Source organism: Variovorax sp. RTB1, from assembly GCF_035018765.1.
Taxonomy (GTDB): domain Bacteria; phylum Pseudomonadota; class Gammaproteobacteria; order Burkholderiales; family Burkholderiaceae_C; genus Variovorax.
Map to the genome: position 1 here is coordinate 57077 of NZ_JASJXG010000008.1, position 57070 is coordinate 114146.

The 57070-nt window shown below is 62.9% G+C and carries 51 protein-coding genes and 1 other RNA gene (2 of these 52 cut by a window edge); 26 read left to right on the forward strand and 26 right to left on the reverse strand.

All coding sequences use genetic code 11. From position 1 onward, the window contains the following. Both QN397_RS07945 and QN397_RS07950 read right to left on the reverse strand, forming a co-directional pair. Positions 1-632 carry the 5' portion of a response regulator gene (locus QN397_RS07945; protein WP_323497745.1) on the reverse strand. The gene continues 28 nt to the left of window position 1, outside the view, so 632 of the gene's 660 nt are visible here — the first part of the coding sequence; its start codon is at positions 630-632; its stop codon lies beyond the left edge, outside the window. Positions 633-679: 47 nt separating this feature from the next. After that, a complete protein-coding gene (locus tag QN397_RS07950; RefSeq protein WP_323500595.1) occupies positions 680-1450 on the reverse strand; it encodes an IclR family transcriptional regulator domain-containing protein in 771 nt (256 codons plus the stop codon). Positions 1451-1591: 141 nt separating this feature from the next. Between QN397_RS07950 and pobA the strand changes: the two genes are divergently transcribed. Next, a complete protein-coding gene (pobA, locus tag QN397_RS07955) occupies positions 1592-2773 on the forward strand; it encodes a 4-hydroxybenzoate 3-monooxygenase (protein ID WP_323500596.1) in 1182 nt (393 codons plus the stop codon). A 58-nt stretch (positions 2774-2831) separates the two neighbouring features. Here pobA and QN397_RS07960 read toward each other — a convergent pair whose 3' ends face one another. After that, positions 2832-5201, reverse strand: coding sequence for a xanthine dehydrogenase family protein molybdopterin-binding subunit (locus tag QN397_RS07960; RefSeq protein WP_323500597.1), 2370 nt, complete (start codon positions 5199-5201; stop codon positions 2832-2834). 155 nt (positions 5202-5356) lie between these two features. On the opposite strand from QN397_RS07960, the gene aat reads away from it, so the two are divergent. From aat to QN397_RS07975, 3 genes are read left to right on the forward strand one after another with little or no spacing between them, the layout of a single operon-like run. Continuing rightward, positions 5357-6118: a leucyl/phenylalanyl-tRNA--protein transferase gene (aat, locus tag QN397_RS07965; RefSeq protein WP_323500598.1), complete on the forward strand. Its 762-nt coding sequence runs from the start codon at positions 5357-5359 to the stop codon at positions 6116-6118. Then, the gene (locus tag QN397_RS07970) at positions 6115-6864 is read left to right on the forward strand and encodes an arginyltransferase (protein ID WP_323497750.1); all 750 of its coding nucleotides are present in this window, start codon (positions 6115-6117) and stop codon (positions 6862-6864) included. The genes aat and QN397_RS07970 overlap by 4 nt, the downstream gene beginning before the upstream one ends. 30 nt (positions 6865-6894) lie before the next feature. Beyond that, positions 6895-7692 (forward strand): IclR family transcriptional regulator, encoded by a 798-nt coding sequence (locus tag QN397_RS07975; RefSeq protein ID WP_187051721.1) that lies wholly within the window; start codon positions 6895-6897, stop codon positions 7690-7692. A 76-nt stretch (positions 7693-7768) separates the two neighbouring features. Here the strand turns inward: QN397_RS07975 and QN397_RS07980 are convergent, their stop codons facing one another. The 7 genes from QN397_RS07980 to QN397_RS08010 form a co-directional block, all read right to left on the reverse strand. Then, a complete protein-coding gene (locus tag QN397_RS07980; protein WP_323500599.1) occupies positions 7769-8986 on the reverse strand; it encodes a serine hydrolase in 1218 nt (405 codons plus the stop codon). A 116-nt stretch (positions 8987-9102) separates the two neighbouring features. After that, entirely contained in the window at positions 9103-10641 is a 1539-nt protein-coding gene (locus QN397_RS07985) for a 2-isopropylmalate synthase (protein WP_323497752.1), read from the reverse strand. A gap of 11 nt (positions 10642-10652) precedes the next feature. Continuing rightward, complete coding sequence (gene leuA / locus QN397_RS07990) at positions 10653-12356, reverse strand: 2-isopropylmalate synthase (RefSeq protein WP_323500600.1); 1704 nt, start codon at positions 12354-12356, stop codon at positions 10653-10655. 182 nt (positions 12357-12538) lie between these two features. Beyond that, on the reverse strand, positions 12539-13363 hold the full coding sequence (gene pssA, locus QN397_RS07995; RefSeq protein ID WP_323500601.1) for a CDP-diacylglycerol--serine O-phosphatidyltransferase: 825 nt from the start codon (positions 13361-13363) through the stop codon (positions 12539-12541). An 84-nt stretch (positions 13364-13447) separates the two neighbouring features. Continuing rightward, on the reverse strand, positions 13448-14464 hold the full coding sequence (ilvC, locus tag QN397_RS08000) for a ketol-acid reductoisomerase (RefSeq protein ID WP_187051716.1): 1017 nt from the start codon (positions 14462-14464) through the stop codon (positions 13448-13450). A 57-nt stretch (positions 14465-14521) separates the two neighbouring features. Then, a complete protein-coding gene (gene ilvN, locus QN397_RS08005) occupies positions 14522-15013 on the reverse strand; it encodes an acetolactate synthase small subunit (protein WP_187051715.1) in 492 nt (163 codons plus the stop codon). Positions 15014-15118: 105 nt separating this feature from the next. Beyond that, entirely contained in the window at positions 15119-16903 is a 1785-nt protein-coding gene (locus QN397_RS08010) for an acetolactate synthase 3 catalytic subunit (RefSeq protein WP_323500602.1), read from the reverse strand. A gap of 250 nt (positions 16904-17153) precedes the next feature. Here QN397_RS08010 and QN397_RS08015 point away from each other — a divergent pair, with 250 nt between their 5' ends. The 6 genes from QN397_RS08015 (at position 17154) to QN397_RS08040 (ending at position 20682) form a co-directional block, all read left to right on the forward strand. Then, the gene (locus QN397_RS08015; RefSeq protein ID WP_323497755.1) at positions 17154-17720 is read left to right on the forward strand and encodes an RNA polymerase sigma factor; all 567 of its coding nucleotides are present in this window, start codon (positions 17154-17156) and stop codon (positions 17718-17720) included. Beyond that, the gene (locus tag QN397_RS08020; RefSeq protein ID WP_323500603.1) at positions 17717-18157 is read left to right on the forward strand and encodes a DUF3619 family protein; all 441 of its coding nucleotides are present in this window, start codon (positions 17717-17719) and stop codon (positions 18155-18157) included. Before QN397_RS08015 ends, QN397_RS08020 begins: the two co-directional genes overlap by 4 nt. Positions 18158-18166: 9 nt before the next feature. Continuing rightward, on the forward strand, positions 18167-18997 hold the full coding sequence (locus QN397_RS08025; protein ID WP_323500604.1) for a DUF3106 domain-containing protein: 831 nt from the start codon (positions 18167-18169) through the stop codon (positions 18995-18997). Further along, a complete protein-coding gene (locus QN397_RS08030; protein ID WP_323500605.1) occupies positions 18997-19575 on the forward strand; it encodes an RDD family protein in 579 nt (192 codons plus the stop codon). The genes QN397_RS08025 and QN397_RS08030 overlap by 1 nt, the downstream gene beginning before the upstream one ends. Positions 19576-19648: 73 nt before the next feature. After that, positions 19649-20047, forward strand: a complete 399-nt coding sequence (locus tag QN397_RS08035) for a diacylglycerol kinase (protein WP_323500606.1) — start codon at positions 19649-19651, stop codon at positions 20045-20047. Between the two features lie 44 nt (positions 20048-20091). Then, complete coding sequence (locus tag QN397_RS08040; protein ID WP_323497760.1) at positions 20092-20682, forward strand: TIGR00730 family Rossman fold protein; 591 nt, start codon at positions 20092-20094, stop codon at positions 20680-20682. 25 nt (positions 20683-20707) lie between these two features. Here the strand turns inward: QN397_RS08040 and QN397_RS08045 are convergent, their stop codons facing one another. Further along, on the reverse strand, positions 20708-21046 hold the full coding sequence (locus tag QN397_RS08045) for a P-II family nitrogen regulator (protein ID WP_187051708.1): 339 nt from the start codon (positions 21044-21046) through the stop codon (positions 20708-20710). A 92-nt stretch (positions 21047-21138) separates the two neighbouring features. Between QN397_RS08045 and QN397_RS08050 the strand changes: the two genes are divergently transcribed. The 3 genes from QN397_RS08050 (at position 21139) to QN397_RS08060 (ending at position 23996) form a co-directional block, all read left to right on the forward strand. Then, complete coding sequence (locus QN397_RS08050; protein ID WP_323500608.1) at positions 21139-22140, forward strand: DMT family transporter; 1002 nt, start codon at positions 21139-21141, stop codon at positions 22138-22140. A 136-nt stretch (positions 22141-22276) separates the two neighbouring features. Next, positions 22277-23458 (forward strand): GNAT family N-acetyltransferase, encoded by a 1182-nt coding sequence (locus tag QN397_RS08055; RefSeq protein WP_323500609.1) that lies wholly within the window; start codon positions 22277-22279, stop codon positions 23456-23458. A 154-nt stretch (positions 23459-23612) separates the two neighbouring features. Further along, positions 23613-23996 (forward strand): FHA domain-containing protein, encoded by a 384-nt coding sequence (locus QN397_RS08060; protein WP_323500610.1) that lies wholly within the window; start codon positions 23613-23615, stop codon positions 23994-23996. 28 nt (positions 23997-24024) lie between these two features. Here QN397_RS08060 and ppa read toward each other — a convergent pair whose 3' ends face one another. After that, positions 24025-24552, reverse strand: a complete 528-nt coding sequence (gene ppa, locus QN397_RS08065) for an inorganic diphosphatase (protein WP_187051704.1) — start codon at positions 24550-24552, stop codon at positions 24025-24027. A 257-nt stretch (positions 24553-24809) separates the two neighbouring features. On the opposite strand from ppa, the gene QN397_RS08070 reads away from it, so the two are divergent. Next, complete coding sequence (locus tag QN397_RS08070; protein ID WP_323500611.1) at positions 24810-27314, forward strand: sodium-translocating pyrophosphatase; 2505 nt, start codon at positions 24810-24812, stop codon at positions 27312-27314. 63 nt (positions 27315-27377) lie between these two features. Here the strand turns inward: QN397_RS08070 and QN397_RS08075 are convergent, their stop codons facing one another. Together QN397_RS08075 and QN397_RS08080 are read right to left on the reverse strand one after the other, a co-directional pair. Beyond that, complete coding sequence (locus QN397_RS08075) at positions 27378-27935, reverse strand: hypothetical protein (RefSeq protein WP_187051702.1); 558 nt, start codon at positions 27933-27935, stop codon at positions 27378-27380. Between the two features lie 102 nt (positions 27936-28037). After that, on the reverse strand, positions 28038-29636 hold the full coding sequence (locus QN397_RS08080; RefSeq protein WP_323497764.1) for a phospholipase D family protein: 1599 nt from the start codon (positions 29634-29636) through the stop codon (positions 28038-28040). A 115-nt stretch (positions 29637-29751) separates the two neighbouring features. Between QN397_RS08080 and QN397_RS08085 the strand changes: the two genes are divergently transcribed. The 5 genes from QN397_RS08085 (at position 29752) to glp (ending at position 35129) form a co-directional block, all read left to right on the forward strand. Continuing rightward, positions 29752-30312, forward strand: a complete 561-nt coding sequence (locus QN397_RS08085; RefSeq protein ID WP_323497765.1) for a peroxiredoxin — start codon at positions 29752-29754, stop codon at positions 30310-30312. Positions 30313-30455: 143 nt separating this feature from the next. Next, on the forward strand, positions 30456-31889 hold the full coding sequence (locus QN397_RS08090; protein ID WP_323500612.1) for an aldehyde dehydrogenase family protein: 1434 nt from the start codon (positions 30456-30458) through the stop codon (positions 31887-31889). Between the two features lie 26 nt (positions 31890-31915). Continuing rightward, a complete protein-coding gene (gene moaA / locus QN397_RS08095; RefSeq protein ID WP_323500613.1) occupies positions 31916-33091 on the forward strand; it encodes a GTP 3',8-cyclase MoaA in 1176 nt (391 codons plus the stop codon). After that, positions 33088-33771, forward strand: coding sequence for a molybdenum cofactor guanylyltransferase (gene mobA / locus QN397_RS08100; protein ID WP_323500614.1), 684 nt, complete (start codon positions 33088-33090; stop codon positions 33769-33771). The genes moaA and mobA overlap by 4 nt, the downstream gene beginning before the upstream one ends. Then, positions 33768-35129, forward strand: a complete 1362-nt coding sequence (gene glp / locus QN397_RS08105; protein ID WP_323500615.1) for a gephyrin-like molybdotransferase Glp — start codon at positions 33768-33770, stop codon at positions 35127-35129. The genes mobA and glp overlap by 4 nt, the downstream gene beginning before the upstream one ends. A gap of 186 nt (positions 35130-35315) precedes the next feature. On the opposite strand, the gene rnhA is transcribed toward glp, so the two are convergent. Both rnhA and QN397_RS08115 read right to left on the reverse strand, forming a co-directional pair. Then, complete coding sequence (rnhA, locus tag QN397_RS08110) at positions 35316-35765, reverse strand: ribonuclease HI (RefSeq protein WP_323497791.1); 450 nt, start codon at positions 35763-35765, stop codon at positions 35316-35318. A 2-nt stretch (positions 35766-35767) separates the two neighbouring features. Beyond that, a complete protein-coding gene (locus tag QN397_RS08115) occupies positions 35768-36565 on the reverse strand; it encodes a class I SAM-dependent methyltransferase (RefSeq protein WP_323500616.1) in 798 nt (265 codons plus the stop codon). Here QN397_RS08115 and gloB point away from each other — a divergent pair. Together gloB and QN397_RS08125 are read left to right on the forward strand one after the other, a co-directional pair. Further along, on the forward strand, positions 36564-37355 hold the full coding sequence (gene gloB, locus QN397_RS08120) for a hydroxyacylglutathione hydrolase (protein ID WP_323500617.1): 792 nt from the start codon (positions 36564-36566) through the stop codon (positions 37353-37355). The two genes, QN397_RS08115 and gloB, sit on opposite strands and share 2 nt — an antisense overlap. Next, positions 37352-39013 (forward strand): transglycosylase SLT domain-containing protein, encoded by a 1662-nt coding sequence (locus QN397_RS08125; protein WP_323500618.1) that lies wholly within the window; start codon positions 37352-37354, stop codon positions 39011-39013. The genes gloB and QN397_RS08125 overlap by 4 nt, the downstream gene beginning before the upstream one ends. A 3-nt stretch (positions 39014-39016) precedes the next feature. Here QN397_RS08125 and QN397_RS08130 read toward each other — a convergent pair whose 3' ends face one another. The 6 genes from QN397_RS08130 to dnaX all read right to left on the reverse strand — a co-directional run bounded on the left by QN397_RS08130 (position 39017) and on the right by dnaX (position 44812). Next, the gene (locus QN397_RS08130) at positions 39017-39850 is read right to left on the reverse strand and encodes an ABC transporter permease (protein WP_323497772.1); all 834 of its coding nucleotides are present in this window, start codon (positions 39848-39850) and stop codon (positions 39017-39019) included. Then, positions 39850-40665 (reverse strand): ABC transporter ATP-binding protein, encoded by an 816-nt coding sequence (locus QN397_RS08135; RefSeq protein ID WP_323500619.1) that lies wholly within the window; start codon positions 40663-40665, stop codon positions 39850-39852. Before QN397_RS08135 ends, QN397_RS08130 begins: the two co-directional genes overlap by 1 nt. Positions 40666-40745: 80 nt before the next feature. Then, on the reverse strand, positions 40746-41780 hold the full coding sequence (locus QN397_RS08140; protein ID WP_323500620.1) for an ABC transporter substrate-binding protein: 1035 nt from the start codon (positions 41778-41780) through the stop codon (positions 40746-40748). A gap of 134 nt (positions 41781-41914) precedes the next feature. Then, positions 41915-42505, reverse strand: coding sequence for a recombination mediator RecR (gene recR, locus QN397_RS08145; RefSeq protein WP_323500621.1), 591 nt, complete (start codon positions 42503-42505; stop codon positions 41915-41917). A 12-nt stretch (positions 42506-42517) separates the two neighbouring features. Continuing rightward, a complete protein-coding gene (locus QN397_RS08150) occupies positions 42518-42850 on the reverse strand; it encodes a YbaB/EbfC family nucleoid-associated protein (RefSeq protein WP_323500622.1) in 333 nt (110 codons plus the stop codon). 45 nt (positions 42851-42895) lie between these two features. Next, a complete protein-coding gene (gene dnaX / locus QN397_RS08155) occupies positions 42896-44812 on the reverse strand; it encodes a DNA polymerase III subunit gamma/tau (RefSeq protein WP_323500623.1) in 1917 nt (638 codons plus the stop codon). A 108-nt stretch (positions 44813-44920) separates the two neighbouring features. On the opposite strand from dnaX, the gene ffs reads away from it, so the two are divergent. Beyond that, positions 44921-45017: signal recognition particle sRNA small type (gene ffs, locus QN397_RS08160), an RNA gene on the forward strand. A 41-nt stretch (positions 45018-45058) separates the two neighbouring features. Here the strand turns inward: ffs and QN397_RS08165 are convergent. Genes QN397_RS08165 through QN397_RS08175 form a run of 3 tightly spaced genes read right to left on the reverse strand, consistent with a single transcriptional unit; the run spans position 45059 to position 52133 of the window. Further along, entirely contained in the window at positions 45059-46291 is a 1233-nt protein-coding gene (locus tag QN397_RS08165) for a TIGR03862 family flavoprotein (RefSeq protein WP_323500624.1), read from the reverse strand. Further along, on the reverse strand, positions 46288-49551 hold the full coding sequence (locus tag QN397_RS08170; protein WP_323500625.1) for a UvrD-helicase domain-containing protein: 3264 nt from the start codon (positions 49549-49551) through the stop codon (positions 46288-46290). Before QN397_RS08170 ends, QN397_RS08165 begins: the two co-directional genes overlap by 4 nt. After that, entirely contained in the window at positions 49548-52133 is a 2586-nt protein-coding gene (locus tag QN397_RS08175) for a PD-(D/E)XK nuclease family protein (RefSeq protein ID WP_323500626.1), read from the reverse strand. Before QN397_RS08175 ends, QN397_RS08170 begins: the two co-directional genes overlap by 4 nt. 169 nt (positions 52134-52302) lie before the next feature. Here QN397_RS08175 and trxA point away from each other — a divergent pair, with 169 nt between their 5' ends. Both trxA and rho read left to right on the forward strand, forming a co-directional pair. Further along, positions 52303-52635, forward strand: coding sequence for a thioredoxin TrxA (gene trxA, locus QN397_RS08180; protein ID WP_187051686.1), 333 nt, complete (start codon positions 52303-52305; stop codon positions 52633-52635). 188 nt (positions 52636-52823) lie between these two features. After that, complete coding sequence (gene rho / locus QN397_RS08185) at positions 52824-54089, forward strand: transcription termination factor Rho (protein WP_187051685.1); 1266 nt, start codon at positions 52824-52826, stop codon at positions 54087-54089. 49 nt (positions 54090-54138) lie between these two features. On the opposite strand, the gene QN397_RS08190 is transcribed toward rho, so the two are convergent. Beyond that, on the reverse strand, positions 54139-55197 hold the full coding sequence (locus QN397_RS08190) for an oxidoreductase (protein WP_323500627.1): 1059 nt from the start codon (positions 55195-55197) through the stop codon (positions 54139-54141). A gap of 121 nt (positions 55198-55318) precedes the next feature. Here QN397_RS08190 and QN397_RS08195 point away from each other — a divergent pair, with 121 nt between their 5' ends. Together QN397_RS08195 and QN397_RS08200 are read left to right on the forward strand one after the other, a co-directional pair. Next, positions 55319-55585 carry a type B 50S ribosomal protein L31 gene (locus QN397_RS08195; protein ID WP_187051683.1) on the forward strand — a complete coding sequence of 89 codons (267 nt, stop codon included), beginning with the start codon at positions 55319-55321 and terminating at the stop codon, positions 55583-55585. A 111-nt stretch (positions 55586-55696) separates the two neighbouring features. Then, positions 55697-57070: the 5' portion of a hypothetical protein gene (locus QN397_RS08200; protein ID WP_323500628.1), read on the forward strand. Its footprint extends 363 nt past the window's final position; 1374 of the gene's 1737 nt are visible here — the first part of the coding sequence; it begins with the start codon at positions 55697-55699; its stop codon lies beyond the right edge, outside the window.

Here is a 57070-nt window from a genome sequence, read left to right on the forward strand (position 1 = left end):
CCCCGCACGTTGCGGATCAGGTCGGCGCCGAGCTTCTTGCGCAGGCCGTGCACGTAGACCTCGATGGCGTTGCTGCTGATTTCGTCTTTCCAGCTGTAGAGCTTTTCTTCGATCTGCGCGCGCGACAGCACCATGCCGGGCCGCGCCAGCAACGGCTCCAGCACTGCCCACTCGCGCGCCGACAGAACGACGGGTTGGCCGGCCACCGTGACCTCGCGAGTGGCCGGGTTGATGCTCACGCCCATGTGCTCGTACACCGGCTCGGCGCGGCCCGACGCACGCCGCAGCAACGCACGAATGCGGGCGAGCAACTCGTCGAGATCGTAGGGTTTGATCACGTAATCGTCGGCGCCGGCGTCGAGGCCTTCGATGCGCTGTTGAATGGAGTCGCGCGCTGTCGCGATCAGCACCGGCATGCGTTGTTTGCGAGCGCGCAGGCTACGCAGGACCTCTAGACCGTCGCGCCTCGGCACGCCGAGGTCGAGCAGAACCAGGTCGTATTGCTGAGAGCGCAAGGCAAAGTCTGCTGCCTCGCCATCCTTCACCCAGTCGACCGCATAGTCCTCCGCACGCAGCAGGTCGAGCACGGCCTCGCCGATCATCACGTCGTCTTCGAGCAGGAGCAGTCGCATGGTGGTCTGATTTTGAACCGGTGAACTTCGATGGGGCTTAACGCGCCTTAAAGCAGCGCCCTGAGTTCGCGCGCAGCCTCGAACAACAAAGGCAGCATCTGGCGCAGCAACGCGTCCGCATCGTGCCGTCCGCCCGACAAGACCACGTTCAGCGCCGCCACTGTCTGCCCCTGCATATTGCGCAGCGGCACGGCCAGTGCCTGCACTCCCAATTCATGCTCTTCGCCTGCGAAACTGCAGTCCTGCTTGCGCGCCTCGGTAATGCATTGGCGCAGCAGCCGCGCCTGCGTGACGGTGTGAGGCGTGAGGCGTGGCAAGGTGCGGCCCTTCAGCCAAAGCGAGAGCTGCGCCGGCGTCAGCGCGGCGAGCAGCACGCGGCCGGTCGACGTAGCGTGCGCCGGCAAACGCGCGCCAAGATGCAGTCCGTACGCCAGCACGCGCGTCGGCATGCCATAACTGCCGCTGCGCGCGACGATGACCACCTCTTCGCCATCGAGCACCACCGCTGAAAACGATTCGCCGGTCTGCGCTGCGAGCCGGTTGAGCGTCGGTTGCAAAGCACGAGGCAGGCGCGACGAAGCAAGATAGCTACCGGAAAAGCGAAGCACCTTCGGCGACATCCAGAAGTAACTGCCATCGGTTTCCAGGTAGCCCAGGTGCGCGAGCGTCAGCAGATGACGACGTGCGGCTGCGCGCGTCAAGCCAGCGCGCTCGGCCGCAAGCGTGGCGTTGAGCCGTTGGCGCTCAGTGTCGAAACTCTCCAACACCGCCATGCCTTTGGCGATGCCTTCGATGAAGTCGGGCTTGGCGATGGTCATTGCGAGTGATGGCGCTGGAACTGTTGCGCGATGATCGCGCAGCAATTCGCATGATCGCACAAGGCTTACGTCGTCGGCACCTGGCAGCAAGCACTTCGCCCTACGCTACAAGCAACCAAGACGGACAGAACGGAGTCAGACATGCGAACCCAAGTTGCCATCATCGGAGCGGGGCCGGCCGGCCTGCTGCTCGGCCAGTTGCTGCACAAAGCCGGCATCGACAACATCGTCGTCGAGCGCCAGACCGGCGACTATGTGCGGGGCCGCATCCGTGCCGGCGTGCTCGAGCAGGTCACGATGGACTTGCTGGCGCGGGCAGGTGTCGACGCACGGGCGCGCGCCGAAGGGCTGCCGCACGGAGGCATCGAATTGCTCTTCAAAGGCGAGCGACATCGCATAGACATGCGTGGCCTCACGGATGGTAAGCAGGTTACGGTGTACGGCCAAACCGAGGTCACACTCGACCTGATGGAGGCGCGCAGCGCCGCTGGGCTCACGACCATCTACAGCGCATCGCCGGTCAGCCTGCACGATTTCGACTCGTCGCACCCACGCGTCCGCTACGAGAAAGACGGGCAGACGCACGAGATCGAGTGCGACTTCATCGCCGGCTGCGACGGTTATCACGGCGTCAGCCGTGCCAGCGTGCCGGTCGATGCGCTGCACATCTACGAAAAGGTCTACCCCTTCGGCTGGCTCGGGGTGCTGGCCGATGTGCCTCCCGTGTCGCACGAACTCATCTACGCCAACACCGCCCGCGGCTTTGCGTTGTGCAGTATGCGGAGCGCGACCCGCAGCCGCTACTACGTGCAGGTGCCGACCGAAGAGCGCGTAGAGAACTGGAGCGATGAAGCGTTCTGGAACGAGCTGCGATCTCGCCTCGACCCAGAAGCTCGCGAGCGGCTGATCACCGGTCCGTCGATCGAAAAGAGCATCGCACCGCTGCGCAGTTTCGTGGCGGAGCCAATGCGCTTCGGCTCGATGTTTCTGGCTGGCGATGCGGCGCACATCGTGCCGCCGACCGGCGCCAAGGGGCTCAACCTCGCGGCGGCCGATGTCGGCTACCTCGCGCGATCACTCGAGATTTTTTACGGCGAGAAGAGCGCATCGGGGCTGGACCGGTACTCGGATCTCTGCCTGCGCCGCGTCTGGAAGGCCGAGCGCTTCTCATGGTGGTTCACCTCGCTCATGCATCGTTTCCCCGAGACGGGCGAGTTCGGCCAGAAGATCCAGGAAGCGGAGCTCGACTACCTTGTGCATTCGCACGCGGCGTCGACCTCGCTTTCGGAAAACTACGTGGGCCTGCCGCTCGAAGAGTTCTGAGCGGCCGGCGCAATTACCGTAGCCGATGATGCGGCCGAGGATGGCCGCGCCGTAGCCTTCAGACGGTAGAGGTTTCTTGCATCGCGTGCCACACCCGCGAGGGGCTTAGCGGCATCTGCAGGTGCGCCGTCTTCGAGCCCAGCCCGTTGCGCGCGAACGCATCTGCCACCGCATTGACCACTGCCGGCGTCGCGCCAATGGTGCCGAGCTCGCCCACACCCTTCACCCCCAGCGGGTTGTTCTTGCAGGGCGTCGACTCATCCATTTCCATCTTGAACATCGACTCGATGACATCGGCCCGCGGTGCCACATAGTCCATCAGGCTGCCGGTCACCGGCTGCCCGGTTTCTCGGTCGTACACCACCTGTTCGTAAAGCGCCTGGCCTATGCCCTGCACCGCGCCACCATCGAGCTGGCCGCGCACGATCATCGGGTTGATCACACGGCCGACATCGTTGACCGAGCTGTAGGCGACCACGGTGACATCGCCGGTCGGCGGATCGATCTCGATCTCGCAGATATGGCAGCCGTTGGGCCATGTCGGGCCAGCGACGGCGCTGGTCGAATCGACGAAGATTTCGCGCTCGGGTTGCTTGCCGGCCAGCGCGAACAGGTCTAGCTTGAGGTCGGTGCCAGCGACGGTGAACACGCCGTTGGCGTAAGTCACGTCAGCGGCAGCGGCCTCGAACTCTTTCGCAGCCAGATCACGGGCCTTGTCGATGGTGCGTTCGGCGCCGACGCGTACAGCCGAGCCGCCGGTAAAGAGCGAACGCGAGCCGGCGCTGCCGAAACCATCGCCGCGATCGGTGTCGCCCAGCACGATGCGCACTTTCTCGATCGGCACGCCGAAAGCGTCGACTGCCAACTGCGCCAGAGAAGTTGCGATGCCCTGCCCCATCGCATTGACGGCGGAGAACACTTCGATGACGCCGTCTGCGTGCACCGAAACCGTCACGCGCTCTTCGAAAACGTTGCCACCGGTCCATTCCAGAAAGGTCGCGATGCCGAGGCCGCGTTGCTTGCCTTCCTTCGCCGAGGCTGCAACACGGGCTTCGAAGCCGTCCCAATCGGCCAGTGCCAAGCCCTGGTTCATCACCGATTCGAACTGCCCCGTGTCGTAGGTCTGCCCCATCGGATTCTTGTACGGCATCTGATCGGGATGGATGAAATTGCGACGGCGAAGCGCAACGCGGTCGATACCGGTCTGGCGCGCGGCTTCGTCCATCAGACGCTCGATCGTGAAGATCGCCTCGGGCCGGCCAGCGCCACGGTAGGCACCGGTCGGTGCGGTGTTGGTAAGCACCGCCTTGAAGTGGAAGTCGATGGTCTGGATGTCGTACACGCTGGTCTGCACCCAAGGGCCGATCAGCAACTGGATGGCGACGCCAGTGCCGGTGGCATAAGCGCCGACGTTGGCCAGCGTCTTGATGCGCAGGCCGAGGATCTTGCCGTCGGCTGCGAGTGCGAGTTCGGCTTGCGTTTCGATGTCCCGGCCATGTGCGGACGAGAGAAATTCCTCGCTGCGTTCGCTCACCCATTTCACTGGGCGTTTGACTGCGCGCGAGGCGTAGGCCACGACCACGTCTTCGGGGTACGCGCTGGTCTTCATGCCGAATCCGCCGCCTACATCGCCGACCACGACGCGGACTTTTTCTTTGGCGAGTCCGAGGCATGCACACACCGTATCGCGCACGCCTGACGGCATCTGCGTACTCATGCGGATCGTCGTCCGGTCTGTCGCGGCATCGAAGTCGGCAAGCACCGAGCGCGGCTCGATGGTCAGCGCCACGACACGCTGGTTGGCGATGTCCAGCGTAACCACATGGCTCGCCTTGGCGAACGCTGCCACCGTCTCTTCTGCGCTGCCGTGCCGCATCTCGGCCGAGATGTTGCCGGTAGCGGCATCGTCAAGCAGCGGCGCGCCTTCGGCTGTTGCGCTTTGCACGTCGACGACCATCGGCAGGTCTTCGTAGTCGACCATCACGGCTTCGGCTGCATCGCGAGCTTGCTGAACGCTGTCGGCGACGACCGCCACCACGGGCTCGCCGACGAAGCGCGCCCGCTCGTGTGCCAGCGCGTAGCGTGGCGGCGATACGCAATCGCTGCCATCGCCGCGCTTGAAACCGGCCACGCCAGCCATCGGCTTGACGCCGGCTTCGGCCATTTCAGCGCCGGTGATCACGCGCAACACGCCCGGCATGGCGCTCGCTGCAGCGGTGTCGACAGACTTGATGAGCGCGTGCGGATACGGTGACCGCAAGAACACGAGGTAGCCCTGTCCGGGCAACGTAACGTCGTCGGTGTAGCGGCCGGTGCCTGCAAGCAGGCTTTCGTCTTCGAGCCGGCGTACGGCCTGGCCACTGCCGAAGCGAAGCGGACCCGACGGGGCGGGTAGGCTGGAGGCGGCGGAAGTAACTTCAGTATTCAAGATGAGTCCTCGCGGGATTTATTTCGTCGTGTGGGGGCTGACCGGGGCGCTGAGCGCGCGCGCCTGCGCACTATAGAAGCTTCGGCGAATCAAGGCTGACGGTATGTAATGCCGGGGTATGCAGGGATATCGCGAAGCCGTGTATACCTGGGGCCATGCAAGTTCCATGGCTCGAACCCGGCGACCCGCTGCCCGACCCGGCGTCGGCTTGGGGTGAGGCCGACCCGGTGCCCGGGCTACTGGCCGCCGGCGGCGCACTCGATGTGCCGTCGCTGTTGCAGGCTTACAGCCACTGCATCTTCCCGTGGTTCAGCGAGGGTCAGCCAATCTTGTGGTGGAGCCCGGATCCGCGCATGGTGCTGGAAGTGGCGCGCTTCAAACTGCATCGGTCGTTGCGCAAAACACTGGCGCAATTCGCGGCGACGGCACGCTGCGAGATTCGCGTCGACCGGAACTTCGAGGCCGTGATCACCGCGTGCTCAAAGGCGCCGCGTGCCGGACAGTCGGGCACCTGGATCGTTCCGGAAATGGTCGAGGCCTATGTCGCTTTGCATCGCGCAGGTTTTGCGCACAGCGTCGAGACGTGGATCGACGGTGAGCTGGCCGGAGGTTTGTATTGCGTGGCGATCGGCGGCGCGGTGTTCGGCGAGTCGATGTTCACGCGGCAGCCCGATGCGTCGAAGATCGCGCTGTCGGCGCTCGTGTGCCTGTGCCGTCGTCACGGTATTGCCATGATCGACTGCCAGCAGAACACGGCGCATCTGACCAGCTTGGGCGCGCGCGAGATGCCGCGTGCCAGCTTCGTGTCGCACGTAGCAAACGCCGTTCAGGCCCATCGACAAAGCGCGCCACAGTGGAATTTTGAGCCCGTATACTGGAATGAACTCCTCTCAGCGCGACATTTTTCGACGACGTGACGCATCTCAAGGACCTACCGCTCCACACGCTGCAGTTCTATGCGACTGCGCCCTATCCGTGCAGCTATTTGCCGGACCGTCAAGCGCGTTCGCAAGTTGCTACTCCGAGTCATTTGATCCACAACGACACCTACTCCGAGCTGGTGTTGACCGGCTTCCGGCGCAGCGGCATGTTCACTTATCGGCCCTACTGCGACGGCTGCAGCGCCTGCATTCCGCTGCGTGTTCAGGTCAACGAGTTTCAGCCGAGCCGCAGCCAACGCCGTGCTCGCGCGAAGCACGAAAATCTGCAAGCGCGGGTGCTCAAGCTGTGTTTCGTGCCAGAGCATTACCAACTCTATCTGCGTTATCAAACCGGTCGCCATTCCGGCGGCGGCATGGACCACGACAGCATCGACCAGTACACGCAGTTCCTGCTGCAAAGCCGCGTGAATTCGCGGCTCGTCGAATTTCGGGAGACGCTGGCCGACGGCAGTGCCGGTGCGCTCAAGATGGTGTCGATCCTCGACGTGCTGAACGATGGCATCTCTGCCGTCTATACCTTCTACGAACCCGACGCTGGTGCAGCCTATGGCAACTACGGCGTGCTCTGGCAGATCGAGCAGGCGAAGCGGTTGGGGCTGTCGCACGTGTACCTTGGCTATTGGATCGAGGGCAGCGCCAAAATGAACTACAAAGCGCGCTATGCGCCACATGAAGTGCTGATTGAAGGTCGTTGGCAGCCGGGCGGCGATTTCACAAAGTAAAATGGACGTCCGTCAACACGGATTGCTGCCATGAGAAAACCCCCCTCCGACGGTCCCGCCACACCTGTCGTCCAGGTCATCGAGCGCATGTTTTCGCTGATCGACGTTCTCGCGTCCCGCGAGGACGCGATGTCGCTGAAGGAAATCAGCGAAAAGACCGGCCTGCACCCCTCGACCACCCACCGCATCCTGAATGACCTGGCAGTAGGTCGCTTCGTCGACCGGCCGGAGGCCGGCAGCTACCGGCTGGGGATGCGGCTGCTCGAACTGGGCAACCTCGTCAAAGGTCGCCTCAACGTGCGCGACGCCGCGCTGACGCCGATGCGCGAACTGCACAAGCTCACACAGCAACCCGTCAATCTCAGCATGCGCCAGGGGGACGAAATCGTCTACATCGAACGTGCCTACAGCGAGCGCTCCGGCATGCAGGTGGTGCGTGCCATCGGCGGCCGTGCACCGCTGCACCTCACATCGACCGGCAAGCTGTTTCTGGCGGTCGACGATCCGCAGCGGGTTCGCAGCTACGCGACGCGCACCGGTCTCGCAGGCCACACACGCAACAGCATCACGCAGTTGCCGGCGCTAGAGCGCGAGCTCTCTAAAGCGCGGCAATACGGCATTGCCCGGGACAACGAAGAGCTGGAGCTGGGCGTGCGCTGCATGGCGGCTGGCATTTACGACGACCAGGGCAAATTGATCGCTGGCTTGTCGATCTCGGCACCGGCCGACCGGCTCGACGACGGCTGGTTGCCGAAGCTGCAAGCCACGGCCAACGAAATCTCGGGTGCGTTGGGCTACAACGAAAACGGCGCTGTCACGACCGCATGAAGGGTCACTGACAGCACCGTCGCGCCATATCGGCACCTAAGCAGCGCGCCGATTGAGAGCGCAGAGCGAGATCGACTCAGCCTGCGATGTCAGCCGTCGCAACGCTCTGACGTGCTGCCGGCGACATCAAATGTGTTGCTTCGACCCAGCGGCGCACACGCTCGGCATCGCCAATGCGGCTCAGTTTGCCGGCCGAATCCAGGAACACCATGATGAGCTTACGGCCGGCGATTTTGGTCTGCATCACCAGGCATTGACCCGCTTCGTTGATGAAACCGGTCTTTTGCACACCGATGTCCCAGTCAGGGTTCTTCACCAGACGGTTGGTCGTGTTGAACTGCAGCAGGCGGTTGCCCACCTCGACCTGGTAGTTAGGCGAAGTAGAGAGTTGACGCACCGTGGCATCGGCAGAAGCCGCATTGACCAGCAGGGCCAGATCTTGCGCGCTGGACTGGTTGTTGAACGACAGACCGGTCGGCTCGACGTAACGCGTGTCCTTCATCCCCAGCAGGCGCGCCTTGGCGTTCATCACGCTGACAAAGGTGGCGGTGCCTCCTGGATAGGTGCGGGCCAACGCATGTGCCGCGCGGTTCTCGCTCGACATGAGTGCGAGGTGCAACAGTTCGCCGCGCGACAGCGTGGTGCCGACCATCAATCGCGAGCTGCTGTGCTTTTCAGTGTCGACATCGTCCTGGACGATGGTGATCAGTTCTTCGTTAGGCAGGCGGGCTTCACTCATGACCAGACCGGTCATGAGCTTGGTGAGTGAAGCGATCGGCAGGATGGCGTGGTCGTTCTTGCTGAACAGCACTTCGCGCGTGTCCTGATCGATCACCAGCGCGGCGTTCGACTTCAGGTCAAGCGCGTCTTCGGTGTGGTTGAGGCCGGCCATCTGACCGAAGGACAAGCGGGGCGGCGCCTCTGCGACGCGAACGATGGAACGGCGCTGCACGGCGACGACGGTCTTGCCACCGCGTTGCCGAATGGTTGCAACCACGTTGCGGCCGCCGCGGACCACACGGTCTTCGTTGTCGGCGCGTACGACCTTCTCGGTCTTGGCACCGCGTTTAGCGGTTGCAGCATGGGGCGCCTGCGCAACGCTCTTCGCACCCTTGGCACGGCTGTCGCCAGCAGCCTGGCTCTTCTTGGCAACCGGTGCCTCGTGCTTCCTGGCGGCTTGCGCTTCAGGCAACAAAAACGCCGTGCTGTACACGGCGATGAGGGTAACGGCGACGAGTCGGAACGCGGGTAGAAACCGCTGGCTGGAAACTCGATGACGACGGGCTTCGGGCATTAAAAAACTCTCCAGCGGTTGCGAATGTGACCGCAGTGTATCCAAATCAAAAAAGACACGCAATATCAGTTACTTGCGTCCCCTTCTTGAATCGAAATAAAGGATCGCCCGAAAACTCAACCTTGCGCCGCTACTCTCTCAGCTTGGCTCTGTAACTTATTGAGGGCACTCAAATAAGCCTTGGCCGACGCCACCACGATGTCGGGGTCTGCACCCACCCCGTTGACGACCCGGCCGGCATTTTGAAGCCGAACTGTCACTTCACCCTGACTTTCGGTGGAACCACTGATGGCGTTCACCGAATAAAGGACCATTTCAGCCCCGCTTTTCACATGTTCTTCGATCGCCTTCAATGAAGCATCGACCGGGCCATTTCCCTCGGAAACACCGACTACTTCCTTGCCTTGCACCGTGAACACGATTCGGGCATGGGGCCGCTCGCCTGTCTCGCTGTGCTGCACCAACGATACAAATGCAAACTTGTCCCCAACGTTTGACACTTCCTCTGCGCTGACGAGCGCGAGGATGTCTTCATCAAATATTTCGCTTTTTCGGTCTGCCAGCTCTTTGAAGCGCGAGAACGCGGCGTTGATCTCGGCCTCGCTCTCCATCGTGACGCCAAGTTCGATCAACCGCTGCTTGAACGCGTTGCGGCCGCTCAGTTTGCCCAGCACGATCTTGTTGGCGGCCCAGCCCACGTCTTCGGCCCTCATGATTTCATAGGTGTCGCGCGCCTTCAGCACGCCGTCCTGATGAATGCCAGAGGCATGCGCAAAGGCATTGGCACCAACGACCGCCTTGTTGGGCTGCACCACGAATCCGGTGGTCTGGCTGACCATGCGACTCGCTGCCAGGATGTGTTTTGCATCGATGTTCATATCGAGCCCGAAGTAGTCGCGGCGCGTCTTCACTGCCATGACGATCTCTTCGAGCGAACAGTTGCCCGCACGCTCGCCCAGGCCGTTGATCGTGCATTCGACCTGTCGCGCGCCGCCGATCTTCACGCCGGCCAGCGAGTTCGCGACCGCCATGCCGAGGTCGTTGTGGCAATGTACCGACCACACGGCCTTGTCGCTATTCGGCACGCGCTCGCGCAGTGTCTTGATGAAGGTGCCGTACAGCTCGGGGATCGCATAGCCCACGGTGTCGGGCACGTTGATGGTGGTGGCGCCTTCGTTGATCACTGCCTCGATCACTCGGCACAGAAAGTCCATGTCGCTGCGATAGCCGTCTTCCGGGCTGAACTCGACATCGGCGACCAGATTGCGGGCGAAGCGCACCGCTAGTTTGGCCTGCTCGAACACCTCGTCCGCCGACATGCGCAGCTTCTTCTCCATATGCAGCGGCGACGTGGCAATGAAAGTGTGGATGCGCCCGTTGGCCGCACCCTTCAGTGCCTCGGCCGCGCGTGAGATGTCACGGTCATTGGCGCGCGACAGGCCACAGATGGTCGAGTCCTTGATCGCATTGGCGATCGCCTTCACGGCCTCGAAGTCGCCATTGGAGCTGGCAGGAAAACCGGCCTCGATCACATCGACCTTCAGGCGCTCCAGTTGCTTGGCGATGCGCAGCTTCTCGTCGCGCGTCATCGAAGCTCCCGGCGACTGTTCCCCATCGCGCAATGTGGTGTCGAAAATGATCAGCTGGTCGGTCATCGTGTGTCTCCTCAGGCGGGTTCGGCGAGCGATTGTGCGCTGCGGGCGCCTTGCGCCCTGGCGCGCTCCAGCCCCGAAACGATAGCCTTGAGCGACGCCGAAATGATGTCGGCATCAATGCCCACGCCGAACAGGGTCTGCGATTCGTCGACACGGAGTTCGAGGTAAGCGACGGCCTGCGCATCCGCACCAGCGCCTATGGCGTGCTGGTGGTAGTCGAGGACGCGTACTGTGTGCCCGGTGGCATCGGTCAGCGCATGGATAAAAGCATCGATCGGACCGTTGCCGCGTCCTTCGACAGGTCGACTTTCGCCTTGCCATGGCAGGTCACCGCGCAACACCACCTGAGCATTGGCGCCCTCGCCCTGCTCCTCGAGCACCCGGTGCTGCAACGCGTGCGCCGCCTTCAATCCGTACTCGCGCTCGAACATGGCGTAGAGATCGGCGGCGGAGAGTTCCTTGCCGGCGATGTCCATCTCCTTTTGCACCGTCTGCATGAATTCCATCTGAAGGCGACGCGGCATTTCAAGGCCATATTCGCTTTCGAGCAGGTACGCCATGCCGCCCTTGCCGGACTGGCTGTTAACGCGAATGACGGCTTCGTAGCTGCGTCCCACATCTTTGGGATCGATCGGCAGATAGGGCATATCCCAAATGTCGCCTTCCTTGCGTGCCGAAAAGGCTTTCTTGATCGCATCCTGATGCGAGCCGGAAAACGACGTGTAAACCAGGTCGCCGACATACGGATGGCGCGGGTGCACTGGCAATTGGTTGCACTGCTCCACGGTCGCACGGATCTCGTCGATATTCGAGAAATCGAGTCCGGGAGACACGCCCTGCGTGTAGAGGTTGAGCGCGACGTTGACCAAGTCGAGGTTGCCGGTTCGCTCACCGTTGCCGAAGAGGCATCCTTCGAGGCGGTCGGCACCCGCCATCAACGCGAACTCGCCAGCAGCCGTGCCGGTGCCGCGGTCGTTGTGCGGGTGCACCGACAGCACGATCGCTTCGCGTCGCTCGAGGTTGCGGTGCATCCACTCGATCATGTCGGCGAAGATGTTGGGCGTCGAATGCTCGACCGTCGAAGGCAAATTGACGATGCACTTGTGCTCGGCCGTCGGCTGCCAAACTTCGGTCACCGCATCGACCACACGCTTCGAGAAAGCGAGATCGGTTCCCGAGAACATCTCTGGCGAGTACTGAAAGGTCCACTGCGTTTCCGGCTGCTTGGCAGCGCAATCGTTGAACATGCGCGCGTGCGTCGTTGCAAGCTCGACGATCTGGTCCTCGTCCATGCCGAGCACAACACGCCGCATGATCGGCGCCACCGCGTTGTACAGGTGCACGATGGCCCGCGGCGCACCCTGCAGCGCTTCGAAGGTGCGGGTGATGAGGTGGTCACGCGCCTGCGTAAGCACCTGGATCGTCACGTCATCGGGAATGCGATCTTCATCGATCAGTTTGCGCACGAAGTCGAACTCGACTTGTGACGCCGAAGGAAATCCGACTTCGATTTCCTTGAAGCCGATGGCCACGAGCGTCTCGAACATCCGCGTCTTGCGCGCAATATCCATTGGCTCGACCAATGCCTGGTTGCCGTCGCGCAGATCGGTCGACAGCCAGATCGGGGCTTTGGTCAGCACGGCGTCGGGCCAGGTGCGGTCCTTGAGGCCGATCGGTGCAAAAGCGCGGTACTTGGCTTGAGGTTGCTTCAACATATCGATTTCTCTGTGATGGTTGGGGTGTCACCAGCAACCCCAAAAGCAAAACGGCCCGTTGCTGGTGCGAACGGGCCGTGGTGAGGGATTAGCGCGTGCGCTACCGTCTCCGCCCGAAGGGGGTCAGTAGTAGGGCCAGCGAAATCTTGTTCATAAAGGCTGTGAATGTAGCACAGGCCGTTTTACTTGTGGAGCCCGACTTCGTCGGGTTCGTCTGTGGACATGCTGATGACGCTTACTGGCTGCCCTTTGGCCTTGCGCCAGGCATAGACCACGTAGCCGCTGAGTCCGTAAATAACGAAAAGGCTGAACAGGACCGTCGGCGGATCAATGTTGATGACCGCGATGCCCAGCGCGATCAGGACAATCGCCGCGAACGGAACGCTCCGGGCCTTTCTGAAGTCCTTGAAACTATAGAACGGTGCGTTGGTCACCATCGTGAGTCCCGAGTAGAGCGTGAAACCGAACGTGATCCAGGTGATCTGTGCCCAGGACAGATACAACACCTCGCCACCGCGTTTGCCCGACTCGGTCATGAGCCAGATGAAGCCCATTACCAGTGCCGCGGCCGCGGGTGAAGGCAAGCCCTGAAACCAGCGCTTGTCGACCACGCCCGTGTTGACATTGAAGCGAGCCAGTCGCAACGCAGCGCAAGCGCAATAGACAAAGGCTGCGATCCAGCCCCAACGGCCCAGACCTTTCAGCGACCACTCATATGCGATCAACGCAGGCGCAGCGCCGAAAGACACCATGTCGGACAGCGAATCCATCTGCTCGCCGAACGCGCTTTGCGTGTTGGTCATGCGCGCGACGCGACCATCGAGGCTGTCGAGGATCATCGCGGCGAAAACGCCAAGCGCGGCCAAGTCGAAGCGGCCGTTCATGGCCATCACGATCGAATAGAAGCCGCCGAACAGCGCTGCCAACGTGAACAGGTTGGGCAGGATGTAGATGCCCTTACGCCGCTTGCGCGGTTGCACCTCGTCGGAGAGCGTGTCGTCATGCATGGAGTGGGCCTTTGGAGAAGCGCAGTGTAGTCAATGAAAAAGGGCCACCGCGCACGGTGGCCCTTACAGTGCGGAGGACAGCGATCAGTTGCGCGTTTGGTCCACGAGCTTGTTCTTTTTGATCCACGGCATCATCGCACGCAGCTTCTCGCCGACGACTTCGATCTGATGCTCGGCATTCAAACGGCGGCGGCTGATCAGCGTGGGCTGGCCAGCGGCGGCTTCGAGCACGAAACTCTTGGCATATTCGCCGGTCTGGATGTCCTTCAGCACCTGCCGCATTACATTCTTCGACTCGTCGTTGATGATGCGCGGGCCGGTCACGTACTCTCCGTATTCGGCGTTGTTCGAGATCGAGTAGTTCATGTTGGCGATGCCGCCTTCATAAATCAGATCGACGATGAGCTTGAGCTCATGCAGGCATTCGAAATACGCCATTTCCGGCGCGTAGCCGGCCTCGACCAACACTTCGAACCCAGCCTTGATCAGTTCGACCGTGCCTCCGCACAAAACAGCCTGCTCGCCGAACAAGTCGGTTTCGGTTTCTTCGCGGAAGTTGGTTTCGATGATGCCGGCCTTGCCCCCGCCGTTGGCCGTGGCGTAGCTCAACGCGAGGTCACGCGCCTTGCCGGTCTTGTCTTGGTGCACGGCCACAAGGTGGGGCACGCCGCCGCCTTGCGTGTAGGTGCTGCGAACCGTGTGGCCCGGCGCCTTCGGGGCGACCATCCAGACGTCGAGATCGGCGCGTGGCTGAACAAAGCCGTAGTGCACGTTGAAGCCGTGAGCAAAGACGAGCGAAGCGCCTTCCTTGATGTGCGGGGCGACATCGTTCTTGTAGACGTTGGCGATCTGCTCATCGGGCAGCAGGATCATGACGACGTCGGCTGACTTCACCGCATCCGCCACTTCAGCAACCTTGAGCCCAGCCTTGCCGACCTTGTCCCACGAGGCGCCGCCCTTTCGCAGGCCGACGACGACTTTGACGCCGCTGTCGTTCAAGTTTTGCGCATGCGCATGGCCTTGCGAGCCGTAGCCAATGATTGCGACCGTCTTGCCCTTGATGAGGCTGAGATCGGCGTCTTTGTCGTAGTAAACCTTCATGTCGTTGCTCCTTCGTTGAAATGTAGTGTGGGATGGGGAATGAACGGGTGGCGTGCTTTAGACGCGCAGGATGCGCTCGCCGCGACCGATGCCGCTGGCGCCGGTTCGCACGGTTTCGAGAATGGCGCTGCGGTCCAGCGCTTCGAGAAACGCGTCGTTTTTCGAATGGTCGCCGGTCAGTTCGATCGTGTAGCTCTTGTCGGTGACGTCGATGATGCGACCGCGAAAGATCTCGGCCATGCGCATCATCTCTTCGCGTTCCTTGCCGACCGCGCGGACCTTGACCATCATGAGTTCCCGCTCGGTATACGAGCCTTCGGTCAGGTCGACCACTTTGACGACTTCGATGAGCCGGTTCAGGTGCTTGGTAATCTGCTCGATGACGTCGTCGGAGCCTGCGGTGACGATGGTCATGCGCGACAGGCTGGCGTCTTCGGTCGGGGCGACCGTCAGCGATTCGATGTTATAGCCGCGGGCGGAGAATAAGCCGACCACCCGAGAGAGTGCGCCGGGCTCGTTTTCGAGCAGCACGGCAATGATGTGTTTCATAAGCGAAAGACTCCTCTTTTCGGTGCCCTCCCCGCGCAGCGGTAACCACGCGGCTTGGCAGCCAATAGATTCGTCTCGAGAAAAGTTAAGAGAACATTCCGACGATCAGAGATCTTCGGAACCCAACAGCATCTCAGTGATGCCTGCGCCGGCCTTGACCATCGGAAACACGTTTTCGGTCGGGTCGGTACGGAAATCCATGAAAACGGTGCGGTCCTTGAGCTTGCGCGCTTCACGCAGCGCCGGCTCGACGTCTTGGGGCCGCTCGATCAGCATGCCGACGTGCCCATAGGCCTCAGCCAGTTTCACGAAATTGGGCAGCGCGTCCATGTAGCTGTGGCTGTAACGGCCGGAGTATTCGATCTCTTGCCACTGACGGACCATGCCAAGGTAGCGGTTGTTCAGCGAACAGATCTTGATCGGGGTGTTGTACTGCAAACAGGTAGAGAGCTCCTGGATGCACATCTGGACCGAGCCTTCGCCAGTGATAGTGAACACCTCCGCATCGGGCTTGGCGAGCTTGATGCCCATCGCGTACGGAATCCCGACGCCCATCGTGCCGAGCCCACCAGAGTTGATCCAGCGCCGCGGCTCGTCGAAGCGGTAGTACTGCGCGGCCCACATCTGGTGTTGGCCCACGTCGGACGTGATGTAGCAGTCCGCATCCTTGGTCATATTCCACAGCGTCTCGACCACGTATTGCGGCTTGATGACATCGCCGTTGCCCCGGTCGTACTTCAGGCAGTCCTTGGCGCGCCACGTCTCGATGGTCTTCCACCAATCGGACAGGGCACCAGCGTCCGGTTTGGTCGATGACTCCTTGATCATCGTGATCAGTTCTGTCAGCACGTCTTTGACGTCGCCGACGATCGGGATGTCGACCTTCACACGTTTCGAGATACTCGAAGGATCGATGTCGATATGAATGATCTTGCGTTCGTTTTGCGCGAAGTGCTTCGGATTGCCGATCACGCGATCGTCGAAGCGCGCGCCGACTGCGAGCAGCACGTCGCAGTTCTGCATCGCGTTGTTGGCTTCGATGGTGCCGTGCATGCCCAGCATGCCGAGGAACTTGGGGTCGCTCGCGGGATAGGCGCCCAGGCCCATCAACGTGTTGGTGACCGGATAGCCGAGCATGTCGACCAACGTGCGCAGTTCGTTGGCGGCATTGCTCAACAGTACGCCGCCGCCCGTGTAGATATACGGCCGCTTCGCCGTCAGCAGCAGCTGTAGCGCCTTGCGGATCTGTCCGCCGTGGCCCTTGCGCACGGGGTTGTACGAGCGCATCTCGACCTTGTCGGGATGACCGGCGTACGGCACCTTCTTGAAAGACACGTCTTTCGGCACGTCGACCACCACCGGCCCGGGCCGGCCGGTGCGCGCGATGTGGAATGCCTTCTTGATCGTCATCGCAAGATCCTTCGGATCCTTGACGAGAAAGTTGTGCTTGACGATGGGCCGCGTAATGCCGACGGTGTCGCATTCCTGGAATGCGTCGAGCCCGATGGCCGCGGTCGGCACCTGACCCGAGATGATCACCATCGGGATCGAGTCCATGTACGCCGTTGCAATGCCCGTGACCGCATTTGTCAGCCCCGGGCCCGAAGTAACCAACGCCACGCCGACTTCACCCGTCGCGCGCGCATAGCCATCCGCTGCGTGCACCGCCGCCTGCTCGTGGCGCACGAGCACGTGCTGCATGGTGTCTTGCTTGTAGAGCGCGTCGTAGATGTACAGCACCGCGCCGCCGGGGTAGCCCCAGATGTACTTGACACCTTCGGCCTGCAGCGACTTGATGAGCACTTCTGCGCCCATGAGCTCTTGGGATTGATTGCCCATCCCGGAGGATGCGGCTGCTGCGGAAGCGAGTTCCGCTTTCGAGATTTCCATGATGAACCTTTGGAGTTTTTTCGGGAACGAAAAACCTTGGGTGCCCCTTGCCAACCCTTGTGAGGCCGCGCCAGGACTTGAGGCCGGTTGCCATGAGCGGATTGATGCTCCGCCGGACAAAGACCCGTTTGCCTTTTGACTTGCAGAGCGGATTATGACATCGGCCGCGCGATGCATAATCCGCGGCGGTAAAAACACAACTCGTCCAGATACAGACATCCCACGAGGCGCACTTCGCGCCGGACCCCGCTTGGCCACCGAAAAAGAACTTTCCGATTTCCTCAAAGGTGTTGAACGACGCGCTTTCAAACGCTCGATCTATCACGTCCGTGACGAGGAAGCTGCGCTCGACATCGTGCAGGACAGCATGATGAAGCTGGCGGAGCACTACGCGGACAAGCCGCCGAACGAGCTTCCGATGCTATTTCAGCGGATTCTGTCGAACTGCACGCTCGATTGGTTCCGCCGTCAAAAAACCCGACGCGCACTTTTTTCCAATCTCAGCGACTTCGAAGCTCCGGACGACGATGGAGAATTCGACCTGCTCGAGAACTTCGTGGCGCCCACCGACTCCAGAGAAACCGAGAGCGCCGAAGACACCACGCGACGCGCCCAGGTGTTCCACGACATCGAAGAAGAGATCGCCAAGCTGCCCGGGCGTCAACGCGAGGCCTTTCTAATGCGTTACTGGGAAGAAATGGATGTTGCTGAAACGGCTGCAGCAATGGGCTGCTCCGAAGGCAGCGTCAAAACTCATTGTTCGCGTGCCGTCCACGCCCTGAGCAAAGCGCTGACGGCCAAGGGAATTTCGCTATGACCAAATCGACCCAATCGTTCTCCACGCCTTCGGACGTCTTAGAAGCCCAGTTCGGCCGCCGCGTGGCGGCGCGCCTGGCGTCGGGCAGCGAGCAGTTGCCGCACGACATCGGCGAGCGATTGCGTGTGGCGCGGCAGCAGGCAGTCAGTCGGCGCAAAGTGGCGCCGCAATTGCACGCGGCGCCAGTGGTGGTTTCGAACGGCCGCTCCGCCACACTGGGCCTTGGCGGGCGTTGGTGGACCCGGATCGGCTCGGTGGTTCCGCTCATCGCTTTGGCTGCCGGCCTCATCACGATCAGCGTGATGCAGGACGACGACCGAGCCAACGACCTTGCCGAAGTCGATTCGGCCTTGCTCACCGGCGATTTGCCGCCTGCTGCCTACACCGACCCTGGTTTCGCGCAGTTCTTGAAAACTGACGACGCCACCGTCCGTTGACCCTGTCGAATGCCGCTCCGCTCTGCGTTCAGTTTTGATTTTTGCGCTTTGGCGCTTGCCACCCGCCCGTCGCGGCGGATGGTGGTCGCCTGGGCTGGCACGCTGCTGCGGATGGCCACGGCCGCAATTGCAATTTCTGCAGCGTCCAGCGCAAACGCCCAATTGCCGCTCGACGCCAAGGGGGCCAAAGCAGGTGCCCCGGCCTCGGCGGCTGCTATCGCACCCAAGACGGCGGTGGTTACCAAGCCCCTGTGGAGCGAGCTGAACCTGTCACAGCAATTGGCGCTGCAACCTCTGGCCGAGCACTGGGACAGGCTGTCGCTCGGACATAAGCGTAAGTGGCTGGCGATTACCCGTAACTACCCGAAGATGACGCCCGAAGAGCAAACCGTCATGCACAGCCGCATGTCCGGTTGGGCCACGTTGAGCCAGCAGCAACGGGTGCAGGCACGGTTGAATTTCGCCGAGGTAAAGCAGATTCCGGCGGACGAGCGCAAAGCGAAGTGGGAGGCCTACCAAGCACTGAGCGACGAGCAAAAGCGTGAGCTTGCCGAAAAAGCGGCGGTCAAGCCAGCTCGCGGTGCAGCGATACCTGCCAAGCCCGTGTCGGCTCAAAAGTTCGCGCCCGTGCCGGTGCCGGTGGGCGACCGCTTGCCGCGGATTCAACTGGCACCGCCCAGCGAGCCGACAGCAATGTCCGTTCGCGCATCACGCTCGTTGCCCGCGACCCCTTTCTTGGCGGCTCCTGTGTCGGGCGCTCCGATCCCTGCTGGAGCGCAGGTACTCGTTCCTGCGGCGCCGATCGAGCGTGCCTCCGCCCAACCATCGACGACACCCTGATGTCGCCGTCGATGCGTTCGTCCGATCCCGCAAAACCTGAAGCCAGTCTTTCCGAAACGCCCGGCGGCGCCGTAGAAGCAGCAGCGCTTTTGAGAGCGCCCGGCCTGTGGCGCCGAATGGCCTGCTGGCTGTACGAAGGCATGCTGATGTTCGCAGTCGTCTTCGTGGCAGGTTGGCTGTTCAGCACCTTGGGCCAAATGCGCGACGCGATGGACGAACGCCGTCATTTGCTTCAAGCCTTTCTGTTCGTCGTGTTCGGCGTGTACTTCGTCTGGTTCTGGATTCACGGCCAGACCCTCGCGATGAAAACCTGGGGCATCCGTATCGTCGACGCCAGTGGGCGACCTGTTACCCAGCGTCGCGCGTTGATTCGTTACCTGTTGGGCTGGATCTGGTTTCTGCCTCCGCTCGCCGCGATTGCACCTTTCAAGCTCTCCGGAGGCGAATCGGCGCTGCTGATTTCTGGCTGGGTGCTGATCTGGGCGCTCTTGTCGCGTTTTCAACCGCAGCACCAGTTCTGGCACGACGCCTGGGCCGGCACGCGGCTGATTTCGTCGCGGCCCATGAGCCGTCGCTAAACCGTATCCAAGCTGTACGCAAGCCGTACGCAGACTGCGCGTCGGCCGCGGTTAAGCTGCCACGAAACACACCATGAGTGCCCTCCCCGATCCCGCCGTTAATCCGCAAAAAGCCCGCAAGGGCCTGGAGCGTGTTTTTCACGCCACCCTCATTTCCCTGCAAGGCCTGCGCGCGGGTTGGAGCGAGCCGGCCTTCCGGCAAGAGGCGCTGATTTCCATCGTGCTGCTGCCAGCTTCTTTCTGGCTCGGCCGAAGCTGGGTCGAAACAGCGCTGCTTGCGTGCAGCGTCGTGCTGGTGATGATCGTGGAGTTGCTCAACACAGCCGTCGAGGCTGCCATCGATCGCATTGGTCCGGAGTGGCACGATCTGTCGAAGCGCGCCAAGGACATGGGCAGTGCGGCAGTGCTGCTTTCCTTGCTGATTTGCGGCGGCATCTGGGCGGCCGCGCTCTGGCAACGTTTCGTGGGCTGACAAAGTTCTGGCCCGCCGCCGTTTCGCGTTGGCATGATTGGGGGATGACTCCAGAATTCTCGATATGTGTGTATTGCGGCTCGCGCCCTGGCGAGCACCCCCAATTTGCGGCAGCTGCAACTGCGGTCGGCCAATGGATCGGCCAGCGTGGCGGTCAACTCGTCTATGGCGGAGGCCGCACCGGCCTGATGGGCACGGTGGCCGAGGCCACGCGGGCGGCGGGGGGCCGGGTGATCGGCATCATTCCCAAAGCCCTGGTCGACAGGGAGCTGGCCAACACGCTTTGCGACGAACTGCACATCGTAGACACCATGCATGAGCGCAAGGCCATGATGGGCGAGCGCGCCGATGCGTTCGTGGCGCTGCCGGGCGGCATCGGTACCTTTGAAGAGCTATTCGAGATCTGGACCTGGCGCCAACTGGGCTACCACGACAAGCCTGTCGGCATCCTCAACGTCGAGGGCTACTACGACGGACTTCTAGGCTTCCTGGCACACAGCGTGCGCGCTGGCTTCATGGGCGAGTGGCAGATGGATCTGATGCACACCCTGAGCGAGCCGGAAGCTCTGCTCAACTGGTTGCTGGACCACCGCGGTGGTCAGGGGCAATCAGGGCTGCTCGCAAAAAATGTCTAGCGAGCCCTAGCGAGCCAAATGGTGACTAGATAGCGCTTTCGTTCTCTTCACCGGTGCGGATGCGGACGATGCGCTCGACGCTGGTGACGAAAATCTTGCCGTCCCCGATTTTTCCGGTGCGGGCGGCGTTCACGATCGCCTCGACGCAGCGATCGACGTCGGCCGTGTTCACCACGACCTCGACTTTCATCTTCGGCAGGAAGTCGACCACGTATTCAGCGCCGCGGTACAACTCTGTGTGGCCCTTCTGTCGGCCGAAGCCTTTAACTTCCGTGACGGTGAGCCCGGTCACGCCCACCTCGGCGAGTGCCTCGCGCACATCCTCAAGCTTGAACGGTTTGACGATAGCGGTGATCTGCTTCATGGTGGTCTTCCGGCGATTTCGTTGAGTGTGCTGGCGGTAGGGTAACGCCAATCCTTGCCCGATGCTGCGATGAGCGCCCCCTATACGGAGGAATGCCTTGGCGTCTCGCATGGAGCGTGCCAGAAGAGCCGAAGCTCGCTGGTAGCCTCGTGGCAATGCACGCCGACGCTTCGACATCCACTTTTTCGTTGTTTCGCTTGTTTCGCTGGTTCGGGCATCAGGCGTACCTGTTGCTGGTCTTCACTACCTTGATCTGGGGGGCCAACGCGGTTGCTGCGCGGCTGGCCGTCGGCGAAATTTCTCCAATGATGATGACCGGTTCGCGCTGGATCGTAAGTTGCATCGCGCTGGGCCTCACCGCGCACCGGCAGATCGCGCAACATTGGCGCGTGCTGGTGCCGGCATGGCGGCGCATCCTGCTGATGGGCGCTTTCGGGTTCACCGGCTTCAACGCGCTGTTCTACACGGCGGCGCACCACACCACGGCCATCAATATCGCGATCATTCAGGGCACGATCCCGGTGTTGGTGCTCGTCGGTAGTTTTTTCATTTTTCGAACGCGCATCCGCGGGCTGCAACTGTTCGGGGTGGCGCTGACGATTGCCGGCATCGCGGTGGTGGCATCGCAGGGAGACCTCGCCGCGCTGGCGCAACTGGCTTTCAACCGCGGCGATATCGCCATGGTCATCGCCTGCCTGATGTACGCCGCTTACACACTTGCGCTGCGGGACCGGCCGGCAGCGCCGGGCATCGTGTTCTTTGCCGCGCTGGCCGCCGTGGCGTTCCTGACTTCACTTCCGCTGCTGGTCGTCGAAGTCGTGACCGGCCACTTCTTCATGCCGACGGCAAAAGGCATGGCGTTGGCAATTTTCGTCGGGGTGCTGCCTTCGTTCATTTCGCAGATCACTTTCATACGCGCGGTAGAGCTCATCGGGGCCGCCCGCGCTGGAGTGTTCCTCAATCTGGTGCCGATCTTCGGGCCGCTGCTCGCCGTGCTCGTGTTGCACGAGACGCTTTCACCGTACCACGCGGTTGCGTTAGCACTGGTTTTGGGAGGCATCGGTGTTGCGGAGTACGTCGGAGTGCGCCGATGAAGGTGCAAGGAGAGAGCGCCGTGCATCCGCCACAACTTCATCGATCGTGCAATGAAAGCTGTCGCCACACGGGGTCTCGCATTCTTTTCTAAACTGCCGACTCATCACTATTCGAATCCGCTTCCGTGAATCTGCTTTGACCGATCTCGTTCTTCATATCCACACCTCTCCGACGGAAATCGACGCGAAAGCGTGGAACGACCTGCTCGCGCTGCAGCCGAATCCCTCTCCTTTCATGCGACACGAATATCTCGTCGCTCTGCATGAAAGCAAGAGCGCCACACCGGAGAGCGGCTGGACGGCAGCTTTCGTCACGCTGCGGCGCGGCAAACGGCTCGAAGGTGCTTGCCCGGTCTACGTCAAGGACCACTCGTACGGCGAGTACGTGTTCGACTGGGCATGGGCCAACGCCTATGAGCAGCACGGACTCAAGTACTACCCGAAAGCGCTCGTTGCAGTGCCCTTTACGCCGGTACCCGGCGCCCGCCTGCTGGCGCGCGATGCGAAGAGCCGCACCTTGATGGTTCACGGGTTGGTTCAGTGGTGCAAGCAGGAAGAACTTTCGTCGTTGCATCTCCTTTTCGGTGCCGACGAAGACATTGCCGCCTGCGCCGAAGCCGGACTCATGCTGCGCCACACCATTCAATTTCATTGGACAAACACCGAACCCGGCTATCCGAATTTCGACGCGTTTTTGGCCAGCCTGTCGCACGACAAACGCAAGAAGATCCGACAGGAGCGCCGCAAGGTGGCCGATGCGGGGGTCAGCTTTCGCTGGTCTCGCGGCGCCGATATTTCCACCGCCGACTGGGATTTTTTCTATCGCTGCTATGCGCGCACTTATCGGGAACACGGCAACGCGCCCTACCTCACCCGCGACTTCTTTCATCGCATGGCCGACACTCTGCCAGAGGCGTGGCTGCTTTTCGTAGCTGAACGCGCGGGCAAGCCGATCGCCACCAGCCTGATTGCGCTTTCTGCGGCCGTTGAGAACGGTGTAAGCGGCATCGGTGCGCCGCTCGCGGCGTACGGCCGCTATTGGGGGGCGCTCGAACGTGTCGACTGCCTCCATTTCGACGCCTGCTACTACCAGCCCTTGCAGTGGTGCATCGACAACGGCGTATCGCGTTTCGAGGGCGGCGCCCAGGGCGAACACAAGATGGCGCGCGCGCTGATGCCGGTCAAGACGACGAGCGCTCACTGGCTTGCGCATCCGTCGTTCGCCGATGCGGTCGAACGCTTTCTGGAACGCGAGGGCGCAGGCATCGAAAACTACATGGATCACCTCGACGAACGCAGTCCTTTCAAGGCTTCGTGACTTAATCCCGAGCTTTGGGCCCGATATGTGCGAATCGCCACAAAGGCTATACATACTGCCGGCTGACGCCCCCGGTAGCCCGCTCTAGCGCGCCGCCGATCGGCACACGGCCTGGGGCCATTCGGCACAGGTTGGCTCGCGGGAGAATATTCAAATGGCTCGACTCATCGTTCTTCAACAGACAGCCACGCCCAGGCAGGTGGCGTTGTTCAAGCTCCCGTATCTGATTGGACGCGCCCCCAGTTGCGACCTGGTGCTGGACAATCCGCAAGTCAGCCGCGCCCATGCCGTGATGGAACAGGCTGGAGACGCGATCCAGATTCGCGATCTGGGCGGCACCAACGGCACTTATGTGAATGGCCAACGCGTCGAAAGCTGCGCGCTTGGCAATGGCGACGAAATCAAGGTCGGCGCTTGCGTCATCCGGTTTCTGTCGAGCGGCGGTGACGCCATGAGCGATGCCGAGGCGCTGCGTCTGGTGACAGCGGCCGGCAAGCTCCCTGATGAAGAGCTGGTCAAACTCATGCCGAAAGACTGAGTTCCCTCCGCGCAGGGCTACCCGAGCCTTACTTCGTGTATGCGGCGATGCCGTCCATGACTTCCTTCCGGGCGGCGTCGATGCCCTCCCATCCCAGCACCTTGACCCACTTGCCTTCTTCGAGATCTTTGTAATGCTCGAAGAAGTGACTGATGGCCTTCAAGCGCATCGGGTTCACATCGTCGATCGAGTTCCAGTGGCTGTAGATCGGCAGTACCTTGGTGGTTGGCACGGCGAGCACCTTGCCATCGACTCCAGCCTCGTCTTCCATCAAGAGAATGCCCAGGGGGCGGCACGGCACCACGACGCCCGGTAGCAGCGGATACGGCGCGATCACCAGCACGTCGACCGGGTCGCCATCGCCGCTCAAGGTCTGCGGCACGTAGCCGTAGTTGGCGGGGTAGTACATGGCCGTCGTCATGAAGCGGTCCACGAACAGCGCGCCCGACTCCTTGTCGACTTCGTACTTGATCGGGTCGGAATTCATCGGGATCTCGATCACCACATTGAATGAATCGGGGATGTTCTTGCCAGGGGAAACTTTGTCGAAGGACATGTCGTTGTTCGTGTGGTTGAGAGGATTGCGAAAGATGCGGACAAACCCGAAGTTTACTGATCGTGTCACGGTCCGCTCACACGAACCGTGACTTTTGCCTGTAAATTGCACGCGTTGGCCAATCGGCTCCGCACCCAAGGTGCAGCAGCTTCGAGGAAGCAACGCGACGGAAATCCAAGGTCCCGTACGCGTTGCGCGCAGGGTTCCGCGTGCTTTCCGTTTCTTTCAATCGCAACGAACGATGGAGAAGCAAACGCATGATCGGCAACACTCCCCTGATACTCGCCATGGTCTGCGGCCTGGTGGCCGTTGGCTACGGTTTCTGGGCTCGCAGCTGGATACTTTCCAAAGACCCGGGCAACGCCCGAATGCAGGAGATCGCGGCTGCGATCCAGACGGGTGCCGCCGCGTACCTCGCCAAGCAGTACCGAACCATCGCCATCGTCGGCGTCGTGCTCGCCGTACTTATCGGACTCTTTCTCGACGTCACCACAGCGGTAGGCTTCATCATCGGTGCGGTGCTGTCGGGTGCCTGCGGCTTCATCGGCATGAATGTGTCTGTGCGGGCCAACGTGCGGACAGCGCAGGCGGCGACCCACGGCATCGGACCGGCGCTCGATGTGGCGTTTCGCGGCGGCGCAATCACCGGCATGCTGGTCGTCGGCCTCGGCCTCCTGGGCGTTGCTGGCTTCTTTTGGTTTCTGGTCGGTAGCGCGGCGCCCGGCGCCAACCTCGCGACGCTGCTGAACCCGCTCATCGGCTTCGCCTTTGGCTCTTCGCTGATCTCGATCTTCGCGCGGCTCGGTGGCGGCATCTTCACCAAGGGTGCCGACGTCGGCGCCGACCTGGTAGGCAAGGTCGAAGCCGGCATTCCGGAAGACGACCCGCGCAACCCGGCGGTGATCGCAGACAACGTCGGCGACAACGTTGGCGATTGCGCCGGCATGGCTGCCGACCTGTTCGAAACCTACGCCGTGACGCTCATCGCCACCATGGTGCTCGGCGCGCTGATGATCACGACAGCCCCGATCAACGCGGTGCTGTACCCATTGGCGCTGGGCGCGGTGTCGATCATCGCGTCGATCATCGGCTGCTTCTTCGTGAAGGCGTCGCCGGGCATGGTGAACGTGATGCCGGCGCTCTACAAAGGGCTGGCCGTCGCCGGCATCCTGTCGCTGATCGCCTTCTGGTTCGTCACGAGTTGGCTCATTCCGGACAACGCCGTAGCTGCCAGCGGCAGCCAGCTGAAACTATTTGGCGCCTGCTTCGTCGGCCTTGCGCTGACCGCCGCGTTGGTCTGGATCACCGAGTACTACACCGGCACGCAATACAAGCCGGTGCAGCACATCGCGCAGGCCTCCACCACAGGCCACGGTACCAACATCATCGCGGGCCTCGGCGTGTCGATGCGCTCGACGGCCTGGCCAGTGATTTTCGTTTGCATCGCGATCCTCGCGTCGTATTCGCTCGCCGGCCTGTTCGGCATTGCGGTAGCTGCCACCTCGATGCTGTCGATGGCCGGTATCGTGGTCGCGCTCGACGCGTACGGGCCGATCACCGACAACGCCGGCGGCATCGCCGAAATGGCCGGCCTGCCGGAGAGCGTGCGCAGCGTGACCGACCCGCTCGACGCGGTCGGCAATACCACCAAGGCGGTGACCAAGGGCTACGCGATCGGCTCGGCCGGCCTGGCTGCACTGGTGCTCTTCGCCGACTACACACACAAGCTCGAAAGCTATGGCCAGGCGATCAGCTTCAACCTGAGCGACCCGATGGTGATCGTCGGCCTCTTCATCGGCGGCCTGATTCCCTACCTGTTCGGCGCGATGGCGATGGAGGCGGTGGGCCGCGCCGCCGGGGCGGTGGTCGAGGAAGTGCGTCGCCAGTTCCGCGAGATTCCCGGGATCATGGACGGCACGGGCAAGCCAGAGTACGGCAGGGCCGTGAGCATGCTGACCGGTGCGGCCATCAAGGAGATGATGATCCCTTCGCTGCTGCCGGTCGTGGTGCCGATCATCGTCGGCCTGGTGCTCGGGCCGAAAGCGCTCGGGGGCCTGCTGATGGGAACAATCGTCACTGGACTTTTCGTCGCCATCAGCATGTGCACGGGCGGCGGCGCCTGGGACAACGCCAAGAAATACATCGAAGACGGCCATCACGGCGGCAAGGGTTCCGAAGCGCACAAGGCCGCGGTCACCGGCGACACCGTGGGCGACCCCTACAAAGACACGGCCGGTCCGGCAATCAACCCGCTGATCAAGATCATCAACATCGTGGCGCTGCTGATCGTGCCGCTGGTGGTCAAGTTCCACGGTGGCGATGCCGCGGCCGCCGTTCCATTAAGGATCGAAACGCCACCCGCCGCGATGGCGCCAGCACCCGCCGCGGCTGCCGCACCCGCTGCTGCTGCCGGTGCGGTCGCGGCCATCGAAGCCGCATCGGTCAAGGTCGAGAACGGCATAGTGAAGTTCTACTTCCAGACCGGCAAATCAGAAATCGCACCCGGCGGCAAGGAAGCGCTGGCAGATGTCGTCAAAGCGGTTCAAAGCGGCAGCACGGTTGTGGTGAGCGGCTATCACGACGCCAGCGGCGATGCGGCGACCAATGCGGAGCTGGCCAGGCAGCGGGCAATGGCGGTGAGTGACGCGCTGAAGGCAGCGGGTGCACCTGCCGACAAGATCGAGCTTTCCAAGCCCGAGCAGTCTCAGGTTGACGGGCCGGCGGCCGAAGCGCGCCGTGTCGAGGTGAAGATCAAATCCTGATGATGCTCAAGACCTGAGACCGGGCTTGGGCTTGAGCTTGGGCCTGCTGCGAGTGGGCCGGTCTCAGTTCAGCTCGCTCATGCTCGGCTGGCGCGTATCAGGTGCGCCCGGCAGCGTGTCGAACTGCGACGGCCCCTCGGGCAGCCGAGAGTCGGCAAATTCATGCAGCGCGGCGACCCAACGTCCCGCAGATGAATCGGCCGGCTCGTCGTTCGTGAAAATACCGTTTCGGATAAAGAACGTTTCGCCGTTGGCGCGCTCAGCGTGCAGTTCGACAAGCCGCTGGATCGGGAAGGTGTACGTCACCAGCTTCTCCTTGGACTTGCGATCCTTGGCGCCGCAGTTGAAGAAGCCTTCTGCCGCGATCACGATGCACGAACCATCGACGGCGCTGGGTTCTTCTCCTGCCGCACCGCAACGCCACACTGCCGAAGGCAGTCGCGCGCGCACTTTGTCGATAACGAGGTCCCGTTGCTTGTTCAGCCCGTTGAGCGGCGGCACCAACGTCCGCAGCTGCCGCAGCCGTTCCGAAAAGTTGTCGTCGAGGGTGAACTCGACGTGGTGCGCTGCCTCACCGGAACGCTTGACGACTTGCATGACCACTTGCCGAGAGTTGCTCACTGCGTTCATCCTGAAAAACGGTTGCTGGCGCGCCCGTCGCACCAATTGTTTCTAACTGTATATTGGTTTTTTGACAGTGGGTAGACAGCAATAAGTACACAACTACAGCAGCATTTCCGGGACTATCGGCGCGATCAACGAGTTATACAGGCGCTTGAAAAAGCCGGATTCCGGCTCGGTCGTCAAGATCATTTCGTTTTCGCCATCGGTCGTCAGCCATTCGAGCGTTCCGGCGGGTTTGGTGAGCCGCAGCCGGTACGAGTTCTGCAGTTTGCTGATATTGATGATCCGGAGCATTTCGCGTGCCAGTTGCGGACTGTCGACGACCACGCCCATTTCGGTGTTCTGGCTGGCCGAGCGTGGGTCGAGGTTCATCGAGCCAATGAAGACGCGCCGCTTGTCGATCGCGGCCGTTTTGGCGTGGAGCCGACCGAGCGACTTGCCGAACGATCCGAATCGCTTGCTCGCCGTGGTGCGCTCCGGGCTCAGCTCGTACACGTCTGCGCCGGTTTTGAGCAGGCGCTCGCGGTAGCGTGCATAGCCTGTGTGAACCAGCGGCTCGTCGTTGGCCGCCAGCGAATTGGTGAGCAGCGTGAGCTTGACGTTGCGCTTGGCCAGATCTTCGAACGCCGCCATGCCCTTCTCGCCCGGAACCAGGTAGGGCGAAGTCAGTTCGACATCGGTCTTGGCATCGAGCAGCAGGCCCCACACCTTCATCGTGACGCTGGTCGCAACCGCCTCGTCTTCAGTCATGTAAGTCGGCTTGCTCGCTGGGTCGGCAATGGCAAGTGCTTCGCCCCACAGCAGGCCCAACCGGCCGCCATCGAGTTCTTCGCCGATCGGGCCATAGCCGAGGATGTCTGATGGCGGCAGCTCGATCTTCGGCGCCGGCGCGGCCATGCCAACCCAGCTGTCGAAGTCGGCGCCCGTGAGCTTTTGGCCCCCCTCCGGCGTGACTATTTCTTCGATCGGCCGGACCTGTTCGCTGTTCCAGTAGCCGTCGAAGATGGTCTCGAACTGCGGCACCACCTTGCCGATGATCAGCGCATCCATGTCGATAAAGTTCTGCGCTTCGCTCAAGACGAAATACTCGTCGGCAATGTTGCGACCGCCCACAACCGCCATCGTGCCGTCGGCGATGAAAAGCTTGTTGTGCATGCGATGGTTGAGTCGCCCGATTTCATGCGGCGAGGCAGCGAAGCGTGAGATGAAGCCGTTGCGGCCACAGCAGAATGGGTTGTAGAGCCGCACGTCGACGTTCTGCGTCTCCGAAAGCGCTAGCAACAGCTGCTGGCTCTTCACCGTGTAGAGATCGTCGACCAGCACACGCACCTTGACCCCGCGCAGCGCCGCCTCGCGCAACGAGCGCAGCAACAAGCGACCGACCGCGTCGTTTTCGAGCTGGTAGTACTGCACCACCAGCGATCGCTGGGCGCGCTGCGCCAATTGAATGCGCGCATCGAGCGAGTAAACGCCCAATGGCATCAGACGAAAGCCGGAGTGTTCGCCCGGCGGCGTGGAGGCAGCGGCTATCGTGGCCAGCGCGGTCGACGGATCGGCTGGGGCCGATGTCACCATCGCACGTTCGCGCATCGGCGGCAACGACCCGCACGCACCGAGCATGGCGATGGCCGACAGTGCCAGCAAAGCGCGCAGCCACCGCAAGCGCATGAAAGCAGAGAGTCGGGAGAGTGTTTTCATGCTTTTCTTTCGTGTTCGCTGCTTCGAGTACGCCACTGGGTGCATGCTGGTTTCAACGCGCGCCCGCAAAACTGAGCACTCTAGAATTCGGCGGCCACTCGCCGGGAGTTACACAATGGCCCATTTCGTTCGAACCATCCTCTCACGCTGTGTGCCGATTGCCGTTGTTTTGCTGACGGCTCAGCCTGCTTTCGCTGCGTTGGACATCGGCGACACCGCACCTAAGTTCACCGCCAACGCGGCGCTGGGTGGAAAGACCTTTCGCTACTCGCTTGCCGAGGCACTGGCAAAAGGCCCGGTGGTCGTCTACTTCTTCCCGGCAGCCGACTCGGCAGATTGTTCGATCGAAGCACATGCCTTCGCCGAAGCGACAGACAAATTCGCTGCGCTCGGTGCCACGGTGATCGGCGTCTCCGCAGACGACATCGGCACGTTGTCGAAATTTTCGGTCCGCGCGTGCCAGAGCCGGTTTCCAGTGGCCTCGGACGAGTCCAAGACCGTTATCCAGAGCTTCGACGCTCTCATGCAGACGCGGCCCGATTTCGCCAATCGACTCTCTTATGTGATCTCGTCGGATGGCAAGGTTGCCTATTACTACCAGAACCTCAACCCGGACAAGCACGTCGAGCGAATGCTGGAGGCCGTGCGCGCCTTGCAGAAAGCGCCGGCGCGCTGACGCCCTGACAGCGCCGCACCCTCTGCCGTGAAGCGCTGAAAGCGACTGAAATATTTGCGCCGCGCAGTGAAAAGCATCGGCGCAGCAACCGGACATCGACAACATGGCTGCAACGTCTATCGACCTTGCGCGAGAATTCATTGATGCAACTTAATTACATCGCCAACACGAGCGTGGCCTCGTCGTCCGGGCGCACCCTGCCCGTCATTGATCCATCAGACGGTCAGATCTTCGAAGAACTGCAACGCAGCAACGCCGACGACATCGACAGCGCCGTTCGCGCGGCACGCGATTGCTTTGAAAGCACCTGGAGCAAAGTCAGCGCGGCCGACCGCGGCCGCTTGCTCTACAAGCTCTCGCAAAAGATCGCCGAGCACGTCGACGAACTTGCGCTGCTCGAACAGCGCGATTGCGGTAAGCCGGTCAAGCAAGCCCGTGCCGATGCGTTGGCGCTGGTGCGCTACTTCGAGTTCTACGCCGGTGCCTGCGACAAGTTCCACGGCGAAACCATCCCTTATCAAGAAGGCTATAGCGTCTTCACCTGGCGCGAGCCGCACGGCGTCACCGGCCACATCATTCCGTGGAACTACCCGATGCAGATCTTCGGGCGCAGCGTGGGCGGTGCGCTGGCCGCAGGCAACGTGTGCGTGGTCAAGCCGGCCGAAGACGCCTGCCTGTCGCTTATCCGCGTGGCGCAACTGGCCGCCGAAGCAGGCTTTCCGCCCGCTGCGCTGAACATCGTGACCGGCTACGGCCATGAAGCGGGCGATGCCCTTGCGCGCCATGAAGGCATCGATCACATCAGCTTCACCGGCAGCCCGAAGATTGGCACGTTGATCCAGCAGATCGCAGCAGAGCGTCATTGCCCGGTCACGCTGGAGCTCGGCGGCAAGAGCCCGCAGATCATCTTTGCCGATGCCGACATCAACGCCGCCATTCCGGTGCTCATCAACGCAATCGTGCAGAACGCCGGCCAGACCTGTTCGGCCGGCTCACGCGTGCTGATCGAGCGCGACATCTACGAGCTGCTGCTCGAGCGCCTCGGCCATGCGTTCTCTGCGCTGCGCGTCGGCCCGGCCGCGATGGACCTCGACGTCGGCCCGCTTATTCGGCAATCGCAGCAGCAACGCGTATGGGATTTTCTCTCGGACGCGCAGCACGCCGACATTCCGATGGTGGCGCAAGGCGTTGTGGTCGACGAAGCGCCCGACACCGGCTTTTATCAAGCGCCCACGCTGTTGCGCGATGTGCCGGTCATGCATCGGCTGGCGCAGGAGGAAGTCTTTGGCCCCGTGCTCGCAGCAATGCAGTTCCGCGACGAGGATGAAGCGGTGGCGCTCGCCAACGCGACGCAGTTCGGACTCGTGGCCGGCGTGTGGACCGCCAACGGTGCACGCCAGTTCCGCATGGCCAAGCGGGTGCGCGCCGGCCAGGTGTTCATCAACAACTACGGTGCGGGTGGTGGTGTGGAGTTGCCTTTCGGTGGCGTCAAGTCATCGGGCTACGGTCGCGAAAAGGGCTTCGAGGCCCTTTATGGGTTCACCACGCTCAAGACCGTTGCCGTCCGACACGGCTGAGTCGCCCGCCCGCATACAACCGAGCCATGAACGCACGCGTGATCCCTCTTGTCGACGAGCGCAGCCGCTTGCGGACGGCTTCGGTTGGCAATGTCGTGAGCGACGCAGTGGTTGCGGCCACTGGGCATCTGGTCGACCGGCTCGGCCGTCCGCTCACCGACTTGCGCATCAGCGTGACCGACCGCTGCAACTTCCGTTGCAGCTACTGCATGCCGAAAGACGTGTTCGACAAAAACTACGACTACCTGCCGCACAGTGCCCTCCTGAGCTTCGAAGAGATCACGAGACTGGCGCGGCTCTTCGCGCTGCACGGCGTGCACAAGATCCGGCTGACCGGCGGCGAGCCATTGCTGCGCAAGAACATCGATGTGCTGATTTCACAACTCGCGGCGATCCGATGGAACGACGGCACGCCCGAAGGTGCGCCGCTCGACCTCACGCTCACCACCAACGCGTCGTTGCTGGCGCGCAAGGCTGCGGCGCTCAAGGCGGCCGGCCTGCAGCGCGTGACCGTTAGTCTCGACGGCCTCGACGACACCGTGTTCCGCCGCATGAACGACGTCGACTTTCCGGTGGCCGATGTGCTCGCCGGCATCGATGCGGCAGTGGCCGTCGGGCTCGGCCCCATCAAGATCAACATGGTTGTGAAGCGCGGCACCAACGATCAGGAAATCGTGCCGATGGCGCGCTACTTTCGCGATCACTACGGCGGCCGCGTGGTGCTTCGCTTTATCGAGTACATGGACGTCGGCGCGACCAACGGCTGGCGCATGGACGAAGTCATGCCATCGTCGGACGTGGTCGCACGCATAGCCGCCGAGTTCCCCTTGGTGCCGCTCGACGCGAGCACTCCGGGCGAGACTGCACAGCGCTGGGCCTATGCCGACGGGCGCGGCGAAATCGGCGTGATCAGCAGCGTGACTCAGGCTTTCTGCAGCGACTGCAGCCGCGCGCGCCTGTCGACCGAAGGACAGCTCTATCTCTGCCTCTTCGCGCACAGCGGACATGATTTGAGGCCGCTGTTGCGCGGTGACGCGAGCGACGAACAGATCGTCTCGCACATCGGCAACATCTGGCAAGGGCGCGCCGATCGGTACTCGGAATTGCGGGCGCTTCGTGCAGCCGGTGATCCGGGCTCGGACGACGACGGCGACTCGGCGGCCACGCCGCGCCGTGTCGAGATGAGCTATATCGGCGGATGACCGCAATCTCCCCCGCCGACGTCACCGGGCTGGTGCTCGCGGGCGGACGTGGGTCGCGCATGGGGGGTGTCGACAAGGGGTTGCAGAAGTTCAATCGGGTTCCGCTCGGTGCATGCGCGGCATCGCGCCTTGCGCTACAGGTCGGGCGCGTTGTCATCAATGCCAATCGCAATCTGCCGACCTATGAAACGTTCGGATTTCCGGTGTGGCCGGATGATGAACCGGCCGACTACGCCGGGCCGTTGGCGGGATTTCTGACCGGCCTGACGCATTGCGAAACCGAATATCTGCTGACCGTGCCTTGCGATACGCCGCTCTTCCCGCACGATCTGGCGCGTCGCCTGGCCGACGCGATGGTCGATGCAGACGCCGACATCACCATGGCGATGGCAGCAGGACACTCAGAGTCGGATGAAGGCACGCCGAAGCTTCGGCCTCAGCCCGTGTTCTGCCTTCTGCGTGCAAGGCCGCATATCAATTCGCGCACCGATCGCACCGATGCCCCTGCAGATTTGCGCGACAGCCTACAGCGCTTCATGCAGCGAGATGGGCGCAAAGTCGGCGCATGGACGGCTCAGCACCGCACGGTGCTCGTGCCCTTCGATCGCCCCGGCGACGCGCCCGACGCCTTCCTTAACGCGAACACGCTGGACGAGTTGCACGCAATGCAAGCGCGATGACCCGCATTGCCGACATCGCCGCGTCTCTTGCAGCGCCAGTCGCCGCTTCGGTCGCTGATTCGACTGTCGATACAGCCCACGGCCATGACGCAGCCTCCCTGAGCGTTGCAAGCGCACTGGCGTTTCTTGAGCGGCTGACAGAGCAGGCCGCCGTCCCGCAAGCAGAACGCATCGCTTTACGCGATGCACTGGGTCGCGTGCTGTCCGAAGATATCGTCTCGCCCGTCAGCGTGCCGCCGCACGACAACTCCGCCATGGACGGCTATGCATTCGGTGGCGCACTGCTGTCGGACGCTGCGGAAGGTTCGTTGAGCCTTCGCGTGGTGGGCACCGCATTGGCCGGTGCACCGTGGCACGGACCGCTGGCAGCCACCGACGCGGTTCGCATCATGACCGGCGCTGTCATGCCCACAGGACTCGATACCGTGGTTCCGCAAGAGTTCTGTCGGATCGAAGGCGACCGGATCACCTTCCCCGCGAATGCTTTGCACCGCGGCGATAACCGCCGTTTTGCAGGTGAAGACCTGATGCAAGGCCAGCCCGCTTTGACGCACGGAGCGCGACTGTCGCCAGCCGCGCTCGGCCTGGTCGCGAGCCTCGGGCTTCCGATGGTGCCGGTGGTGCGCCGATTGCGCGTCGCCTACTTTTCAACCGGCGACGAGATCCTGAGCCTCGGCGAAGCGCCTCGCGAAGGCGCGGTGTACGACAGCAATCGCTACACGCTGTTCGGCTTGCTGAGCCGCCTCGGCTGCGAGGTGATCGACCTCGGCCTGGTCCGCGACGACCCGTTTGCGCTCGCCGACACGCTGCAAAGGGCCGCACGCGAAGCCGACGCCATCATCACCAGCGGCGGCGTGAGCATGGGCGCGGCCGACCATACGCGTGCGGTGATGGAACGACAAGGCGACGTCGCGTTCTGGAACGTCGCGATGCGACCCGGCCGACCGCTCGCCGTTGGATTGATTGCGCGCGACCAGAATGATGTTGGCGCCGCGCCCGCACTCCTCTTCGGATTGCCCGGCAACCCGGTCGCGGCGATGGTGACCTTTCTCGTTCTGGTTCGCCCTGCCTTGCTGCGGATGATGGGTTGCCACGGCGCGGCGACCGCACCGCTGCCCCTGCTGCGAGCGCGCAGCGCCGGCCCGATCCGCAAGAAGCCGGGTCGTACCGAATACCAGCGCGGCTTGATCCAGCCGAAACCGGGCGCCTTGCCAGAAGTGCGCATCGCCGGCAACCAGGGCTCGGGCATCTTGAGTTCCATGGTCGAAGCCAACGGGTTGGTCGTGTTGCACCATGAGCAAGGCAATGTCGCCGCCGGTGACGAAGTCGACGTGATGATGTTCGACGGCCTGATCTAGACGACCTCAAAGACCGAGAGGCGCCGATGCAGCCTTGCCTGTAGTCGAAATCGCATCGGGCGACTATTTCTTTCGCGGCGGCGAGCCGGCGGATCCGATGTTCGTGCTGGAAGCTTGAACGCCTTGCGCGATCGCAAGCGGACGACGTCGGCTGAACCGACTGAACGAACTGGCCGAGCGAACGGCCTAGAGCCGCCCTAGCGCCCGCTCGACGCCCTTGTTCGCCAGCATGTCGGCGCGCTCGTTGCCCGGGTCACCCGAGTGGCCCTTGACCCAGCGCCATTCGATCTGATGCCCGCCCTCCTGCACCAGCTTGTCGAGCCGCTGCCATAGCTCGACATTTTTTACCGGCTGGCCGCTCGCGGTGCGCCAGCCCTTACGTTTCCAGCCATGCACCCACTCCATGATGCCCATGCGCACGTACTGGCTGTCGAGGTACAGCACCACCTTGCATGGTCGCTTGAGGGCAGTGAGGCCTTCGATGACGGCGGTCAGCTCCATGCGGTTGTTGGTGGTGGCGAGTTCGCCGCCAAACAACTCTTTTTCGGTGAGCCCCGACTTGAGCCAGGCACCCCACCCACCTGGTCCCGGGTTGCCCTTGCAAGCCCCGTCGGTGTAGATAACGACTTCGTCCAAACTCAAATGCTTCTTTCGTTTTCTGAGGAAGGCGACCGGTGGACCTTGCCTGCAATGGGCACCGGCGCCGTAGCGCGTGCCGAGGCGCGACGCCAGTCGGCACTGAGCAGCCGCATGCCGCGCACGCGCTTGACTGCGACCAAAAAATAAACTGCGCCGAAGATGGGCCACCAGCGCTCGCCGGCCGTGTCCATCCAGCGGCAACGTTCGAGCCAGGTCTCGCTGTTGACGGCCGGACGGTACGCGCCGAATCGCCCCGACTCGACTTCGAAGCTGAGCAGTCGCAGCCAGTCGCGCATGCGCCTGAAGCCGATGAACTCACCGGCCTCCGGCAAAAACAACTGGCCGAAGCCGAGGTGCCGGTACAGGTGAGCGCGCCGCTGCCGCATGCCCCAGAGGCTCGATGGATTCAGCCCACAAATGACCACGCGGCCTTCGGGCACCAGCACCCTTTCGACCTCGCGCAGAGTTGCATGCGGATCTGCACTGAGCTCCAGCGAGTGCGGCAGCACGACCAAGTCGAGGCTGTTGGCCGAAAAGGGCAGCGCCGCAAAATCGGTGATGAGCGAACCACGCAGGCGCGGGCGCAAATTGGCCTGTGCAGGGTCGGCCACCGCCAGCCAGCGGTGCGGCATGCGGTTGGTGCGAAGGCCTTCGATTTCGGGCACGCCGAGCTGCAAAGCGTGATAGCCGAAGATGTCGGCTACCGCGTGGTCGAACTGCGCCTGCTCCCACGCCAGCAGATAGCGGCCCGGAGGGGTCTCGAACCACTTGTGCAAATCTATAATTTGACCGCTCATGAACCTCGTTCCGCTACCCGCTTTTACCGACAACTACATCTGGATGCTGCACGACGGGCGCAACGCGATCGTGGTGGATCCGGGCCAAGCCAAACCGGTTTTCGACGCACTGAAGCGCGACAACTTGCAACTCGCCGCGATTTTAGTCACGCACCATCACGCCGATCACACTGGCGGCGTGGCCGAGCTGCATGCTGCCACCGGCGCCAGGGTTTTCGGCCCTGCGCGCGAGAACATTCCCGAGCCGTTCACACCACTGAAGCAAGGCGATCACGCAGAAACGCTCGGTCTCAGATTCGAAGTGATCGACATCCCCGGTCACACCGCGGGCCACATTGCCTTTTTTCTGCCGGCACAGGAATCTGCGGGCCACGAGGCAGCGCCGCTGCTGTTTTGCGGAGACACGCTCTTCTCTGGCGGCTGTGGTCGCCTGTTCGAAGGCACGCCGGCGCAGATGCTGTCTTCGCTCGATGCGCTGAGCGCTTTGCCCGACGCAACACGCGTGTGCTGCGGCCACGAGTACACACTTGCTAACCTCCGCTTTGCCCAGGCGGTGGAACCAGCGAACACCGAACTGACTCAGTACAACGCGCAGTGCGAAGCATTGCGTGCACTCGGGCAACCGACGCTGCCTTCGCAACTCGCGATCGAGCGCCGGATCAACCCCTTTCTTCGCAGCCGCGAAGCCACTGTCCTTCGAGCGGTGCGCGCGCATGCCGAGCTTCCTGCCAACGCGGTCGAAGCCGACGTGTTCGCCGCACTGCGCCAATGGAAAAACGACTTCCGATGAAATTTCTCATTGCTGCCTGCGTTGCAGGCGCCTTGCTGCTCGCGGGCTGCGCAACGCCCACATCGCCTTCTTCCTCCACGGATACCGGCTCGACTTCCGGCGGTACCAGAGGCGCCGCAGCCACCTATCCCGGTGGTCCGCTGCAACCGATCACAGCAGGCAAAGCCACATCGCTGAACGTCATGCCGCTCGCGCCGCCGACCGACATGTGGGACCGCATTCGCCGCGGCTTCAAGATGCCGAATCTCGACAACGAGGCCGTGCACGACCGCGAGCAGTGGTATGCCACGCGGCCCGACTACATCCAGCGCATGACCGAGCGCTCGAACAAGTACATCTTTCACGTCGTCGAAGAACTCGAGCGTCGCGACATGCCGACCGAGATCGCCCTGCTCCCCTTCATCGAAAGCGCCTTCAACCCGCAAGCCGTGTCGAGCGCCCGCGCGGCCGGCATGTGGCAGTTCATGCCTGCGACAGGCACTGACTACGACCTGAAGCAAAACGTGTTTCGAGACGACCGGCGCGATGTGCTGGCATCGACCCGCGCCGCGCTCGACTACCTGCAAAAGCTCTACGGCATGTTCGGCGATTGGCAACTGGCGCTCGCCGCCTATAACTGGGGCGAAGGCAGCGTCAGCCGTGCCATCGCAAAGAACCAGAAGCTGGGGTTGCCGACCACCTACAGCGACCTGCAAATGCCAGCCGAGACGCGCATGTACGTGCCCAAGCTGCAGGCAGTGAAGAACATCGTCGCCAATCCGCAGGCTTTCAACACCGAGCTGCCGCTGATTGCCAACCACCCGTACTTTCAGTCGGTGACGCTCACGCGAGATCTCGACGTGAACCTCGCCGCCAAGCTGGCCGACACGCGCATCGAAGACTTTCGCGCACTGAACCCGGCCGCGCACAAGCCGGTGTTGCTGGCCGCCGGCACGCCACAGATCCTTTTGCCCTGGGATAACGCGGCCGTATTCCAGCGCAACTTCGAGGCTTACACGCAAGGTCAATATGCGAGCTGGACCGCATGGACCGTGCCCACGACCATGACGGTGGCCGACGCCGCCCAACGCGCCGGCATGAGCGAAGTCGACCTTCGATCGATCAACGCGATACCGCCGCGCATGCTCATCAAGACCGGCTCGACGTTGATCGTGCCGCGCTCGGCCAAGGTGCTCGAAGACGTGGCGGCCGTCGTTGCCGACACCGGCCAGCTGAGCTTTCAACCGGAGATCGTCACCCGCAAAACCACCGTCAAGGCTGGCCGCAACGACAGCGTCGCGAGCATTGCGCAGCGTTACCGTCTGAGCGCCACCAACGTGGCTGACTGGAACGACGTCAAGCCCAACCATGCGTTTCCGCGCGGCTATCAGGTGGTCGTGTATTTGCCGATTCAGGCGGCACGGGCAGCGCACGTCGGCACCGGCAACGCACAGTTGATTCATGCTGGACGTCACGATCGCGCGGCGAAGTCACAGCGCGCTCCGCAAACGACATCCGCGCCACGCGGTCAGTCGCGCGTGCAGGCCGTGAGCCAGCGCGTGCCGGCGCCGGTTGCCAAGGGCACTTCCGGCAAGCCGAAGATCGACAAGGTTCCGGCGAGCAGCAAGACCGTGGTGCGCGAGAAGCGCGGCGGCGAGCCGGTCAGGAAGAAGCGCTGAATCTCAGAGCTTCTCGGTCTCGCCGCTCCTGGGCTGCCACTTCATCAGCCGCTTCTCCACCAGACCGACGATGCCGTCGAGCACCAGTGCGAAGGCAGTGAGCACGACGATGCCGGCGAACACGGTGTTGACATCGAAGGTACCTTCAGCCTGCAAGATCAAGTAGCCGACGCCACGCGCCGACCCTAGATACTCGCCCACCACCGCGCCGACGAAGGCCAGACCCACCGAGGTGTGCAAACTGGAAAACACCCAGCTGGTCGCGCTCGGCAGGTAGACGGTGCGCAGCAACTGCCGCTGGTTGGCGCCCAGCATCCGGGCGTTGGCCAGGATCACCGGACTCACTTCGCGCACACCCTGGTACACGTTGAAGAACACGATGAAGAACACCAGCGTGACCGCCAGAGCGACCTTGCTCCAGATCCCCAGGCCCAGCCACAGCGAAAAGATCGGTGCGAGGATCACGCGTGGCATCGAGTTCGCGGCCTTGATGTAAGGGTCGAGGATGAGGCTGGCGGTCGGTGCCAGCGCGAGCCACAGTCCACACGCCAGGCCAAGTGCAGTGCCGATGAAGAAGGCCAGCACGGTTTCGATCAACGTGGTGCCGAGGTGCAGGTAGATGTCGGCGTTGCCTTTCAGGCCATCGGGAAAGAGCGGGTTCGCCGGCACGTTGAACGGCATGAACCAGCTCCAGATGCGCCCTGCCACCTGAATCGGTTCGCCGAGGAAGAAGGCGAACTGCTGATTGCGCGAGGCCACATGCCACGCGACGAGAATGATGACCAGCAGGGCTAGCTGCCAGAAGCGCGCGTTGCGTTCGTTCGGCTTCAAGGTCATCACGCCGCCTTTTTCAACTGTTGAGCGTAGCCCTTGAGCACCTCGTCGCGCAGCACGTTCCATATCTGCGTGTGCAGCTCGACGAAGCGCGGGTGCGTGCGCACCTCGGCCACGTCACGCGGCCGCGCCAGGTCGATGTTGAACTCGCCGATCGGGTGTGTGGCCGGTCCGGCAGACAGCACCACGACACGGTCGCTCATCGCGATGGCTTCGTCCAGGTCGTGCGTGATAAAGAGCACCGCCTTCTTCTTGGCCGCCCACAGGGCGAGCACCTCGTTTTCCATCAGCTGTCGCGTCTGCACGTCGAGCGCGCTGAAAGGTTCGTCCATCAGGATGATGTCGGGGTCGAGCGCCAGCGTTTGCGCCAGCGCAGCACGCTTTCGCATGCCGCCGGACAACTGGTGGGGATAGCGGTCTCCGAAGCCCGAGAGACCGACGCGCGCAAGCCATGCATTGCCCTGCGACTTGGCTTCTGCATCGGGCACGCCGCGGTACTGCAGGCCGACCATCACGTTGTCGAGCGTGCTGCGCCAGGGCATCAACGCTTCGCTCTGGAACATGTAGCCGGCGCGCTTGTTGATGCCGACCAGTGGTTCGCCGAACACCTTGATGACGCCTGACGAAGGCGTCAACAACCCGGCGCCGACGTTGAGCAGTGTCGATTTACCGCAGCCGGTCGGCCCGACGACGGAGACGAATTCGCCGGCCTTGATGCGCAGCGTGGTGTCGGCTACCGCGGTGTAGCGTTGGCCCGGATCGTCCTTCGATCTGAAGGTGCAGGAGATGTCGAGAAGTTCGAGAGCGTATTCGGACATGACGGGGATTTTGGCATCGTGGTTCGCGGTGCCGACAAAGAAAAAACCCGGCCGAAGCCGGGTCGCTGGACGCTCGAAAGTCAGGCTTTGAACCTGTCCTTCGCGCGCTTGGCAAATTCGTTCGTGTACAGCTTGGCGATGTCGATCTTGTCGGCCTTGACGCTGGTGTCGAAGCTGGCGATGGCGGCGAGCGCAGTCTTGGGTCCATCGGCTGGCACGATGCCGTCGATCGCGATCGATTCGCGAACCTTGTCGAACGACGCGAGATACAGCGCGCGGTCACCCAGCAGATAGGCCTCCGGCACGGTCTTGATGATGTCGCCCGGCCCTGCGGTCTGCAGCCACTTGAGGCCATGGACGATCGCATTGGCAAGCGCCTGGCAGGTGTTCGGATTCTTTTGGATGTACTCCATCGATGCATAGAGACAGGCCGCGGGCATCATCCCGCCGAACACGTCTTGCGTACCCTTGAGGGTGCGCGTGTCGCTGATGATTTTCACGTCGCCCTTTTGCTCGAGCATGGTCATCACCGGATCGGTGTTGCTGATCGCGTCGATCTGGCCCGAGCGCAGCGCGGTGAGCGCGCCAGCCGCGACGCCGACGCCGATGTAGCTCACGTCGGTCGCCCTCAGGCCGCCGCGCGACAGCACGAGGTTTGCGACCATATTGGTCGACGAGCCGGGCGCAGAGACGCCGATCTTCTTGCCCTTCAGGTCGGCCAGCGTCTTGTAGTTGGGCATCGCCTTGGTCGACACACCGACGGCAATTTGCGGCGCGCGGCCCTGCAGCACGAAGCACTGAAAAGCCTGGTTCTTTGCCTGCAGGTTGATGGTGTGCTCGAAGGCGCCGGAGCAGACATCGGCAGAGCCGCCGACGACTGCCTGCAGCGCGCGTGCGCCACCCGCGAAGTCGGAGATCTCAACTTCGAGGCCCTCTGCCTTGAAGTAGCCGAGCTGCTCGGAGATGGTGAGCGGCAGGTAATAGAACGCAGCCTTGCCTCCGACGGCAATCGACACCTTCGTTTTTTCGAGTTTGGGTTGGGCGTGCAGTCGGGGCACTGCGATGGTCGCAGCGGCCAACGCGCCTGCAGAAGTGAAGAGACGGCGATTGAGCATGCAGTGAGCTTGGGGCCGGCCCTTATCTCCTGCATCGGGAACATCCCGTGCGGGTTTTTACGTAAGCAAGAAGCTCTCTGCTGGCCGACGAAGAGAATCGCCGCGTTCGCCAAAAAGCCGAGGTCGTGCGTGCTCTAGCGCCGGTCGACCAGTGCATGCGCGATGGTGCCGAGATCGACGTATTCCAGCTCGCTGCCTGCCGGCACGCCGCGCGCCAGCCGCGTCACGCGCAGGCCGCGTTGCTTCAACGCCTCACCGATGACGTGCGCTGTGGCCTCGCCTTCTGCCGTGAAGTTGGTCGCGAGAATCACCTCGCTCACCGTACCGTCGAGCGCGCGATCGAACAGCTTTTGCAAACCGATGTCTTTGGGGCCGATGCCATCGAGCGGACTGAGCTTGCCCATCAGCACGAAGTAATAACCACGGAAAGCGCCCGTGCGCTCCAGCGCAGCCTGGTCGGCCGGTGTTTCGACCACGCACAGCTTGGTGGGATCGCGACGCGCATCCAGACAGACGCTGCAGATGTCAGCCTCGGTGAAGGTGTTGCAACGATCGCAGTGCCGCACTTGCGTGGCCGCCTGCTGCAGGGCGCGCGCAAGCATCTGCGTGCCCTCGCGGTCGTGCTGTAGCAAATGGAACGCCATGCGCGAAGCCGACTTGACGCCGACGCCTGGCAGGCGGCGCAGCGCGTCGACCAGCGCGTTGAGCGAGCTGGAATCAGCCACCGATGACGTGCATCAAAACGGCAGCTTCATGCCGGGCGGCAGGCCGGGCATGCCGGCGGTGAGCTTGCCCATCTTCTGCTCGCTCGTCTCTTCCGCCTTGCGCACCGCGGCGTTGAATGCAGCGGCCACGAGGTCTTCGAGCATGTCCTTGTCGTCGGCCAGCAGGCTCGGGTCGATGGTGATGCGCTTCACGTCGTGCTTGCAGGTCATCAGCACCTTGACCAAGCCTGCGCCCGACTCGCCTTCGACCTCGATCGTGGCGAGCTCGTCTTGTGCCTTCTTGAGGTTGTCCTGCATTGCCTGCGCCTGCTTCATGAGGCCGGCAAGTTGTCCTTTGTTGAACATCGTTTGATCCTGGTGGTTGGAATGATTGAATGGATTGGATTGTGGCTATGCCGGCCGCAAGGTTCCGGGGACGATTTTCGCGTCGAAGTCGCGCATCAGCGCCTGCACATCCGGATCGCTGTTGATCGCCTCTTCAGCGGCACGCTGGCGCGCCTCCGCGACCTGTTTGTTGCGGCGCGCGGGGCTGTCGATCACCACGCCGATTTCGATGGAGATCGCAACGCCGTGGCCGAGAGCAGCCAGTGCGGCTTGCAGCTTGTCGCGGGTCGATGTCTGGTTGAGCGATTCGCGCTCGACGCGCAGCAGCCACTGGTCGACGTCGCGCGCGACCAGTTGCGATTGCAATGCGAGCTCGCGAGTCAATGCGGTCACAGCTTCTGCAACGACCATCTGCGTGACCGTGGCATGCCAGAAGTCGCCGTCTTCGCTGGAGGGAATGGGTGGCGACGACGCATTGACATCGTCGCGCGGGGTGTCGCGCTGGCTCGGTGGCGGCTGGACACGCATCGGCACTGCGACGACGTTGGCGTTTTCCTGGCCATGGCCATTTCCATTGGCATTGCCATGGCCCTGCATCGCGCCGGAGGCCGCGGCGGGACTTCGTCCTTCCACGCTTCGCGAGGGCGAAGTGACGACGGCCAGCCGTTGACCGGGAGGCGTCGCGATTGCGTTCTGCGCGGGGGAGGATATGGGGGGTGACGCAGGCGGGCGCTCGGTCATCTGCCGTATCGGGAGCGATGTGAGAGCCCGCCTTGCCGCTAGCGTTGCCTCCACAACATCCACGGTCGCAACACTGGAGATCGAAGCTGCATGCTCTGCCGGCAACGCTTCATTCAGAGTTTTTTTTTCCGCAGGCTTGAAGGCCAGCAGGCGCAGCAGCACCATCGTGAGCGCCGCGTATTCGTCCGGCGCCAGCCCGAGTTCGCCGCGACCGTGCAGGCACAAGCTATAGAGCAACTGCGTTTCATCCGGCGGCATCAACGCGGCGAGGCGCACGGTCTCGGCGGCATCCGGATCGGTCGCATCGTTTACGGTCGATGCGGTGCGCGACGGAACGGCTTGAACGACAGCCATGCCTTGCAGCACCGCGGTCATTTCTTCCAGCGTGGACGCGGCCGACATGCCGTCGCGGCGCAGCGCTTCCGAAGTGTCGACCACCGTCTTGCCATCGCCCGTAGCGAGCGCCTCGATCAGCTTGAACACATGGCCGCGGTCGACACTGCCCAGCATCGTGCGCACGCCGCTTTCGAGCAGCTCGCCGTTGCCGAATGCGATCGCCTGATCGGTGAGCGACAGCGCATCGCGCATCGATCCACGGGCGGCACGGGCCAGCAAGCGCAACGCCTGCACTTCAGCCGGCACCGCTTCGGTTTGCAGCACGCTGGTCAGATGCTCCAGGATGGTTTCGGGCGCCATCGGGCGCAGGTTGAACTGCAGACAACGCGACAGCACGGTGACCGGCACTTTCTGCGGATCGGTGGTGGCAAGCACGAACTTGAGGTATTCGGGCGGTTCTTCGAGCGTCTTCAGCATCGCGTTGAACGCGGTGTTGGTCAGCATGTGCACTTCGTCGATCATGAAGACCTTGAAGCGGCCCTGCACCGGTTTGTAGACCGACTGCTCGAGAAGCGACTGGACTTCGTCGACACCACGGTTCGACGCGGCATCGAGCTCGGTGTAGTCGACGAAGCGACCGGCGTCGATGTCCTTGCAGGCCTGGCACACGCCGCACGGCGTCGCGGTGATACCGCCCTGCCCGTCCGACCCCTGGCAATTGAGCGACTTGGCCAGGATGCGGGAAACGGTGGTCTTGCCGACGCCGCGGGTGCCGGTGAACAGATAGGCGTGATGCAACCGCTGTGTCGTCAGCGCATTGGCCAACGCTTGCACCACATGCTCCTGGCCGACCATTTCTTCGAAGGTCCGGGGCCTGTATTTGCGGGCGAGCACGAGATAAGACATCGCGTTATTTTAGGGCGGCACAGTGCGCGCTTCCCGAGCTACCCTCGCCATGCGGCCATCTAAACCTTGCAGAGGGTCCGGTGAAATCTGTGGCCTACAATAAAGGCTGACGGGCCTCCCCGCATGGTGAAGTGGCCAACCGGGTCAGGTGGGGAACCAAGCAGCCCTAACTGCGTAGTCAGTGCCGGGGGTAAGGCTCGTCAACCTCATAAATGCCTCGAGTCCCGAGCGACTCGAGCGCTCCTTTTAGTTGTGACTGTCCAACGCGCCCAGCGCCGCGGCAGCGCCACTCGCCATCGCCGCGGTCATGAGGTAGCCGCCCGTCGGCGCCTCCCAGTCGAGCATCTCGCCAGCACAAAACACGCCTGGCAGTGCCTTGACCATCAGCCGCTCGTCGAGTGCATCGAAGCGCACACCGCCAGCGCTGCTGATCGCCTCGTCGATGGGCCGAGTGGCGACCAGCCGCAATGGCACGGCCTTGATCGCCGCGGCCAGTTGTTCGGGCACCTGCATCGCTTCACGCGTCATCACTTCATGCAGTACGCCAGCCTTGATGCCGTCCAGGCCGAGGCGGCTTTTCAGATGGCTGCTGAGCGACCGCGCGCCACGCGGATGCGTTACCGCAGCCAGCACCTGGCCTGCCGTGCGATCCGGAAGCAAATCCAGGGTCAGCGTTGCGCTCCCTTCCTTCGCGATTTCATCGCGCAGCAGCGCAGAAGCCGCATAGATCAGGCTGCCTTCGATGCCGGTCGCAGTCGCGACGAATTCGCCTTTGCGGGCGAAGCGTCGGCCTTGCGAATCCGTGAACTCGATCGCGACCGACTTGAACGGCTGCCCCGCGAACCGCGTCGAAAAATACTCGCTCCAGCCAATGTCGAAGCCGCAATTGGATGGCAACAGCGGCGCGACATCGACACCAAGTTCCTTCAGCCACGGCGCCCAAGCGCCATCGGAGCCCAGTCGCGACCAGCTCGCACCGCCGAGTGCCAGAACCACGGCAGCCGCGTGCACGGTGGTTTCGCCGCCCGGCGTTGCGAAGCGGAGCAAGCCGCTTTCTTCACCGGCCCAGCCCAGCCAGCGATGTCGCATATGAAACTGCACGCCCGCAGCGCGCAGCCGATGCAGCCATGCGCGCAACAGCGGTGCGGCTTTCATGCTCGTCGGAAACACACGGCCCGACGTGCCGACGAAAGTCTCGACGCCGAGACCGAGCGCCCACGCGCGCAACTGTTCGGGCCCGAACGCATCGAGCATCGGTTGGAGCGCCGCGCGGCGATCACCGAAGCGGCTCGCGAAAATGTTGAAAGGCTCGGAGTGGGTCAGGTTCAAGCCGCCCTTTCCCGCCAACAGAAACTTGCGCCCGACCGAGGGCATCGCGTCGTACAGCTGCACTTTGGCACCGGCTGCACTCAATACCTCGGCGGCCATCAAGCCTGCAGGGCCGCCACCGATGACGACAACATTTTTTTCAACACTCATTCAAGGGATACCAGTTCGCCCTGCCCGGTGAGGAACGCGGCGCGTACCGTGACACCGGGGTTGGCGTTTTGCACGGCAACGCGGTAGCGCTGCATCTGCGCGATGAGCGAGGCATCGCGTTCGGGGTGCGCCGTGGACTTGTAGTCGAGCACCCACCAGGCACCGGTTTCTCGATGGCGCACCAGTCGGTCGATGCGCAATTGCTCGCCTTCATGGACCAGAGTGACCTCGTTGCCGTGCCAGTCGATCATGCGCTCGTCCCATGCCCACGCACCCGAACCAGCACGGATGCGTTGCGCGAACGAGGCCGCGTCACGTGCCTGCGCGGCGTCGAGCATGAATTCGCGCGCTGCCGCTCTCACGTGGGCAGCGGGCAGCGGCTCGCCGGGCACGGCCCACTCGAGCAGCCGATGCATCGCCTCGCCGAACGCTGCGGCGCGCACATCGACAGCGGCAGCCCGTTTGACTGTGGCGACGGCCGCATTCGCCTGAACCTTGTGTTCAATCGGAGACTCTTTGAGCGTGAAGCTGCCCACCGTACCGACAGCGGCCATCGGCATCGCCAGCGGCTCATCTACCTCGATCGGCGTGCACCCGCGTTCGAGGCGCACCCACCAGCTGCCTTCGTTCTGTCGTGCCGGCTCGACGGCCGACAGCACGAGGCGTTCGCGGGCTCGCGTGGTCGCCACATAGAGCCCATTCAGCTCTTCACGATGCCGTGCGCGTTGCTCTTCTTCGAGCAACGGTGTCGCGCAGGCCGGCGGCGACTTCTCACTGGCCATGAAAACGAAGCGCGTCGGCTTGCTGTCGCCGCCTTTCCACTCGACCAGCACGCCCATCGTTTGCGAGCGTGGCGCTGCGGCGTCGCAGTCGAGCAGGACAACGTTGTCGGCTTCGAGGCCCTTCGCGCCGTGGACGGTCAGCAGCCGCACCGCATCGGGCGCTGTCACAGCCGGTGCACGCACGCCCCCGGCACGCAGCGCACGCACCAATCCGTAAGGCGTGGCAAACCGGGCGCCATCGATTTCAAGCGATGCTGCGAGCAGCCCGCGCAGATTGGCGAGCACCGTCTGGCGCAACGCTGCCGGTGCCGCGGCACCGAAACGGGCCAGCACATCGCCGTCGTGATAGATCGCATCGAGCGCGTCGTGCGGCGGCAGTGTCGCCAGCAAAGTCTGCCAGCGCTGCAGCCGCTCGCCGAGTGGTGCGAGCGCAGCAGGCAAGTCATCGCCCATGAGCAGCGCCAACCACGCCATACCGGGCTGCGCGCGCTGCCGCAGTGCCAGTTGAACCAGGTCGTCGTCGCCGATGCCAAACAGCGGCGACCTGAGCGCGCGCGCCAACGAAAGATCGTGCGCCGGCGAAACCAGCACATCGACCAGCGCGACGATGTCTTGCACCTCGGGCGCATCGTGCAGTTCATTCTTCTCGGGCTGCTGCGTCGGGATGTGCAACTCGCGCAGGGCATCCTGCATGGCAGCCAGCCGGCTGCGGCGACGGGCCAGCACCATGATTTGCTTCGGCGGCGTGCCATCGGCGATGCGCTGCGCTATCCAGCGCGCGGCCTGCTCGCACTCCTTTTGCAGAAGTTGCTCTTCGGGCAGCACCCGCGGGGTCGTGAGACTGTCGCGCCAATGCAGCATGCCGTCGTCGGCCGGTGCTGCAGCGGCCGCACCGTTCACCGTATCGCGCCCGATCGGCGGCAGCTTGAGCACTTCGCCATCGTCGCGGCGCTCGGTCGTGTGCGCGCGGTAGCCATCGAACTCACCGGCCTCCTGCGCCGCGCCCATCGCCTGGTTGACGAGGCCGACCACCGCATGTGCATTGCGATGCGTGTGATCGCAATCGAGCCGATCGCCGTCCAGCACGTCGACGACGAATGCTTTGGCAGCGATAAAGACTTGCGGCTCGGCGCGGCGAAAGCGATAGATGCTCTGCTTCGGATCGCCGACGATAAAGACGCGCGGCGCACGGCCCACCGCGCCGCCATAAGCGCTCAGCCAGCTGTAGAGCGCGTGCCACTGCAGCGGGTTGGTGTCCTGGAATTCATCGATCAGCAAATGCGCGATGCGTGCGTCGAGACGCTCCTGCACCCAGCCCGACAAGGCCGACTCGCCGAGCAGCATCTGCGCGGCCTGCTCGACGTCGTTCATGTCGACCCAGCCATGCGCGCGCTTGACCGCGGCAAAGGAGGCCAGTAGCACGCGGGTGAGCCGCGTCATGCGCTGTTGGTACAGCCACGCGGCGTGTTGCGCCTCGGCGGCGCACAGCAACTGAAGATCGGCTTCGGCCTCTTGCGCAGCCGCGTATTTCTGCAAGTTCTTGTTGAGGCGGTCTTCGGTCGCGACGAAGAATGCTTTGCGCAAGCGTGTCAGTACGCCTGGCAATGCTTCGTCTTCAAGTGGGCTTGAGCCGAACACATCGACGATGACTTCCGCGGCCTTCTGCGGAGTCTTGTTGGCTTCACGGCCCAACGTGGCAGCGCGGGCCAACCACTGCTGTCGAACGAAGTCGCCGCGCAAGCCATGTGTCGGCGAATCGAAGCCGGCCAGCGCCGGGTACAGCGTGCCGAAGTGCTGCACCGAAGATTCAGCATCGGCCAGCGCGAACTCCACGCGCCGCGTCAACGCTTCGCCCAACGCCTTCGTGGCCTGCGAACGGCCATGGGTTGCGACGACCGCGTAGTAGTCGGCGAGCGCGTCTTTGTCTTCGGTCAACGCTTCGAAGAAGGGCCGCCAGGTGTGCGCGCGCGCCTCTGCATCGTCTTCGAGCAACTCGTAGTTGGCAGGCAGCTTCAGGTCGCGCAGCACAGCCAGCGGCGCGTTGCGCAACAGGCCCGCAAACCATGCGTGGAAGGTCCTGAATTGCACCGGTCGACCGCCGTCCAGCAATCGGCGGTAGAGGCTTTGCAAGCGCGGCGCAGCCTCCGCAGCTTCGGCTGGTTCGACGCCGCGCACGATCAGTTCGCCCACCAGTTCGTCAGGCGTGCGCTGCGCGAAATCTTCGAGCCACTGATCGAGCCGCTCGCGCATTTCTCCAGCCGCCTTTTTGGTGAAAGTGATGGCCAGGATCTCGTGCGCTTCGCACGCGCCATCGCCCTGCTCCAGCAAGGCACGCACGATGCGCGACACCAGCATCCAGGTCTTGCCGGCACCGGCGCATGCCTCGACCGCGACCGAGCGGCGCGGGTCGCAGGCAACCGCGTAGAAGGCTTCGCGGGTGACGGGCTTGCCGTTGCGTCCGTACGCAGGCGCGCTCATGCCGCGAGCTCCCAGAAGTCTTTGCGGCAGAGGCCGCGCGCCGAACAGTGATCGCAGACCGCACCTTCGCCGAGCGCAGGCAACGCTGCGCCCTCGGCAATCCGTTCGAAATCGTGGATGAGCCCTGCCACCAGTGCATCGCGCGCGTCGACCACTTCGTCTTGCTCGACAGTCTGCGTACCCGACGACTTTTCGCCGACGTTGACGTAGGCCGCGCGCAATGTGTCGTCGGCAACCAGTGCGGCGTAGAAGGCGAGTTGCGTGTCTTCGGTCGGATCTTTGATTCGATCTTTGGTCTTGGCGGCCGACTCGGTTTTGTAGTCGATGACAAAGGCTCGGCCGTCGGGCGAACGATCGATTCGGTCGAGGCGGCCGACCAATTTGAGGTTGCCCAGGCGCTGCTCCTTCCAAGGCTCGGCCTCGACGAAGACGGTGCCGTCGGCCTCGTGCTTCGTGAGCCAGGACAGGTAGCCATCACGCACGGCGGGCCATGCCGCGGCAAAGGGCAGGAACTCCGCTTCCGACAGGCCGAATTCCTGCGTGGCCCCGTGCTGGGCCGACGCGAGCATCGACTTTCGCAAAGCGAGATCGCTTGTCGGCGCTTTCTGCAGCGCTTCATGGAAGTGCCCGAGCACCGCATGCAGCCAGTTGCCGAAGTCGCGCTTGTCGACTTCAGCATCGAGCTCGTCGGCGCTGCGCAAGCCGAGGTGCCGCATGGCAAAGAAGCGGTAAGGGCAGCGGCGAAGGTCTTCGTACACGCTGGTCGAGATGTTTTCGATGGGCAACCGCTCGCCGGTGGGCATCGGACGCAGCGTCGGGTTCAACGGCACTTCACGCACAGTGCGCGGATCGGTTGCCACACTTGCAGCGTGATCTAACTGCAAGGCCTGCACCAGCGGACTGGGCCGCACTGGCTCCCCGCTGGCATCCGACTGGCGCCACAACAGTTCGCACGACGGATTGCGAAGGGCAGCTACCCATGCGGCACGTTGCGCCGCTTCGAGTGCTTCGCGTGAAGGCAAGCCGAGTTCGGCGCGCTGTGCTTTGGTCCAGTTGCCCGGTGGTTCGGGTGATGCGGGAAGGCGCCTATCGTCGCAGCCCGGCATCACGATGGCGCCGAAGGCACGGCCCAGCAGTTGATGCAGCGGCAGTACGACGACCTCAGGCGCATGCCCACCGGTCGCTGGCTTGAAGCTGCCATCTTCGAGAACGTCGCGTGCCCACGCGGTGAACTCGGCAAGCGTGTGCCGCGCGCCATCGAATTCGCCACCGTCGCTTCCTCCGTCATCGAGCCACAAAGCAGTGATCACCTTCGCCCCGGCGATGTCGACGGCGAGCGCGTCCCATTGCCCTGCTGCTCTCAACAGTTCACACAGGCTGCGGAGCCAGTCGCCCAGCGGACGGGCGCGTGCCATCGGCGCGCGACGCGCCTCGATGGCTTCGGTGAAAGTGAGTAGAGCGAGATCCTGCTCGCGTTCCCTGCGCGCCAGATGGGCACACCAAGCGAGCCAGTCGCGCTGGCCCTCACGTCGCATCCTGGCCTCCAGCAGTTGCAGCATCGATGAGTCTGCGGGCGACTCCGCGCTCGTGTCGGCCGCGCTCTTGAGCCAGTCGAGCACTTGATCGCTCGTCGCGTCATGCGCACAAGCACGCAGCGCGCTCATCAGCGTCGCAGCAGCGCGCGTGGTGGAAAGTTTCCACCCGGTTTCATCGTGCGTCGTCACACCCTGAGCAGCGAGTTGGGCGCCGATACGGCGCGTCAAGGCGCGGTCGGTGGCGATCAATGCGACGGGCGCGCGGCCTTCCGCCAGATGACGCAACACGCAGGCGGTGGCCAGTGCTGCTTCGTCTTCGGGGTCGAGCGCGACGTGCAACGCCGCTGCGGGTGGCGCCTCTGCTTGCGCATCGGATAACGGAGCGTTTTTCAGTGACATGTGGACAGCACTGTCGCCCCATAGTGCGACGAGCTTCTGAGTCAACGGATCGGTCTGATAACCGTCGAGAACGATGAGCGCATCGACCTGCTTGCGTGCCGCATCGCTGAACAGCACATCGGTTGCGTAGGCCGACGTGGCCGCCCAGACGATAGCGATGCGAATCAGCGCGCCTTCTATCTTGAACCATTCGGACTCGTGACCTGCATCGGCAACACGATCGACACGTTGCGACCACACAGCGCGGTCTTGCGGCAACTCGGCCGCAGCCAGCGGTGCCAACTGCATCGCGAGTTCGACGACGCGGCCTGAGAGCGCAAGGCGCTCGTTGCCGAAGCCAGCTTGCATCAACAACGATTGCGCCGTGACAAGATCGCGCGCCATGTCGAACGCGATGTCGTAGCCTGTCGGCAAGAAGCCACCGGTGTCGCTCGCCCAGTTGCGGGTGGTCTCGAAGCGTGGCGCGAATCCGGCACCCGCAACCTCCGCCCACATATCTCGCGCGACCCCCATGAGCTGCGCATAGGGCACGAGCACGACCGTGCGCGCCGCATGCACTCGCCGGCTCGCCAGATGGTGCGATATGCGAGCGATGACACCGTTGGAGGCGTTGCACCACAAAGCCCGAATCGGATGGACGTCGGTCATGTTTTTGTATCGGGAATTCACTGGAGTTTTGAAACGACTTGAGGCGGTTTCGGCAAGCTTTGGCTATCGTTGCCATAGCCTCGGTGCGCGGCGCGCCGCTACTTGGTTTCTGTCACAATAAACCTCACTTTAGCTGTACCAAAACTCTCTCTGCGCACAAGGAAACCACATGGCCAGCGACCTCATCAAACATATCTCCGATTCTTCGTTCGAAGCCGACGTGCTCAAGTCGGGCAAACCTGTGCTGGTGGACTACTGGGCGGAATGGTGCGGTCCGTGCAAGATGATCGCGCCCATTCTGGACGAGGTGTCCGCAACCTATGAAGGCAAGCTGCAGATCGCAAAGATGAATGTGGACGAGAACCGCGACATCCCCGCCAAGTTCGGTATTCGTGGCATTCCGACGCTGATGCTGTTCAAAGACGGCCAACTCGCTGCGACCAAAGTCGGCGCCATGAGCAAAGCTCAATTGACCGCTTTCATCGATCAGCAACTGGCGTGATTTTCGACGCGGGTGGCGCGCAAGGCGCTGCCCGCTTAATTTGCTGCATAATCGTCAGCAAGTGATCGGTTCGCCACGGCGCCCGGTTCGCAGGTTGAAGTTTCCCCGGTTTGTGATGCGCCTCTAGCTTCACATCAAACCCCCCCCTCTTAGTTTTCCAGTCAGATTTCCCCGCGAGGGGTCATTCCATGCACTTAAACGAACTCAAGGCACTCCACGTGTCTGAAGTCCTCAAGCAGGCCGAAGCCCTTGAGATCGAAAATGTCGGCCGCATGCGCAAGCAGGAGCTGATGTTCGCGATCATCAAGAAGCGCGCGAAGGCCGGCGAACAGGTTTTTGCCGACGGCGTCCTCGAAATCCTGCCCGACGGGTTCGGCTTCTTGCGAAGCCCGGACACCAGCTTCACCGCCAGCACCGACGACATCTACATCAGCCCGAGCCAGGTGCGGCGCTTCAACCTGCACACCGGCGACATGATCGAAGGCGAAGTGCGTACGCCCAAAGACGGCGAGCGTTACTTCGCGCTGACCAAGCTCGACAAGGTCAACGACGGCCCGCCGGAGCAAAACAAGCACAAGGTCATGTTCGAGAACTTGACGCCGCTGTTCCCCAAGGAACAGATGAAGCTCGAGCGAGACGGCGTCAAGGGCGAAGAGAACATCACCGGCCGCATCATCGACATCATCGCGCCCATCGGCCGCGGACAGCGTGCGTTGCTCGTGGCCCCGCCCAAGAGCGGCAAGACGGTGATGATGCAGCACATCGCGCACGCGATCAGCGCCAACTACCCGGACGTTCACATGATGGTGCTGCTCATCGACGAGCGCCCTGAAGAAGTGACCGAAATGCAGCGCACGGTGAAGGGCGAAGTCATTGCGTCGACCTTCGACGAACCGGCTGCGCGCCACGTGCACGTCGCCGAAATGGTGATCGAGCGCGCCAAGCGCCTGGTCGAACTCAAGAAGGATGTAGTGATCCTGCTGGACTCCATCACGCGTCTGGCACGTGCCTACAACAACGTCGTGCCGTCGTCGGGCAAGGTGCTCACCGGCGGTGTCGATTCCAACGCACTGCAACGGCCCAAGCGCTTCCTCGGCGCAGCGCGAAACGTCGAAGAAGGCGGGTCGCTGACGATCATCGGCACTGCGCTGATCGACACCGGCAGCCGCATGGACGAAGTGATTTTCGAAGAGTTCAAGGGCACCGGCAACTCCGAAATCCATCTCGACCGCCGTCTGTATGAAAAGCGTGTGTTCCCGTCGATTCAGCTGAACCGCAGCGGTACGCGACGCGAAGAACTGCTGCTCGCTCCCGAGATCCTTCAGAAGACGCGCATATTGCGCCAGCTCATGTACAACATGGACGAAATCGAGTCGATGGAGCTCATGTTGAAGAACATGAAGGCGACGAAGTCCAATGTCGAGTTTTTCGACATGATGCGTCGAGGCGGCTGATCCGCTTATACGCCCTCGCCTTCGAAGACGCCCGCTTAGCGGGCGTTTTTTATGGCCGCAGCGCCCTGCCGTCCACTGCGCTTTGCCGGCCCAGGTCGAGCAACTCCATCAGCGCGACTGCTTCGGCAGGCGGCACCGGATTCGGGCCTTCGCCGAGGATCGCGTCGCGCACCGCAGCGTAATAGTCGACGTAGTTGCCGCGCCGATTCGGCTGCGCCTTGGTCTGCACCCAACTGCCCGCAGCCATCAGCGTCAACTCGCCGAGCAGCGGATCGATGCCCCAGTCGTCACCGCCGGGTCGCAGCCCTGCGCGCAGTGCGTCTTCTTGTGAGTCGACGCCGTACTTGACGTAACTGCCGCGTGTGCCATGCATCAGGTAGCGCGGCGAAGCGTGGGCAGCGAGCGTGGTCGCATGCAGCACGACACGCAACGGCGCATGCGGACCCCGTTCATAGCGCAGCACGGCATGAAAGTAATCCTCGACCACGGCGCCCTCGCGCAACACTGCGCTGTCTAGTTGCAAGGTGTCGGGCTTGCCGAACAACTGCAACGCCTGATCCAGAAGATGCGCGCCCAGATCGACCCAAAGACCGGCGCCTGGCACGGCCCGTTCGCGCCAGCGATCACGCACCTCCGGCCGGAAGCGATCGAAGTGCGATTCGAAGTACACCGGCCGCCCGACGTCGCCACTGGCGAGCAGATCGCGTAGCGTCAAAAAATCGGCATCGAAACGCCGATTTTGATAGACCGATAGGAGCACACCCCGGCGCTGTGCAAGAGCGGCAAGCTCGCGCGCTTCGGACGCGTCCAGCGTGAACGGCTTGTCGACGACCACATGCTTGCCAGCTTCGAGCGCCGCTTTGGCGACCGGAAAGTGCTGTGCATTGGGTGTGGCGACAACGACGAGGTCGACGTCTTGCCCCGCCACCAAGGCTCCCACATCCGCGACGACCGCTGCGCCCGGCCACTCCGCTGCCACCTTGTCGCCTTGGGAACTCGCTACCGCGGCAAGTTCCATCCCGGGCACGGCCGACAGCACGGGGGCATGAAAGGTCTGGCCGGCAAAGCCGTAGCCGACGAGGCCAACACGCAGTGGTTTCAAAATCATACGGATGAGGTCTGTTACTCGATAACAGGGCAGTATGCGATAATCGTGGGCTACGCGAAAAGTGCAGTTTGGCGCCGTGCCGACATCTAGTGGCTCTCGCATCGACCCAAAGGAAAAGACCATGAAAGAAGGCATTCACCCGAACTACCGGGAAGTCCTGTTCGTCGACTTGTCGAACGGCTTCAAGTTCGTGACCCGTTCGTGCGCGAACACCAAGGAAATGGGCAAGACCGACGACGGCCGCGAATTGCCGCTGTTCAAGCTCGACACTTCCAGCGAATCGCATCCGTTCTACACGGGCACGCAAAAGTCTGTCGACAACATGGGTGGTCGCGTCGAACGGTTCCGCAACCGTTTCGGCAAGACGACCGGCGCTGCCGCCAAGTAAGGCAGGCGCTTCCAGACGAGGGCAGCCCGGTTTACCGCGCTGCCCTTTTTCTTGGCCGCTCCACCAACTGCTTCTTCAAAGCTCGACCAGCTTGCGTATCCTCTGCTCTCAGTGAACCAACCGACGCCCGCGATCGTTGCGCAGAACGCCGTGCGCCGCTTACCGCGCATCGCGCTGCTGTTGCTGTGCGCGGCGTACCTGATGCCCGGCCTGCTCGGCCGCGGTCCCTGGAAAACCGCAGACATCGTCTCCTTCGGCTACATGGCTGAACTTGCGCGGGCAACCGGGGGTATCGCCCGCTGGTTCGATCCCTCCCTGCTTGGCCTCAAGCCCGAAACACCTGCGCTCCTGCCTTACTGGATCGGTGCGCTGGCGATCAAGATCGCACCGGCATGGCTCAACCCCGATCTGGCGGTGCGCATCGCTTTCGCCCTGCTGCTGTGGGGCGCTTTCACCGCCACTTGGTACGCGGTTTACTACCTTGCCCGCACACCGCGCGCGCAGCCCGTGGCGTTTGCCTTCGGAGGCGAGGCGCGTCCGGTCGACTACGCCCGCGCGATGGCCGATGCCGCGCTACTGGCGCTGCTGGCGTGCCTCGGCCTGGCGCAGCTCGGCCACGAAACGACGCCGGCACTGGCGCAGCTTTTCTTCGTGTCGCACATGTTCTATGGCGTGGCGGCGCTTCCCTTTCGCCGCATCGGCGCGGTGATCGCGCTGGTGGTCGGTGCCGTTGGCATGGCACTGAGCGGTGCACCGACGATCGCGCTGCTCCTCGGCGTGGGTTCATCGGCTCTGGTATTCACCGAGCGACGCCGCGATGCGTTTCGTCAAGCGGATGACGCGGCAGAAGGCACTGGCTATTCGGCCGCTGCAGCCTGGGTCATCGCGGGCATCACGTTGCTGGCAGTCTTGCTCGCCGCACGGCTGCATCTCGCGCATTGGCATATCGCCCTGCCCGGCCATCGCTCCGGCTCGTCGACCCTCGGCGACATTCGCAGTCTGGCCAAGCTCGTCATCTGGTTCACCTGGCCGGCCTGGCCGCTCGCCTTGTGGACGCTGTGGCGGTGGCGTCGTCAGCTCAACGCGCGACACGTCGCGATTCCGCTCCTGTTCATGCTGGTGCCACTGGCCGCGACTGTGACCACCGATTTTTCGGAGCGCGCCTTGCTGCTCGGGCTGCCCGCATTCGCGACGTTGGCGGCATTCGCATTGCCCACCTTCCGGCGCAGTGCCGCAGCCATCATCGACTGGTTCACGCTGCTCTTCTTCAGTGGCTCCGCGCTGATCATCTGGGTCATCTGGATCGCGATACAAACCGGCGTGCCTGCCAAGCCGGCAGCTAACGTCGCGCGTCTGGCGCCGGGCTTCGTCCCTTCTTTTTCGCCGGCGGCTTTCGTCTTCGCGGTGCTGGCGACCGTGGCGTGGTGCTGGCTGGTGCGGTGGCGTACCGGACGCCATCGGGCCGCCCTGTGGAAAACACTGGTG

Bases quoted from the DNA above. Each gene is read 5' to 3' on its own strand.
- QN397_RS07950 (WP_323500595.1), bottom strand. From the start codon at position 1,450: ATGACCATCGCCAAGCCCGACTTCATCGAAGGCATCGCCAAAGGCATG.
- pobA (WP_323500596.1), top strand. From the start codon at position 1,592: ATGCGAACCCAAGTTGCCATCATCGGAGCGGGGCCGGCCGGCCTGCTG.
- aat (WP_323500598.1), top strand. From the start codon at position 5,357: ATGCAAGTTCCATGGCTCGAACCCGGCGACCCGCTGCCCGACCCGGCG.
- QN397_RS07975 (WP_187051721.1), top strand. From the start codon at position 6,895: ATGAGAAAACCCCCCTCCGACGGTCCCGCCACACCTGTCGTCCAGGTC.
- QN397_RS07980 (WP_323500599.1), bottom strand. From the start codon at position 8,986: ATGCCCGAAGCCCGTCGTCATCGAGTTTCCAGCCAGCGGTTTCTACCC.
- QN397_RS07985 (WP_323497752.1), bottom strand. From the start codon at position 10,641: ATGACCGACCAGCTGATCATTTTCGACACCACATTGCGCGATGGGGAA.
- leuA (WP_323500600.1), bottom strand. From the start codon at position 12,356: ATGTTGAAGCAACCTCAAGCCAAGTACCGCGCTTTTGCACCGATCGGC.
- pssA (WP_323500601.1), bottom strand. From the start codon at position 13,363: ATGCATGACGACACGCTCTCCGACGAGGTGCAACCGCGCAAGCGGCGT.
- ilvC (WP_187051716.1), bottom strand. From the start codon at position 14,464: ATGAAGGTTTACTACGACAAAGACGCCGATCTCAGCCTCATCAAGGGC.
- ilvN (WP_187051715.1), bottom strand. From the start codon at position 15,013: ATGAAACACATCATTGCCGTGCTGCTCGAAAACGAGCCCGGCGCACTC.
- QN397_RS08010 (WP_323500602.1), bottom strand. From the start codon at position 16,903: ATGGAAATCTCGAAAGCGGAACTCGCTTCCGCAGCAGCCGCATCCTCC.
- QN397_RS08020 (WP_323500603.1), top strand. From the start codon at position 17,717: ATGACCAAATCGACCCAATCGTTCTCCACGCCTTCGGACGTCTTAGAA.
- QN397_RS08025 (WP_323500604.1), top strand. From the start codon at position 18,167: ATGCCGCTCCGCTCTGCGTTCAGTTTTGATTTTTGCGCTTTGGCGCTT.
- QN397_RS08030 (WP_323500605.1), top strand. From the start codon at position 18,997: ATGTCGCCGTCGATGCGTTCGTCCGATCCCGCAAAACCTGAAGCCAGT.
- QN397_RS08035 (WP_323500606.1), top strand. From the start codon at position 19,649: ATGAGTGCCCTCCCCGATCCCGCCGTTAATCCGCAAAAAGCCCGCAAG.
- QN397_RS08040 (WP_323497760.1), top strand. From the start codon at position 20,092: ATGACTCCAGAATTCTCGATATGTGTGTATTGCGGCTCGCGCCCTGGC.
- QN397_RS08045 (WP_187051708.1), bottom strand. From the start codon at position 21,046: ATGAAGCAGATCACCGCTATCGTCAAACCGTTCAAGCTTGAGGATGTG.
- QN397_RS08050 (WP_323500608.1), top strand. From the start codon at position 21,139: ATGCCTTGGCGTCTCGCATGGAGCGTGCCAGAAGAGCCGAAGCTCGCT.
- QN397_RS08060 (WP_323500610.1), top strand. From the start codon at position 23,613: ATGGCTCGACTCATCGTTCTTCAACAGACAGCCACGCCCAGGCAGGTG.
- ppa (WP_187051704.1), bottom strand. From the start codon at position 24,552: ATGTCCTTCGACAAAGTTTCCCCTGGCAAGAACATCCCCGATTCATTC.
- QN397_RS08070 (WP_323500611.1), top strand. From the start codon at position 24,810: ATGATCGGCAACACTCCCCTGATACTCGCCATGGTCTGCGGCCTGGTG.
- QN397_RS08080 (WP_323497764.1), bottom strand. From the start codon at position 29,636: ATGAAAACACTCTCCCGACTCTCTGCTTTCATGCGCTTGCGGTGGCTG.
- QN397_RS08085 (WP_323497765.1), top strand. From the start codon at position 29,752: ATGGCCCATTTCGTTCGAACCATCCTCTCACGCTGTGTGCCGATTGCC.
- QN397_RS08090 (WP_323500612.1), top strand. From the start codon at position 30,456: ATGCAACTTAATTACATCGCCAACACGAGCGTGGCCTCGTCGTCCGGG.
- moaA (WP_323500613.1), top strand. From the start codon at position 31,916: ATGAACGCACGCGTGATCCCTCTTGTCGACGAGCGCAGCCGCTTGCGG.
- mobA (WP_323500614.1), top strand. From the start codon at position 33,088: ATGACCGCAATCTCCCCCGCCGACGTCACCGGGCTGGTGCTCGCGGGC.
- glp (WP_323500615.1), top strand. From the start codon at position 33,768: ATGACCCGCATTGCCGACATCGCCGCGTCTCTTGCAGCGCCAGTCGCC.
- gloB (WP_323500617.1), top strand. From the start codon at position 36,564: ATGAACCTCGTTCCGCTACCCGCTTTTACCGACAACTACATCTGGATG.
- QN397_RS08115 (WP_323500616.1), bottom strand. From the start codon at position 36,565: ATGAGCGGTCAAATTATAGATTTGCACAAGTGGTTCGAGACCCCTCCG.
- QN397_RS08125 (WP_323500618.1), top strand. From the start codon at position 37,352: ATGAAATTTCTCATTGCTGCCTGCGTTGCAGGCGCCTTGCTGCTCGCG.
- QN397_RS08130 (WP_323497772.1), bottom strand. From the start codon at position 39,850: ATGACCTTGAAGCCGAACGAACGCAACGCGCGCTTCTGGCAGCTAGCC.
- QN397_RS08135 (WP_323500619.1), bottom strand. From the start codon at position 40,665: ATGTCCGAATACGCTCTCGAACTTCTCGACATCTCCTGCACCTTCAGA.
- QN397_RS08140 (WP_323500620.1), bottom strand. From the start codon at position 41,780: ATGCTCAATCGCCGTCTCTTCACTTCTGCAGGCGCGTTGGCCGCTGCG.
- QN397_RS08150 (WP_323500622.1), bottom strand. From the start codon at position 42,850: ATGTTCAACAAAGGACAACTTGCCGGCCTCATGAAGCAGGCGCAGGCA.
- dnaX (WP_323500623.1), bottom strand. From the start codon at position 44,812: ATGTCTTATCTCGTGCTCGCCCGCAAATACAGGCCCCGGACCTTCGAA.
- QN397_RS08165 (WP_323500624.1), bottom strand. From the start codon at position 46,291: ATGAGTGTTGAAAAAAATGTTGTCGTCATCGGTGGCGGCCCTGCAGGC.
- QN397_RS08170 (WP_323500625.1), bottom strand. From the start codon at position 49,551: ATGAGCGCGCCTGCGTACGGACGCAACGGCAAGCCCGTCACCCGCGAA.
- QN397_RS08175 (WP_323500626.1), bottom strand. From the start codon at position 52,133: ATGACCGACGTCCATCCGATTCGGGCTTTGTGGTGCAACGCCTCCAAC.
- trxA (WP_187051686.1), top strand. From the start codon at position 52,303: ATGGCCAGCGACCTCATCAAACATATCTCCGATTCTTCGTTCGAAGCC.
- rho (WP_187051685.1), top strand. From the start codon at position 52,824: ATGCACTTAAACGAACTCAAGGCACTCCACGTGTCTGAAGTCCTCAAG.
- QN397_RS08190 (WP_323500627.1), bottom strand. From the start codon at position 55,197: ATGATTTTGAAACCACTGCGTGTTGGCCTCGTCGGCTACGGCTTTGCC.
- QN397_RS08195 (WP_187051683.1), top strand. From the start codon at position 55,319: ATGAAAGAAGGCATTCACCCGAACTACCGGGAAGTCCTGTTCGTCGAC.